The sequence below is a fragment of the Streptomyces buecherae genome (assembly GCF_014295035.1).
GTDB classification, from domain to species: Bacteria; Actinomycetota; Actinomycetes; order Streptomycetales; family Streptomycetaceae; genus Streptomyces; species Streptomyces youssoufiensis.
Map to the genome: position 1 here is coordinate 657,672 of NZ_CP060404.1, position 57,671 is coordinate 715,342.

General features: G+C 73.9%; 36 protein-coding genes (2 of these 36 cut by a window edge). 25 read left to right on the top strand and 11 right to left on the bottom strand.

Annotated features, from left to right (window positions below; translation table 11 throughout):
- Positions 1-1,308, bottom strand: the 5' portion of a protein-coding gene (locus tag H7H31_RS02300; RefSeq protein ID WP_187063187.1) for a protein kinase domain-containing protein. The gene continues 408 nt to the left of window position 1, outside the view; 1,308 of the gene's 1,716 nt are visible here — the first part of the coding sequence; its start codon is at positions 1,306-1,308; its stop codon lies beyond the left edge, outside the window.
- A gap of 197 nt (positions 1,309-1,505) precedes the next feature.
- The gene (locus tag H7H31_RS02305) at positions 1,506-2,105 is read right to left on the bottom strand and encodes a TetR/AcrR family transcriptional regulator (RefSeq protein ID WP_187063188.1); all 600 of its coding nucleotides are present in this window, start codon (positions 2,103-2,105) and stop codon (positions 1,506-1,508) included.
- 94 nt (positions 2,106-2,199) lie between these two features.
- Here H7H31_RS02305 and H7H31_RS02310 point away from each other — a divergent pair, with 94 nt between their 5' ends.
- Positions 2,200-3,240 (top strand): NAD(P)-dependent alcohol dehydrogenase, encoded by a 1,041-nt coding sequence (locus tag H7H31_RS02310; protein WP_187063189.1) that lies wholly within the window; start codon positions 2,200-2,202, stop codon positions 3,238-3,240.
- 137 nt (positions 3,241-3,377) lie between these two features.
- Here the strand turns inward: H7H31_RS02310 and H7H31_RS02315 are convergent, their stop codons facing one another.
- Together H7H31_RS02315 and H7H31_RS02320 are read right to left on the bottom strand one after the other, a co-directional pair.
- On the bottom strand, positions 3,378-3,920 hold the full coding sequence (locus H7H31_RS02315) for a VOC family protein (protein WP_187063190.1): 543 nt from the start codon (positions 3,918-3,920) through the stop codon (positions 3,378-3,380).
- Positions 3,921-4,238: 318 nt separating this feature from the next.
- The gene (locus H7H31_RS02320) at positions 4,239-4,634 is read right to left on the bottom strand and encodes a winged helix-turn-helix transcriptional regulator (protein WP_232109644.1); all 396 of its coding nucleotides are present in this window, start codon (positions 4,632-4,634) and stop codon (positions 4,239-4,241) included.
- Positions 4,635-5,142: 508 nt separating this feature from the next.
- On the opposite strand from H7H31_RS02320, the gene H7H31_RS02325 reads away from it, so the two are divergent.
- From H7H31_RS02325 to H7H31_RS02375, 11 genes are all read left to right on the top strand, one after another.
- Positions 5,143-5,823, top strand: a complete 681-nt coding sequence (locus H7H31_RS02325; RefSeq protein ID WP_187063192.1) for an SDR family NAD(P)-dependent oxidoreductase — start codon at positions 5,143-5,145, stop codon at positions 5,821-5,823.
- Between the two features lie 115 nt (positions 5,824-5,938).
- Positions 5,939-6,604 (top strand): hydrolase, encoded by a 666-nt coding sequence (locus H7H31_RS02330; protein ID WP_187063193.1) that lies wholly within the window; start codon positions 5,939-5,941, stop codon positions 6,602-6,604.
- 187 nt (positions 6,605-6,791) lie between these two features.
- Complete coding sequence (locus tag H7H31_RS02335) at positions 6,792-7,259, top strand: MarR family winged helix-turn-helix transcriptional regulator (RefSeq protein WP_187063194.1); 468 nt, start codon at positions 6,792-6,794, stop codon at positions 7,257-7,259.
- 1,647 nt (positions 7,260-8,906) lie between these two features.
- Positions 8,907-9,467 (top strand): adenylyl-sulfate kinase, encoded by a 561-nt coding sequence (gene cysC, locus H7H31_RS02340; protein WP_187063195.1) that lies wholly within the window; start codon positions 8,907-8,909, stop codon positions 9,465-9,467.
- Positions 9,464-10,417 carry a sulfate adenylyltransferase subunit CysD gene (cysD, locus tag H7H31_RS02345; protein WP_187063196.1) on the top strand — a complete coding sequence of 318 codons (954 nt, stop codon included), beginning with the start codon at positions 9,464-9,466 and terminating at the stop codon, positions 10,415-10,417. The genes cysC and cysD overlap by 4 nt, the downstream gene beginning before the upstream one ends.
- A 1-nt stretch (position 10,418) precedes the next feature.
- The gene (locus H7H31_RS02350) at positions 10,419-11,861 is read left to right on the top strand and encodes a sulfate adenylyltransferase subunit 1 (RefSeq protein WP_187063197.1); all 1,443 of its coding nucleotides are present in this window, start codon (positions 10,419-10,421) and stop codon (positions 11,859-11,861) included.
- Between the two features lie 94 nt (positions 11,862-11,955).
- Positions 11,956-12,645, top strand: a complete 690-nt coding sequence (locus tag H7H31_RS02355) for an HAD-IA family hydrolase (RefSeq protein ID WP_187063198.1) — start codon at positions 11,956-11,958, stop codon at positions 12,643-12,645.
- A complete protein-coding gene (locus H7H31_RS02360) occupies positions 12,642-13,928 on the top strand; it encodes a transaldolase family protein (protein ID WP_187063199.1) in 1,287 nt (428 codons plus the stop codon). Before H7H31_RS02355 ends, H7H31_RS02360 begins: the two co-directional genes overlap by 4 nt.
- Positions 13,929-14,038: 110 nt before the next feature.
- Complete coding sequence (locus H7H31_RS02365; protein WP_187063200.1) at positions 14,039-15,187, top strand: hypothetical protein; 1,149 nt, start codon at positions 14,039-14,041, stop codon at positions 15,185-15,187.
- A 156-nt stretch (positions 15,188-15,343) separates the two neighbouring features.
- A complete protein-coding gene (locus H7H31_RS02370; RefSeq protein WP_232109645.1) occupies positions 15,344-16,246 on the top strand; it encodes a family 3 encapsulin nanocompartment shell protein in 903 nt (300 codons plus the stop codon).
- A gap of 8 nt (positions 16,247-16,254) precedes the next feature.
- Positions 16,255-17,169 (top strand): sulfotransferase, encoded by a 915-nt coding sequence (locus H7H31_RS02375; RefSeq protein ID WP_187117721.1) that lies wholly within the window; start codon positions 16,255-16,257, stop codon positions 17,167-17,169.
- Between the two features lie 145 nt (positions 17,170-17,314).
- Here the strand turns inward: H7H31_RS02375 and H7H31_RS02380 are convergent, their stop codons facing one another.
- Entirely contained in the window at positions 17,315-18,670 is a 1,356-nt protein-coding gene (locus tag H7H31_RS02380) for an MFS transporter (RefSeq protein WP_187062970.1), read from the bottom strand.
- A gap of 70 nt (positions 18,671-18,740) precedes the next feature.
- On the opposite strand from H7H31_RS02380, the gene H7H31_RS02385 reads away from it, so the two are divergent.
- The 7 genes from H7H31_RS02385 to H7H31_RS02415 all read left to right on the top strand — a co-directional run bounded on the left by H7H31_RS02385 (position 18,741) and on the right by H7H31_RS02415 (position 25,119).
- Positions 18,741-19,865, top strand: a complete 1,125-nt coding sequence (locus H7H31_RS02385; RefSeq protein ID WP_187062971.1) for a GlxA family transcriptional regulator — start codon at positions 18,741-18,743, stop codon at positions 19,863-19,865.
- A gap of 231 nt (positions 19,866-20,096) precedes the next feature.
- On the top strand, positions 20,097-20,609 hold the full coding sequence (locus H7H31_RS02390) for a hypothetical protein (RefSeq protein ID WP_187062972.1): 513 nt from the start codon (positions 20,097-20,099) through the stop codon (positions 20,607-20,609).
- A gap of 529 nt (positions 20,610-21,138) precedes the next feature.
- Positions 21,139-22,017 carry an STAS domain-containing protein gene (locus H7H31_RS02395; RefSeq protein WP_187062973.1) on the top strand — a complete coding sequence of 293 codons (879 nt, stop codon included), beginning with the start codon at positions 21,139-21,141 and terminating at the stop codon, positions 22,015-22,017.
- A complete protein-coding gene (locus H7H31_RS02400) occupies positions 22,014-22,424 on the top strand; it encodes an STAS domain-containing protein (RefSeq protein ID WP_187062974.1) in 411 nt (136 codons plus the stop codon). The genes H7H31_RS02395 and H7H31_RS02400 overlap by 4 nt, the downstream gene beginning before the upstream one ends.
- Positions 22,408-22,872 carry an ATP-binding protein gene (locus H7H31_RS02405; protein WP_197995943.1) on the top strand — a complete coding sequence of 155 codons (465 nt, stop codon included), beginning with the start codon at positions 22,408-22,410 and terminating at the stop codon, positions 22,870-22,872. The genes H7H31_RS02400 and H7H31_RS02405 overlap by 17 nt, the downstream gene beginning before the upstream one ends.
- Complete coding sequence (locus H7H31_RS02410) at positions 22,857-23,885, top strand: ATP-binding protein (RefSeq protein WP_187062975.1); 1,029 nt, start codon at positions 22,857-22,859, stop codon at positions 23,883-23,885. Before H7H31_RS02405 ends, H7H31_RS02410 begins: the two co-directional genes overlap by 16 nt.
- Entirely contained in the window at positions 23,869-25,119 is a 1,251-nt protein-coding gene (locus H7H31_RS02415) for a PP2C family protein-serine/threonine phosphatase (protein ID WP_187062976.1), read from the top strand. The genes H7H31_RS02410 and H7H31_RS02415 overlap by 17 nt, the downstream gene beginning before the upstream one ends.
- Before the next feature lie 162 nt (positions 25,120-25,281).
- Here H7H31_RS02415 and H7H31_RS02420 read toward each other — a convergent pair whose 3' ends face one another.
- A complete protein-coding gene (locus tag H7H31_RS02420) occupies positions 25,282-25,779 on the bottom strand; it encodes a MarR family transcriptional regulator (RefSeq protein WP_232109646.1) in 498 nt (165 codons plus the stop codon).
- A gap of 98 nt (positions 25,780-25,877) precedes the next feature.
- Here H7H31_RS02420 and H7H31_RS02425 point away from each other — a divergent pair, with 98 nt between their 5' ends.
- From H7H31_RS02425 to H7H31_RS02445, 5 genes are all read left to right on the top strand, one after another.
- Positions 25,878-27,059 carry a PP2C family protein-serine/threonine phosphatase gene (locus tag H7H31_RS02425; RefSeq protein ID WP_187062977.1) on the top strand — a complete coding sequence of 394 codons (1,182 nt, stop codon included), beginning with the start codon at positions 25,878-25,880 and terminating at the stop codon, positions 27,057-27,059.
- Positions 27,060-27,455: 396 nt separating this feature from the next.
- A complete protein-coding gene (dhaK, locus tag H7H31_RS02430) occupies positions 27,456-28,448 on the top strand; it encodes a dihydroxyacetone kinase subunit DhaK (protein WP_187062978.1) in 993 nt (330 codons plus the stop codon).
- A gap of 216 nt (positions 28,449-28,664) precedes the next feature.
- Positions 28,665-29,276, top strand: a complete 612-nt coding sequence (dhaL, locus tag H7H31_RS02435; protein WP_187062985.1) for a dihydroxyacetone kinase subunit DhaL — start codon at positions 28,665-28,667, stop codon at positions 29,274-29,276.
- Entirely contained in the window at positions 29,273-29,698 is a 426-nt protein-coding gene (gene dhaM, locus H7H31_RS02440; protein WP_308118167.1) for a dihydroxyacetone kinase phosphoryl donor subunit DhaM, read from the top strand. The genes dhaL and dhaM overlap by 4 nt, the downstream gene beginning before the upstream one ends.
- 192 nt (positions 29,699-29,890) lie before the next feature.
- Positions 29,891-30,274, top strand: a complete 384-nt coding sequence (locus tag H7H31_RS02445) for a VOC family protein (protein ID WP_187062979.1) — start codon at positions 29,891-29,893, stop codon at positions 30,272-30,274.
- 99 nt (positions 30,275-30,373) lie between these two features.
- On the opposite strand, the gene H7H31_RS02450 is transcribed toward H7H31_RS02445, so the two are convergent.
- The 3 genes from H7H31_RS02450 to H7H31_RS02460 all read right to left on the bottom strand — a co-directional run bounded on the left by H7H31_RS02450 (position 30,374) and on the right by H7H31_RS02460 (position 34,894).
- Positions 30,374-32,212 (bottom strand): ABC transporter ATP-binding protein, encoded by a 1,839-nt coding sequence (locus H7H31_RS02450; protein WP_187062980.1) that lies wholly within the window; start codon positions 32,210-32,212, stop codon positions 30,374-30,376.
- Positions 32,205-33,947, bottom strand: coding sequence for an ABC transporter ATP-binding protein (locus H7H31_RS02455; RefSeq protein WP_187062981.1), 1,743 nt, complete (start codon positions 33,945-33,947; stop codon positions 32,205-32,207). Before H7H31_RS02455 ends, H7H31_RS02450 begins: the two co-directional genes overlap by 8 nt.
- Positions 33,948-34,090: 143 nt before the next feature.
- On the bottom strand, positions 34,091-34,894 hold the full coding sequence (locus H7H31_RS02460) for a siderophore-interacting protein (RefSeq protein WP_187060834.1): 804 nt from the start codon (positions 34,892-34,894) through the stop codon (positions 34,091-34,093).
- Positions 34,895-35,023: 129 nt separating this feature from the next.
- Here H7H31_RS02460 and H7H31_RS02465 point away from each other — a divergent pair, with 129 nt between their 5' ends.
- The gene (locus H7H31_RS02465; protein WP_187060835.1) at positions 35,024-36,019 is read left to right on the top strand and encodes an ABC transporter substrate-binding protein; all 996 of its coding nucleotides are present in this window, start codon (positions 35,024-35,026) and stop codon (positions 36,017-36,019) included.
- A gap of 255 nt (positions 36,020-36,274) precedes the next feature.
- Here the strand turns inward: H7H31_RS02465 and H7H31_RS02470 are convergent, their stop codons facing one another.
- The gene (locus tag H7H31_RS02470) at positions 36,275-53,617 is read right to left on the bottom strand and encodes a non-ribosomal peptide synthetase (RefSeq protein WP_187117722.1); all 17,343 of its coding nucleotides are present in this window, start codon (positions 53,615-53,617) and stop codon (positions 36,275-36,277) included.
- On the bottom strand, positions 53,614-57,671 hold the end of the coding sequence (locus H7H31_RS02475; RefSeq protein WP_187117723.1) for a non-ribosomal peptide synthetase. Its footprint extends 12,058 nt past the window's final position; only the last 4,058 of its 16,116 coding nucleotides appear in the window; its start codon lies off the right edge, out of view; the stop codon is at positions 53,614-53,616. Before H7H31_RS02475 ends, H7H31_RS02470 begins: the two co-directional genes overlap by 4 nt.

Genomic DNA, 57,671 nt, shown 5'->3' on the forward strand with positions numbered 1-57,671 from the left:
GTCCCGCTGGCCGGGGACGCGCAGCGTCGCGTCGATCCTCTTCGTGAAGCCGGGGGCTCGCTGGAAGGTGTTGCTCCACCCGCTCAGCGAGGTCGCGGAGGTGGTGTGCCTCTTGCGGAACGGAGCGCCGGAGGCCGCGACGTCGACCCGGGTGTACTGGTTGGCGGAGAACAGCCAGTAGGTGCCCGGGGCGGCGTGACCCAACTCGCCGGGGACGGGCATGACGGCGTCGACCGGTGTCAGTCGCCCGTTCGCGGCCGGGGGCGCGGCGGGCCGGGCCGCCCCGCCGGAGGGGGTCGTCGCGCCGGCGGCGGCCGACGAACCGTCCGGCGAGCGGCTCACCAGGACCGCGGCGACGACCGCGCCCGCCACGAGTGCGCCGATCACGGGAATGGCCCAGCGCGGCAGCCGGCGGCGGGCGGGTGCGGGCGTGGGTTGCAAGCTGGGGAACACGGCGTCGCGTACGGTGGCGGGCCGCTGCGGGGCGTCCCCCGCTACGGCGCGCAGGTGGGCCAGGATGGTGGGCGTGAGGGGGCGTGCGGCGGGGTCCTTGCGCAGCAGGGCCTCGATGAGGGGACGCAGCGGGCCGACGCTCGGCGGGATCTCCGGTTGGCCGTGGGCCACCGCGTGCAGTATGGCGGCGGCCTCCGAGCGCTCGAAGGGCGAGCGGCCGGAGACCAGCGCACACAGCGTGCAGCCCAGCGAGAACAGGTCGCTGGGCGGCCCCACCGGCTGGTCGACCAGGCGCTCCGGGGCGAGAAACGGGAGGGAGCCGACCACCTCGCCGGGCCCGGTGAGCGAGTCCGTGTCGCTGTCGGTGAGCACCGCGATGCCGAAGTCGCAGAGGACGACGTTGCCGTCGGGGCGCAGCAGCACGTTGGCCGGCTTGACGTCCCGGTGCAGCGCGCCGACGGCGTGCACCGCGTCCAGCGCCGCGACGAGTTGGAGGCCGACCGCGGCGGTCTGAGCGGGCGTCAACGGGCCGTTGGAGGCGAGGTACTCGGCCAGGGACGGGCCCTTGACCAGTTCCATGACGATCCACAGTCGCCCGTCGTGCTGCACCAGGTCGTAGACGTCCACCACATGGGGGTGCGAGATCCGGGCCACGGCACGGGCCTCGCGCATCGCGCGCCGCATCCGGTGGCTGAGTTCGGCTCCCGTGGTGTGCAGGGGGATCTCTTTGATCGCCACGGTGCGGCCCAGGAGTTGGTCCGTGGCACGCCACACTGTTCCCATGCCGCCGCTGCCGATGCGGGCGACGATTACGTATCGGTCAGCGATGGCGCGCTGTTCCCCATTACCAGTCACTCCGGCACCGTACTCACGCCAGGCGACGCGGTGTGCGCAATGGCCACTCTTCGTATGGGCCCACGAGCCCACGAGCCTCTTCGACCCCGGCCTCAGAGCGACGAGCAGCGCTTCGGCGCCGACGCCTCGGCCCGGCTGCCCGCCAGCGGCACCACACTCCGGGCGCCGTCGGCGCGGTCAGCCAGGACATCGCCTGGTCACGCGTCGCCCCGGCCGCCGGCGATGGCGCTGTGGACGCAGTCGCGGAGCAGGGCGCGGCGCCGGTCGTGTACGTCGTCGGGTTCCTGGCCACTGGCCGCGTACACGTTGCTGACCGGTGACCAGGCCATGGACATGGCGATGACCATGGCCATGATGTCGAACGGGTCGCCGGCGCGGACCCGCCCGGCGGCCTGGGCCTCGGCGATGGCCGTGAGCTTGCGGTCGTCGTGGTGCTGGTGGGTCTCGACGAGGTGTCCGGCGGGCCGACGCTCCAGTCGTGTCCAGGTCGCCAGCCGGATGAGGTCGGGGCGACGCAGGTACTCGTCGTAGAGGCGCACAGCCCAGTCCGCGAGATCGTCGGCGTCGATGGGCACCACGTTGGTGATGCGCTCCAGCGAGCTGAGGAAGATCGCGTCGAAGAGTCGCTCCTTGTCGCCGAAGTAGGCGTAGAGCTGGGCCTTGTTGGTGCGCGCCGCCGTCACGATGCGTTCGATACGCGCCCCGGCGATGCCGTGCTGGGCGAACTCTTCGGTGGCGGCGTCCAGGATGCGCTGGTAGGTCGCGGCGCCTCGCGAGGTCTGGGGCTGTTCCGGCATGCCGGCAGGCTACCAAACAGAACAGTTGGTTTACTTTGCGCCGCCGCCGCGCCTAGGCTCTGGCAAACCGAACAGTCTGTCTGAGGAGTTCCGCATGCGAACGACCACCGGATGGCGGGCGGCCGGCCCGACGACGCTGCGGCGTGCGCCACTGGAGCGCCGCGACCCGCGCCCGGACGACATCGCGGTACGCGTGGACTACTGCGGCGTGTGCCACACCGACCTGCACGCCCTGCGCTCCTACGACCCGCACGCGCGAACACCTCTGGTCCCCGGTCACGAGTTCACCGGCGTGGTGGCCGGGATCGGCCCCGAGGTGACCGCCTTCGCGGTCGGGGACCGTGTCGCGGTGGGCAACATCGTCGACTCCTGCGGCGCGTGCGCCATGTGCGAAGCCGGGCAGGAGAACTTCTGCCACGCCTTCCCGACCCTGACCTACGGCGGCATCGACCGGCACGACGGGTCAACGACCCTGGGCGGCTACTCCCGCGAGTACGTCGTGCGCGAGGCCTTCGCCTACCCGCTCCCCTCCGGTCTCGACCTGGCCGCGACCGCCCCGTTGATGTGCGCCGGCGTCACGGTCTGGGAGCCCCTGCGCTCCCTCGGCGTGCGCCCCGGCAGTCGCGTCGCCGTGGCCGGCCTCGGCGGCCTGGGTCACCTCGCGGTCAAGATGGCCGTGGCACTCGGCGCCACCACCACCGTCATCAGCCGCACCCAGGACAAGCGCGACGACGCCCGCGAACTGGGCGCCCACGACCTCGTCGCCTCCACCGACGCCCGGCAGATGGCCAGGGCACGCGACTCCTTCGACGTCGTCATCGACACCATCTCCGCCCCGCACGACCTCGCTCCGTATCTGAGGCTGGTGGCGATGGACGGCACCCTCAGCCTGCTCGGGTACCTGGGCCCCGTCACCGTGGAGACGACGGACCTGCTCATCGGCCGTAAGAAGCTCAGCTCCGCGGGCAGCGGAGGCCGCCGGGCGACGGCCGAGATGCTCCGGTTCTGCGCCGACCACGACATCACCGCCGACATCGAGGTCCTCCCGTCGTCCCAGGTGGACACGGCGCTCGACCGCCTCCGACGCCACGACGTCCGCTACCGCTTCGTCCTCGACATGTCCGACCTGGACTGAGCGGACGAGTCGACCGTCGGGGGTGGCTGCGGGGACCGGGGCGGGTCGCGTGGTGGTTGGCCTCCAGTGGGTCGGGGAGGCCCCGCGAGGGGCCCGGCGGGCCGGGCGAGTGATGGCCCGCCGGGGAGGGGCGGCGTTTACCGGTTCAGCGACGGACCGGGACGGGTCGGGGACGAGATACCGATCCCGCCGGGGAGGTCGGCGCCGAACTGTGCGACGGCCGCGTCCAGGTCGAGCGGCGCGAAAGCCTCGCGGGTCACCTCGTCGACCCTGTCGGCGGGCACCAGCCAGCACACTTCGAACTGCAGGCCGTCCGGGTCGTTGGCGTACAGCGACTTGGTGGTGCCGTGGTCTATCTCGTGGGCCAACTCGCCTGCCCGCGACAATCTGTCGCGGATCTGGCGGAGTTCGGCCAGGGTGTCCACCTCCCACGCCAGGTGCGCGAGCCCGGGCCGTCGCCCCGGGCCCCGCGGGGACGCCGGGTCCGCGATCCGCATGAGGGCCAGGTCGTGGTCGTTGGTCGATCCTTCGGCCTGCAGGAACGCGGCCTCGGGCACCCTGTCGCCGTCGGCGTGGAGGCGGTGGTTGACGCGGAAGTTCAGCAGGTCGGCGTAGAAGGTGACGCTCCGTTCGAGGTCGCGGACGTAGAGCACGGCGTGGTTGAGGCGCTGGACAGGCATGTCACTCCTCGCTTGGTTACGTTTGGTGCGTAACCCCACCGTAGGGAAGTAGCGGGAGCCTCACAAAAGGCACATTGATGTGCGCGAGGCACACCGCTGGCCGTATCCCCGGCCGCGACCGTGCCGCCGCTCCGCCGCCGCGCGACCGGCGGGCATCTCACGTCCGGGGTCGTCGAACTGCTCGACCGCCACGGCTTGTTCGGCGAGGTGAGGCGATGCGCGGAACCCCCTCGCGAGGGGACATGGCGAGGGCACGGACCGGTTGAGGTCCGCGCCCCGAGAGGCGCTCACTTTCCGCGATCGCGAAGCGTGAACCCTTCAGGGCCGGGCCCCGGAGGGGGCGGTGGCGTCGAGGCGGGAGCGGTTGGCACGGATCTCGTCGTGGTGGTCGGCCACCCAACCGACCAACTGCCGGACGATGTCGTGCAGTTCGCCGCCGAGCGGAGCGAGCGCGTACTCCACGCGCGGTGGCACCTCGGCGTAGGCGGTGCGGCTGACCAGTCCGTCGTCCGCGAGTTGGCGAAGGGTGCGGGTCAGCATGCGCTGGGAGATGCCCGGGATCTGGCGCCGCAAGTCCGTGTAGCGCATCGGGCCGCTCTCCAGGACGGCGATGACCAACATGCTCCACTTGTCGCCCACCCGGTCGAGCACCTGGCGGACGAAGTCCATGTGCTCGACGGGGATGCTCGCGCACGGCCCGACCGAAGCCGCCATCCCCGTATCCACGCTGTCCCGCATAGCGCCCCGCCTCTCCCCCACGCACACCGATGTGCCTTTTGTACGGCCTTCCATGCTGTCCCATCATGACGTGACGAACAATCAGCAGGGATCAGGGGTCAGGCCATGGAGGGTGAGACCTGATCCGAGAACTACGGCCCCCGATAGGGCAGTTGGGCGGTCATCGGCCGGATCAGGCCGTGGAGTGATGTGAGCGCAGCGGTCACGTGGAGGCGGCCCACCGCTCGCCCCCCTGACCAACGACCTCCCGGAGGGCCGGAGGCTTCGGGGGCACCACTCCTTTGCTCGACGTCTCGCGCCCGCCCGGAACGCGACCCACCCGACCGTCCCCGACGCCGACAACCACGCGGCGGCCCGCGGCCCGGACGGCCGCGCGACACCCGCCGCCCACGACGCCCACGCTCGACCCATCCATCCGATCCACACGCGCCGGGGCGCCCGAACTCCCCACGCCCCGGCGGCCATTACACGAAGGAGAGCCACTGTGCCCACTCTCGCCATCGTCGGCGCCGGTCCCGGCATGGGACTGGCCATCGCCCGCACCTTCGGCAGCCGCGGCTTCGACGTCGCCCTGGTCGCGCGCACCAGGGAGAAGCTGGACACGCTGGTCGCCCAGCTCGGACAGGAAGGCATCACGGCCGCCGCGTTCCCCGCCGACATCCTCGACCGCGCCTCACTCGTCGATGCCCTGGAAGCCGCCGAGGCCCGCTTCGGCGGCATCGACGTACTGGAGTACTCGCCGGCCCCGCACTCCCCGGTGCCCGGCCTCACCCTGGCCGCTCCGTCGGAGGTCACGGTGGAGAACCTGCAACCGATGATCGAGTACGGCTTCTACGGCGCCGTAGCGGCGGCCCGGGTCGTGTTGCCCGCGATGCGCGCGGCGGGCGCCGGGACCCTGCTGTTCACCACTGGCGGCGGTTCCGTGGACCCGGTGCCGATGTTCGGCAACGCCAACGCGGCCCAGGCGGCTCTGCGTAACTGGGTGATCAACCTGAACAAGGAGCTGGCCGGCAGCGGCGTGCACGCCGCCCACGTGGCGATCAACGTCTGGATCGGCGGGGGCGGCCCGGAAGGCGGCCCGACGGCCACCCCCGAGCAGATCGCCCCCCTGTACTGGGACCTGCACGAACACCGCGACCGCTCCGAGGCCGTCTTCAACGCCTGACGGGCCCCCTCGGGCCTGAACGGAGACCAGTGGACAAGTAGTTGACGTGTCATATAGAAAGATGACGCGTCAACCAAATGGTTCGTGCGCGCCCGCACTCCTTAAGGAGATCTCGATGAGCACGTCGCCGAAGGCCGGCCTCGAAGCCCTGCTGACCCCCGAGGAGAGCGTCCTGGTGCTGATCGATCACCAGCCGTACCAGTTCGCGAACCTGCACAGCCACGAGCCGATGATGGTCACCAACAACGTCGTGGGCCTGGCCAAGGCCGCCAAGGGCTACGGCGTCCCGACGATCCTGACCACGGTCGTGGAGGAGCGCGGGGGTCTGCTGATCCAGCCGTTGCAGGACGTCTTTCCGGACCAGAAGCCGATCAACAGGACCCTCATCAACACCTGGGAGGACCAGGTCGTGGTGGACGCCGTGAAGGCCACCGGCCGCAGGAAGCTGATCATCGCCGGCCTGTGGACGGAGATCTGCGTGGCCATGCCCGCCATCCAGGCGGCGGGGGAAGGCTTCCACGTGTACGCCGTCACCGACGCGTCCGGGGGCGTGTCGGCCGAGGCTCACGACATGGCGGTACGGCGCATGACCCAGGCCGGGGTCGTGCCGATCACCTGGTTGGCCGTGATGTCCGAGTGGCAGCGCGACTGGGCCCGGACGGACCGCGTCACGCCCGAGGACCAGATGGCCGTCCTGGAGCACACGGGCGCCACCGGGATCGCGACGGTCTGGGAGCAGCAGCTTCTGAACACCCCGGTCGCCGAGACGGCCACGGCCTGACGGCGCGGGAGCCGGGGGCGGTCTCGGCACGGAGTGCCGCCCCCGGCTCCCACCCATCACGCGACCGTCCAAGAGCCGCCCAGCCGTCGACCCGTCGGGGGCGGGGACGCCCCGGTCGCGCCGTCACGGCGGCTCGTATACCCAGCCGGTCCGGTGACACGTCAACCAGTTCACTACACTCACCCTCGTGACTGACGGGGTGAACTGGCTGACGGCGGAGGAGCAGCACGCGTGGCGGAGCTTCGTCCGGTTGCATGAGCGACTCATCGGCCGCCTGGCACATCTGCTCCAGACCGAGTCGCGTCTCTCGGCGACGGATTACGCGGTCCTGGTCAACCTGACGGACGTGCCAGACGGCCGCCGGCAGTACCAGGACCTCGCGCGGGCGCTGGAGTGGGAGAAGAGCCGGATGTCCCACCACATCACGCGCATGATCGGGCGCGGCCTGGTAGCGCGCGAGGAGTCCCCGCAGGACGGCCGGGCCGCCTACGCGGTGATCACGGAGGCGGGACGCGAGGCCATCGCCGCGGCGGCCCCACTGCACGTACAGGCCGTCCGGTCCCTCTTCCTGGACCACCTCGCGCCGGCGGAACTCCGCGCCCTGGCCGAGATCTCCGTCCGCGTGGTGGAGAAGCTGGACGAGAACGACGCCTGAGCGGAGCACGCCAGTCCCCCGACGGCCGCGTGTGGCTGTGGCGCCGGGGGCGCGACTTCGTGATCGCGCCCGGTGGCCTGGCCACGCCGTCGGCGGGGGGTGGAGCATGACCATCGCCCGGGTGGCCGCGCCGCCCGCCTTTCCCTCCCGTGATGCCGGTGCGGGCGCCCCACCGGCGCCTAGGTTTCCTAGCACAACGGCACTCGCCGCTTACGACCGTGGCATTCGTGCAGCACGTAATAGCGGTTCAGGCTCAGGTGTCATCGAAATATTCTTCATCTGTGCTCGAACGTGGACGATAATGCCATTCGCCTCCGCATTTCGGGGCCCGGTGTGCGAGATTCCGGAAACCGTCCCCTCGCGGCAGCCCATGGTCAAGATTGCCGTGCAGGAGTAGGTCCGTGCTGGGGGCACGAAATCCTCCCCTGGAGTCGTGCACCAGGCGGCCAACGGATATCGCTCCTCGGCTCGCCTCGACTTCCGATGCGCCCACGCGCAAGCCTGGTCCCGCGAAGCCGGACCGGCCAGGGTCCGGAACCGACCAGCAGTCGACCGTCCGGCAGACCATCGTCCTGGCCGAGGCCGGAATTCGAGGGCCCGGTCGCCTTCGAGGAGGAGGGTGGCACCTCCGGCCGCCTCCAGCCCCCGGCGCCCCGGGCTCTGGTCACGGCACCGTGCCGCGCCCGGATGAAGGGCACTTTCTGGCCGCCTGGTCGTGGCGGCACCGGGACAGCCCGAGCGTGGGCGTGAGAGGTGGCTCCTGGTCGGCTCCACGCGACGCGGGCCGGCCTCACGCACCCGCTCGGGCACTGCGGGCGCGCGGCCTCGATCTCCCGCCGCCCTGGAGTGATCCGACTGCCGGCCGAGGGCTGTTCTCCGCCACGAGGGGCTCTTCTTCGGCCGTCCTGCCGGAGCGCATCTGGCCGGTTCTCGAAGGCGCGTACGCGGGCGCCGCCGGCGCACTTTGCCTAGTCGTCACCGGTTCAAGCAAAGCGCGCCGTCGACGGCGCGAGCTTCGGGGCGACGGTTGTCGATCTCCGGCCGAGGCGCGATTCTTGCGGCCGCGGGCGGTTGGCCGATACGTGCGGTAGGGATTTGGGCAGCGTGGGGGACAGTGATACGACGGAAAAGGAAATGCCGGTGTCACTAAAAGGCGAACGCGCGCCGGTGCGGAATTCCGCAAGGCGCCCGCACTGACACCGAGTTACGGCGAAGAGCGTGTCGCGGGCCGCCGTGAAATGGCGCGCCAGCGATTCCTGGTGTAAGCGTGAATACGGAGCGCGATCTTCCGGAGAGTCCGGTGAACGAACGGCTGGCAGCGCCTCATCACCGCCTCTCCGAGTGAAAGGTGAAGACGGCACGGGAGATCGCCCTTCCTCCTCTCCCTTGATGACGGTACTTCCGCTCGTCCCGCGTGTGACGTGAGGTCCGAGCGTTCGGCGGAAGCGGCGCGTTCAGCGGGTTCAGCAGCTCTCCCGCCGCGCCCGGAGCCGGCCCGAGCACTGCGGTGCGGCGGCGTTCCGGCGCGGCACGACATCGACGCGGCGGCGCGCTCACACATCGACAGATCGACACGTCAACACGCCCGCGACGGCGACACATCGCGTCGTCGACGCATCGACAGGCCATGACGATGAGGTGATCAGTATGGAGTCGGGACCGGTCTGCACCTGTTGGCCCGGCGCGACAGTGTGGATCACGGGGCTGCCCAGCGCGGGCAAGACGACCATCGCCACCCTGCTCGCGACGCACCTGAGAGGGCGCGGACGCCGGGTGGAGGTGCTGGACGGCGACCAGGTCCGTGCCTGCCTGTACTCCGGGTTGGGCTTCTCCCGCGAGGACCGGCACACCCATGTGCGGCGCGTCGGGATGATGGCCGAGGTCCTCGCCCGCAACGACGTCCTGGTCCTGGTACCGGTCATCGCTCCGTACGCCGACAGCCGTGCCGCTGTGCGGGCACGGCACCACCGCAGCGGGACGCGGTTCCTGGAGGTGCACGTGGCCACCCCCGTCGAGGTGTGCGCGCAGCGCGATGTGAAGGGCCTGTACGCGCGGCGGTCGGCCGGCGAGATCTCCGCGTTGACCGGCGTGGACGCCCCGTACGAAGCGCCCGAGGAACCGGACCTGGTGATCGAGGCACACCGGCAGGACGTCGGCGCGTCCGTCGCGGCGCTGCGCGCGCTGCTCACGACGAAGGGGGTGGCATGACCAGCGCGGTGACCGGCACGCACACCGACGGCGACGGGCGTCTGGGCGGGAGTCCGTACGCGCTCTCCCACCTGGACGTGCTGGAGTCGGAGACGGCACACATCTTCCGGGAGGTGGCGGGCGAGTTCGAGCGACCGGTGCTGCTGTTCTCCGGTGGCAAGGACTCGGTGGTGATGCTCCAGGTGGCGCTGCGGGCCTTCGCGCCGCAACCGCCCCCGTTCGCCCTGCTGCACGTGGACACCGGGCACAACTTCCCCGAGGTGATCGAGTACCGGGACCGGGTCGCGGAGCGGCACGGGCTGCGGCTGCACGTGGCGTCCGTACAGGAGTTCATCGACCGCGGCGAGCTGCGCGAGCGGCCGGACGGGACCCGTAACCCGCTCCAGACGGTGCCGCTGCTGCGCGCCATCGAGCAGGACCGCTTCGACGCGGTCTTCGGTGGCGGGCGGCGCGACGAGGAGAAGGCGCGGGCCAAGGAGCGGGTGTTCTCGCTGCGGGACGAGTTCGGCGGCTGGGACCCGCGCCGGCAGCGCCCCGAGCTGTGGCAGATGTACAACGGGCGGCACACGCCGGGCCAGCACGTCCGCGTCTTCCCGTTGTCGAACTGGACCGAGCTGGACGTGTGGCAGTACATCGCACGGCGGCGCATCGAACTGCCGGCCATCTACTACGCGCACGAGCGCGAAGTCTTCTCGCGCGACGGCATGTGGCTCGCGGCGGGCGAGTGGGGCGGGCCGCGCGACGGCGAGCGGGTGGAGCGGCGCCTGATGCGCTACCGCACCGTGGGCGACATGTCGTGCACCGGAGCCGTGGAGTCGGACGCCGACACGGTCGAGAAGGTCATCGCGGAGGTCGCGGCCTCGCGGCTGACGGAACGCGGTGCCACCCGGGCCGACGACCGGCTGTCCGAGGCCGCCATGGAAGACCGCAAGCGCGAGGGGTACTTCTGACATGAGCACGCGCGATATCGCACTCGGGACCCAGCACGGGGTCGACCGCGAGGGCCGCCCGGAGTCGGGCGCGGGGCCCGGCACCGCGACCGTCACGGAAACCGGCCCGCTCGCGTCGGTCACCACGCTGCTGCGCTTCGCCACCGCCGGTTCCGTCGACGACGGCAAGTCCACCCTGGTGGGGCGGTTGTTGTACGACTCAAAGTCGGTGTTGACCGACCAGTTGCGGGCCGTCGAGGCGGCGTCCGGCCAGCGCGGACACGACGGCCCCGACCTGGCGCTGCTGACCGACGGGCTGCGCGCCGAGCGCGAGCAGGGCATCACCATCGACGTCGCGTACCGCTACTTCGCCACGCCCCGGCGCCGCTTCATCCTCGCCGACACCCCGGGCCACGTGCAGTACACCCGCAACATGGTCACCGGCGCCTCCACCGCCGAACTGGCCGTCGTCCTGGTCGACGCCCGCAACGGCGTCGTCGAGCAGACCCGCCGACACGCCGCCGTCGCCGCCCTGCTGCGCGTGCCGCACATCGTGCTCGCCGTCAACAAGATGGACCTGGTGGACTACGCGGAGCCGGTGTTCACCGCCATCGCGAAGGAGTTCACCGACTACGCCGCCTCACTCGGTCTGAGCGAGGTCACCGCCATCCCGATCTCGGCGCTGACCGGCGACAACGTGGTGACCGGCTCGTCCCGCACGGACTGGTACACCGGTCCGACGGTGCTGGAGCACCTGGAGGCGGTGCCCGTCACCCACGACCCGGGCCAGGAGGTGGCCCGGCTGCCGGTCCAGTACGTCCTGCGCACCCACGGCCCCGAGCGCGTCGAGCGCCGGTACGCGGGGCAGTTGGTGTCGGGGATGCTACGGGTGGGGCAGCCGGTGACCGTGCTGCCGGCGGGGCACACCAGCACCATCGAGGCCATCGACAACCTGGGCGATGCGGTGGACGTGGCCTGGGCCCCGCAGTCGGTGTCCCTGCGCCTCGCCGACGACCTCGATGTCGCGCGCGGCGACCTCGTCGTGCCACGGGACGCGGCGGTGGAGCCGACCCGGCGGCTGACGGCAACCGTCTGCCACCTGAGCGACGCCCCGCTGCGGCCGGGCGCGAGGGTCTTGCTGCGGCACGCCACGCGCACGGTCGCGGCGGTGGTCGAGGAGATCCCGTCCCGGCTCGTGCTCGCGGACCTGACACAACACCCGGAGCCGGGGGAACTCGTGGCCAACGACATCGGCCGGGTGGTGGTGCGCACCCTGGAGCCGCTCGCCGTCGACCCGTACGCCCTCTGCCGGCGCACCGGTTCCTTCCTGCTCATCGACCCGTCGGACGGGACGACGCTGACGGCGGGCATGGCCGGGCGCGCCTTCGGTGAGGCGGCGGAGGCGGACGCGCAGGGGGCCGGCGGCCGGGGAAGCGAGGCACCGGACCGCTCCCACATGACCTGAGCACCAGTCCGTGCGGGGCCGTGCCGCGCGCGGCGGCGCGGTGCGCCGCGCCCGCCCACGGCACGCCCCGACCACGACGCGAACAGGATGAGGAATGTCCGATCACTTAGTTGTCTTCGACTGCGACGGAGTGCTGGTGGACAGCGAGACGCTGTCCGCCCGGGTCATGCGCGACATGGCCAGCGAACTCGGTGTGACCTTCGCCGGCGATACGGCGCTCGCGATGATCCAGGGGCGCAAGGTCGCCGAATGGGTGGCGGAACTGGGTGAGTTGGCCGGCCGGCCCGTGTCCGACGCCTTCGTACCCGAGTTCCGCAGCCGCTGCGCCGCGGCGTTCGACCGCGAACTCCTCGCCGTCGACGGGGTCGACGAGCTGCTGTCCGGCCTGGACCTGGCGTTCTGTTGCGCCTCCAGCGCCCCGCTGGAGAAGATCCGGCACGTCCTGGGCCGCACCGGCCTGCTGCGCCACGTGCGCCCCGAACACCTTTACAGCGCCTACGAGATAGGGGTCTGGAAGCCGGACCCGGGGCTGTTCCTGCACGCCGCCCGGGCCCACGGTGTCCCGCCGGAGCGGTGCGCGGTGGTGGAGGACAGCACGCCGGGTGTCCGGGCCGGCCTGCGCGCCGGCATGACGGTGTTCGGCTACGCGCCGAACGGCGTCGCGGCGTTCGCCGAGGAGGACGTCACGGTGTTCCACTCCATGCGGGAGCTTCCGGAACTGCTGCGGCGTTGGCACGCGGCGCTCCCCGACGCCGCCACGCCCGCGAGGGAGGTGTGCCGGTGACCACGCTCCAGGGCTACTACGGCACCACACCCGCCGCCTGTGCGCACCACGAGGTCGACGACACGGACCGCAGCGTCCTGGAGAAGCTCCAGCGGGCGAACGCGTCCGCCGAGATCTGGTGGGACTCCCCGCCGCTGGACTTCCCCGCCTGGCGGGACACCGTCCTCGATCGCGCCCCCGACCCGCTGCTCCGGGCCCGGTGGGCCCGGCACTTCGAGCGGTTCATGGCCCTGGACGACCCGGAGCGCTCGCTGGTGCGCGGGGTGACGACCAACCCCTCGCTGGTGGCCAAGAGCGTGCTGAACGCGCCGCGGAAGTGGTCGCGCGAGGTGCGGCGGCAGGCGACGCAGCAACGGAAGTTCGACGCCGAGTCGGTGTTCCGGCTCATCTACCGGGGGGTCGTCGCCCAGTCCTCGCACGCGATGCTGCCGCTGTGGCAGCACACCGACGGCCGGTACGGCTGGGTCTCCGCCCAGCTCGACCCGCGCCTGATGTTCGACTGGCGCGGCATGCTCGCCGAGGCCCTGACGCTGACCGAGGTGAACCCCAACGTGATGGTCAAGGTGCCGGGCACGCCCGCCGGTTACGTGGTCATCAAGGAGCTGGTCAGCCGGGGCGTCTCGATCAACAACACGCTCACCTACACCGTGCCGCAGTTCCTCGAATGCGTGCGGGCGGTGGAGGAGGGGCGCGCGGTGGCGGAGCACGCCGGGATCGGCACCGACCGCTGGCGCGCCGTGATCACCCACATGATCGGCCGCTTCGGCTCCCAGGGCGACCTGCTCAGGGAGGCCGAGGAGTACGGGGTGGAGCTGGGCCCGCTGGACGTGCGCTGGGCCGAGGTGGCGGTGTTGAAGCAGATCACCCGGTTGCTCGGCGACGAGCACCACCCGGTGAAGATGCTGCTGTCGAGCCTGGAGGTGGAGGACCCCGCGGCGGCCCCCGGCGTGCTGAGCATGCACCTGGAACAGACCGCCGGCGCGGACATCGTCTACACCTGCAAGCCCGCCTTCGTGGAGGCGGTCACGCGGCGCGAGGGCGAGCTGGCCCGGTTCGACCCGGAGGCCATCCGGCGCCCGGTCCCCGCCGACGTGCTGGCCCGGCTCAACCGACTGCCCTACTTCCGGTGCGCCGTCGAGCCGGGCGGCATGCGGCCGGAGCAGTTCGCCGACCACGGCGCCTTCGCCGCCACCCGTACCGAGGTGCACCGGAACACCTGCCGCCTCATCGACTTCGTCAGGCACCAGATCGACGAGCTGCCGGCCGGAGTGCGCGGCGGCTGACCGGCCGCCCGCCCGCTCGGCCGCGCCCCGAGGCACGAGCCGCGGCCACGGCGGCGGCAGCAGCGGAAGGAACCCGGCGAAGGAACCCGGCGGAAGGAAGAGGAGGAAGGATGTCACCGAAGGCCGCACAGCGCGAGAAGCCGCTGATCATGGTGGTGGGGTGCGGTGATCTGGGGTCGCGGCTGCTCACCATGCTGCTCCAGACGCCCGAGACCCAGCACGTGGTGATCACCGGCCGCGACGAGGAGAGGCTGACCCGGACGGCGAACCTCGCCCGGTTCACCGCCGCGAACCTGGGGCTCGTCGGGGAGGTGGGCGTCGAGCGGGTCGACCTCGAAGACGTCGACGCGACCGCCGAGACCCTGGCCCGGGTGCGCCCGGACATCGTCGTGATGACGGCGTCGCTCCAGTCCTGGCGGGTCATCACCCAGCTCCCCAGGGAGCACTTCGAGGCCCTGGACGAGGCGCAGTTCGGCCCCTGGCTGCCGATGCACCTCACGCTGAACCACCAGCTCGCGAAGGCCGTCCGGGAGTCCGGCACCGCGCCGGTGGTGCTCAACGCGGCGTTCCCCGACGCGGTGGGCCCGGTGCTGGACACGGTGGGCCTGGCCCCCACCGCGGGCATCGGCAACGTCGCCAACATCATCCCGGCACTGACCTTCGGCTTCGCCATCGAGGCCGGGGTCGCGCCGGCCGACGTGCGCGTACGCCTGATCGCCCAGCACTACTTCAGCCACTACGTGCCCCGGTTCGGCGACGAGGGCAACGGGCGCTACCACCTGTCGGCGACCGTGAACGGCGAACCCCTAGACGACATCCCGCACCGCGCGGTCTTCGCCCACCTCAGCGGGCGGCTGCGCAGGCTCGGTGGGGAGGCCGGCCAGTTGCTCACCGCCTCCTCGGCGATGCGGGTGGTGCACGCGCTGGCGGGCGGCGGCGAGCGGGCGGCGCACGCTCCCGCGCCGGGCGGGCTGCCTGGCGGCTACCCGGTGCGCGTCAACGCCGGCGGCATCGCGCTGGACCTGCCCGCCGACGTGCCGCTCGACCTCGCCGTGGCCATCAACGAGGACTGCCAGCGCGCGGACGGCATCGACCGCGTCGACGCCGACGGCACGGTCACCTTCTCCGCGCGCGAGATGTCCGTGATGAAGGAACTGCTGGGCTACGAGTGTCGGACGATGCGCCTGGAGGACAGCGGCGAGTGGGCGGAGGAACTGGGCGCCAAGTACCGCAAGTTCGCTGAGCGCGTCACCGCCTGAGGCGCGGAACGCCCCCGCGCTCCCCACCCGCCCGCACGCCGCCCCCGCGCCGCGCGGCCCGCCGCCCTGCCCGACACGCGCCCGGCACCGCCCGCGCGCCCCCGGCGCGCGCGTCCGGCCGTACCCGTGACCACCCGGTCGTCCACGATCCACCCGATGACGAAGGAGAACGCGATGACCACCCAGCCCCTGGGCAGCGAGATCGAGATCGCCTACGAGGACGCGAACAACGAGAACCTCACCCCCGGTGAGGACTTCGCGCGGGCCGTCGCCGCACGGACCGACGAGGACGAGGTCGTCGTCCCGTTCCAGGCGTACCTGCCCGCCTCGTTCCCGCTGCTGAAGACCCGCCCGCGCTACATGGTGCGGCACCTGCTGAAGGTGGGCCGGGTCCGCGACGGGAACGGCGCCTACCTGGAGGAGTTCACCCACACCGACCGGGGTCCCAGCGGCACGGCGTACCAGGCCACGCCGGAGTCCACCTTCAGCTCCGAGCTGCGGACAGCGCGGTTCACGGACGTGGAGATGACGCTGAACGTGCCGGTGGACTTCGTCCGCAGGCCCGGGTTGCTGGCCAGCTTCATCGACTACCGGATGTTCGTGCGCATGTGGACGCAGGAGAACGAGATACTCCTCTACGGCAGCAAGGACGGCCACGTCGAGGGCCTGATGAACATGAAGGGGCTGCGCAGGCAGACCGGCAGCGGGGACATCCACCGCGAACTGTCCCTCGCGGCCTGCGAGGTGGAGGAGACCGGCGGCTCCTGCGACGGCATCGTCGTCCACCCCGAGCTGTACTGGCTGGCCGCCGAGAGCGGCTTCCTAAACCGGTTCCGCAACGCGGGCGTGACGGTGTCGCGCACCAGGATGATGCCGCGCGGCAAGGCGCTGCTCGCGGACTTCCGGGCCGGGGCGACCCTGCTGAACCCGGGTGTGTCCACGCTGACGCTCAGCAAGGACCCGAAGGCGCCGGACCGCCGCGTCATCACCGCGCGCACCAGGCTGGGGCTCGCGGTGCACGTGCCGCAGCACTTCCTGCTGTACAGCCACGAGGGGTGAGCGGCGCGGTGCCGGAGGAGAAACTGCGTGTCCTGTACATCACGGGCATGATGCGGTGCGGCAGCACCTTCGTCGGCAACGTCCTGAACGAGATGCCCGGGGCGGTACACATCGGCGAGCGGTACTTCCTGTGGAAGAACGCGCTGCTCAGGGACGGCACGAACACCCTGTGTGGCTGCGGGCGCGACCTGCTGGAGTGCGAGGTGTGGTCCGGCCGGCTGCGGGACCCCGGCGGGTGGAAGGCCCGACGGCTGTGGGACCTGCAACAGCGCTTCCTGCGCACCCGGCACACCGCGCCACGGCTGGCGGAGCTACGCGGCCACCGCGACCCACCGCCCGAGGTCGCGGAGCTGGGCGACGCGATAGCCAACACCCTGCGCGGGGTCGCCGAGGCCAGCGGCGCCCCGCTGGTCATCGACAGTTCCAAGAACGCGGCCGACGCCGCCGTGCTCGCCCGGCGCCCGGACCTCGACGTCCGGCTGCTGCACCTGGTGCGCGACCCACGGGCCACGGTGACGTCCTACCTGGCGCCCAAGGACTACCTGGAGCGGATGAGCGCGGCGCGGACCCTGTCCTACTGGGCCGCGTTCAACGTGGCGTCCGAGGCCGTCGGCGGCACGCTCGGCGACAGGCGCTACCTGCGGCTGCGGTACGAGGACTTCACGCGCGCCCCGCGCCCGGCCATCGACGAGATCGCCCGGTTCGCCGGCACCGAGGACACCTCGGCGATCGACTTCGCGTCCGAGCGGTCCGTCGTGCTCGGCACCAACCACACGGTCACCGGCAATCCCGACCGCCTCCGGCAGGGCACGATCGAGATCAGGACGACCGAGCCGTGGCGGGAGACCATGTCGACGCCGGGCCGGACGGCCGCCTACGCCGGCGTGGCGCCGCTCATGCTCAGGTACGGGTACCACCGGTAGCGACCGCCGCCGTCTGGGACCCGTGACCAGCGGCGGGCCGGGCCACGCGCCCGGCCCGCCGTCGCATGGCCCCGTTCGGCAGGCCGGCCGGTCGCGCGGGGGTCGGCCGCGCCGTGGGCGGGAGCCGACCGGGTGGTCGCGGCGGTCAGCCGCGCCCCCGGTCGGCCGGGCCGCGCGCCCCGTGCGCGGACCGGGAGCCATCGGCACCGGCCCGGACGGCCTCGGGGGCGGGCGGCGCGCTGCCCTGGCTCTCCGGGGCGCGGGCGGGTTCGCGCGCCACCCGGTAGGTGGTCCAGGCGAGGGTTAGGACCGCGAGAACGGCGGTCAGCACCAGCAACGCGCTCACGGACAGCGCGTGTTCGGCGACCGCCAGCAGGTACGGCGCGCCGAAGCCGAGGTAGGCGATGGCCTGGAAGACGGCGGTCAGCCTGCCCAGGTTCTCCGGGCCCGCCATGCGCTGCACCTCCATCAGGCCGTACACCAGGCAGCAGCCGTACCCCGCGCCCAGTACGAGCGCCGCCGCCGCGACCAGCCACCAGCGCGCGTCCGCGGCGGCGATCGCGCCGAGCACCAGTCCGACGACCACGATGCCCAGCGCGGTGGCGATCAGGTACGGCTTGTCGGGGCGGCTGACCCGGCGCGCGAGCGGCTGCACGAGGATGCCGGCGACCATGGTCAGGGCGGTGACCACCGCGCTGAACAGCAGCGCGTCATCGCCCAGCTCCTCTCGTACCAGGCCGGGCAGATAGGCGAGCGCGATCGACGACGCGCCGAAGACCCACGGGGCCAGCGGCACCACCACGAGGCGGAAGCGGCGACCGCTCTCCCGGGACAGGCGCGGCCGGGCCCACAGCACGGTGTCCGCCTCCGCCTGCCGGGTCTCCGGGGCGCGCAGCACCAGCGGCAGGGCGACGAGGGCGAGCAGCACGTGCGGGACGTAGGAGGTGACGATCGGATGGGGCGCCCACTGCGCCAGCAGCCCGGCGACGAGCGGGCCCACCGCGAAGCCGGTGGTCATGCCGATCGTCGCGCGCCGGGCCCCGACGTGGGCGTCCTGGCCGGAGCCGTGGACCGTCAGCTCCTTGATCCACGCGGTGCCGGCGCTGAACGCCGCCCCGCTGGCGACACCGGCGACCAGCCGCCCGACGAACAACCAGGCCAGCCCCGAGTCCGCCAGCATCAGCAGGCCACTGGCCAGCGCCGAGACACCCAGCGCGGGTGCCAGCATGCGGCGGCGCCCGTACCGGTCGGACAGCGGGCCGCCCAGCAACAGCCCGGGAATCAGCCCGATCGCGTAGAGGGCGTACGTGGCCTGCACCGTCGCCGTGGAAACGCCCAGCTCGGAGCGGTACATCAGCAGCAGCGGCGCGAACTGGTTGGCTCCCCAGCCGACAGCGGCGACCCCCAGGGCGATCGCCAGCCAGGCGCGTCCGCCGGCCCCGGGAGGCCGGGCCTGACTGGCCGGTGGTTCACGGTCGACACGCGTTGTCTGATCGGTCATATACCGACAGTGACGGCGCCCACCACTCCTCGCAATGGGCCGGAATGCCAACACGCGTACAATTTGGGCCATGACCTCCGTGGCTCTGGCCGTAGTCGACGGGATGCCCCTGTTCGAGCTGTCCATTCCCTGCACGATCTTCGGCCCCGGCAATCCGGAAGCGGTCGGCGCGGGCTACGAGCTGACCGTCTGCGCCCCGCCGGGGGCCATGATCGGCGGCTGGCTGCGCGCCGAGACCTCACATCGGCTGGACGACCTGGTGAAGGCCGACACGGTGATCGTGCCGGCCTGCGACGACGCCATGGACCAGCCGCCCGCCGACCTGGTGGAGGCCGTCCGCGCGGCTCACGAACGGGGCGCGCGCATCGCCTCCATCTGCACGGGCGCGTTCGTACTGGCCGCCGCCGGACTCCTCACCGGTCGCCGCGCCACCACCCACTGGATGTACGCGCCGAGGCTCGCCGAGTCCTACCCGGACGTCGAGGTGGATCCCGATGTGCTCTACATCGACGACGGTGACGTGCTGACGGCGGCGGGGCAGGCCGCGGGGATCGACCTGTGCCTGCACATGGTGCGTACCGACCACGGGGCCGCCACGGCCAACCGGCTCGCGCGACGACTGGTGGTGGCCCCGCACCGGGCCGGCGGCCAGGCACAGTTCGTCGCGACCCCGCTCCCCGGCCCGGACGACGGCGCGCCCAGTACGAACCGGCACGACCTGGCCGGGCTGCTGGAGCGGACGCTGGAGCACCTGGACGAGCCGGTCACGGTCGCGGTGCTGGCCCGCAGGGCCGGTATGAGCCCGCGCCACTTCACCCGCCGGTTCGCCGCCGTCACCGGCACCAGCCCGCTGCAGTGGCTGCTCACCCAGCGCGTCCGCCGCGCCCAGGAACTGCTGGAGGTCACGGACGACAGCGTCGACCGGATCGCGGAGCGCGTGGGCATCGGCACCCCGACGACCCTGCGCCGGCACTTCCACCGCATCGTCGGCGTCTCCCCCATCGCCTACCGACGCGCGTTCACCGAGGCCCGCGGCCTGCGCCCGCCCACCACCCCACCCGCGCCGCCACCGGGCAGGGCCGCCACGACCGGTGCCACGGCGTCCGGGGCCACCGCATCCGGGGCGGACGCCGCCACCCGTGCCGCCCCGCGCACCGGCGCTCCGGCCGACCCCGCGCCGGCCCGTACGACCTGACCGCGATCAGCCCCCTGGCCCTCCGGGTCCGGCCCGCGGCCTCACGGCCAGGACCTCGCCCAGAGCTTCGTGCCACCGCCCAGCATGTGTCCATGGGCCGTTGGCTCGGTTGCGTAGCAGGCATTGGGTCCCGGTCGCGGTCGCGTACCGCGAGCGGGACGGGTCCCGGGCGGGGCACGCGATCCTGGGTTCACCGAGGACAGCCGGGACTCTCATCATGGAGCGGAGCCCATGCGTCAGAAGCTCTTCACAGGCCGCCCGGGTATCTTCGGCGTACTCCTCGCGCCGGGTGTGGCACTGCTGCTGACGGGGTGCGGGAGCGACGGGACGGACAAGTCCGCCCCGGAGCAACCGAGCGCGGCCCGAACGTCGGCGAGCACAGCAGCGCGTTCACCGGGCCCGAGCACGACGCCGACCCAGAGTCCGACCAGTTCGCCCCCGCCCCGCCCTACCGGTGAAAGTCTCCCGTCGGAGCCGGCTACGAGCGCGAGCGACTTCGTCGAGGAGGCGTTTGGCGCGGCGCGCGTCGGCGCCCTTCAAAGCGGCCTGCGCTTCATCGATCCGGCGCTCGGCGCGCCCGAGGACCTGGCCAAGGCCGATGCGCAGTGTGTCGACCTCCAGCGGAACGTCGACAAGCCGGACGAGGTCGCCGCACGGCGGTTCAGCACCGGGAACCACAAGGTGACCGAGGCCGACGGTAAGCGGATCAACACGCTGTTGCGCCACATCTACTGCGGTCGATGACCGTTGCCCGTGGCCGAGCGGGGCAGACCCGCTTGGGGCCCAATGCCCTTGCAGGGCCAGCCATCCCCTCGTGCCTCTTCGATCTCGGCTTCGACGGCTTCCTCGTGGTCGGCGTACAGGTCGACATGCAGAGACCCCGCGCCGGCGTGACAGCGCGGGTTCCCGGCATGGGCTGGTCCCGCAAGGCGGTCGCACATGGCACTCCCCTCGACACGGGACCGATCCCCAGGCTCCCCGGCTCCGGCCCCGCTCCTGGTCCTGGCCCCGGTCCTGGTCCTGATCCTGATTTCGAGTGAGCCAGTCGCTCGGCCTCCCAGCCGTCCATCCATGGCACGTGGCCGCGAGCTCTTGACCGATAAGTCCCGTAGCGCCACGGGCGCATCGCGTGAGGGGCGCTTGCGCGTACTGCGTAGGTCGCTAATATTTAGCCGCCGGCAACTATTGTTCGGCGCAGGAGGCACCCGCTCTTCCGCACCACTCGACTCCGACTCGTGACGGTGTGCTGGGCGTCGCAAGCGAGGAGCATCTGGTGAGTAGTAGTGAGACCGCCACGCGAGAGCGCGTGATCAACGCACTCGACGAGCGTGCCGACAAGATCGCCGATCGGTGGGTGCAGCTGCAACTACAGCGTAGCGAGGCCGGATCCGGGATCAGCGAAGCGGAGTTGCACGAGGAGGCGGACTCCGTGGTCGCCGCCCTCTCGGCGAGTCTGGCCGGCGGTCTGCCGGTGGAGCGCGTGGTGACGGCGCATCCCGAGTTGCACCGCGTGATCACCGAGCTCTCGCTGCGCCGCGCGCGGGGTGGGGCCTCACCCACCGACACGTTCCTCGCGGTCCTCACCCTCAAGGAGGCCCTGCTGGAGTCCGTACAGGAGTCCGTGCGGGCCGCTGACGACGCGCTTGCCGTCGCGCTGCTGATCAACAGGCTGCTGGACGCCGCTGGCGCACTCTCGTTCAACACCTACGTCGAGGGCCGGGAGGAGATCATCGGGCGGCAGAGCCGGCAGTTGCTGGAGCTGTCGACTCCCGTGGTCCGGCTGTGGCGTCACGTGCTCGCCGTACCGCTGATCGGGACCCTCGACACCGCACGCACCCAGGTGGTCATGGAGAACCTGCTGCAGGGAATCCAGGATCACGAGGCGCTCGTCGCGATCATCGACATCACCGCTGTTCCCACGGTGGACACGGCCGTAGCGCAGCACCTGATGCAGACGGTCAACGCGGTACGGCTGATGGGCGCCGACTGCGTCATCAGCGGGATCCGGCCCCCCATCGCGGTGACCATCGCCCAGCTCGGCATCGACCTCTCCTCCATCCTCACCCGGTCGACCCTCGCCGACGCCCTGTCCGTCGCCATCAAGATCACCGAAGGTGATCAGCTGAGGGCCGAAGCATCGGCAGTGCGATGAACGCCCGGCCCGTGGCGGGGGTGCCCATACTGCGGCTGGGCAACGTACTGGTCACCGGGCTCCTCGACGAACTCGACGACAAGGCCGCCCTGGCCTTCACCGACGAGCTCACCCAGCGCATCACGGCGGAGGACGCGAGCGGTGTCCTCATCGACATCTCCCGACTGGAGATCATCGACTCCTTCGTCGCCCGCACTCTCATGGAGCTCACCACCATGGCCAGGCTCCTCGGGGCCCGGGTGATCGTGGCGGGCATGCTTCCTCCGGTGGCGATCACCTTGGTGGAACTGGGTCTGCACCTGGAGGGGGTCGAGACCGCGCTCAACGCCGAACGGGGCATGGCTTTGCTCGGATGGCAACAAAACCGCCAGCTCCCCGAGGGGGCACCCAGTGCTGCGCTCCACTGACCCATCCGCTTCCTTCGACACCGCCCCCCGCCCCGACCCACGGCCGGGTGAGCCGCACTCGTACCCGGTGCGTACGGAGGAGGACCTGCTCGCGGCCCGTCACGCCGTTCGCGCGGCCACCCTGGCCCTCGGATTCGGCATCGTCGACCAGACCCGCATCGTCACCGCCGCCAGCGAACTCGTACGCAACGCCTACATCCACGGCGGGGGCGGCACCCTCACCCTCACCTTGCTCGAACGTCCGGGCGCGCGGGGCCTACGGCTCGTCATCAGCGATGACGGGCCAGGCATCCACGACGTCCAGCAGGCCCTCACCGACGGGTACACCACGGGGGCCGGACTGGGCCATGGGCTGGGCGGGGCACGACGGCTGATGGACGATTTCGGTATCGACTCGGCGCCGGGCCGGGGCACCACCGTCACGGCCACCCGATGGACGACACCGTGACACCGGCACCCGCCAGGCCGACCGTCCAGGTCCGTGTCGACCACCACAGCGCCGTCCAGCTCGCCGCGGAAGCCGCCCGCGCGGTCGCCGAGTCGAGCGGTCTGAGCGGTTCCCTCCCCGACCAGGCCGCCGTGCTGGCGTCGGAACTCGCCGGGAACCTCGCCAAGCACGCCACCGGCGGCTCGGTCTATGTGCAGCCGCTCCTCCTCGGAGGCGGAATGGAGATTCTCGCCGCCGATCGCGGGCCCGGCATCGACGACCTTCCCCGCGCCCTCACCGACGGATACAGCACCACCGCGACCCTCGGCGCCGGCCTGGGCGCCGTCCGTCGCATCGCCACGGACTTCACCATCCGCACCGAGCCAGGCACCGCGACCCTTGCCTGTGCCCGGCTCACCGAGGCCGACCACCGGCCGAGGGCTCATCAGGAGATCGGTTCCATCTGCCTTCCCATCGACGGCGAACAGCCCTGCGGCGACGCGTGCGCCTCGGCTGACACCGAGGATTGTCGTACGGCCTTCGTCGTGGACGGCCTCGGACACGGCCCTGAGGCATCGGAGGCGGCACAGGCCGCCCTGCGCGTGTTTCACCGCGCACCCGACCGCGCGCTCCACGACATGCTCTTCGCCGTCCACCGGGCGCTACGCCACACCCGCGGTGCCGCAGTCGGCGTCATGCGGCTGCACCACGACCGGACCGAGTACTGCGGCGTCGGCAACATCCGCGCCCTGGTCGTGACTCCCGAGGCCGCCCGCCACGGGATGACCGGCCTGCCCGGTGTCGTCGGGTGGAACATGCCGACCCCGCGTACACACACCCTGCCCACGGGCCCGGGAGTCATCGCTGTGCTGCACTCCGACGGGATCCACCCGCGATGGGCCCACACACCCTCGCGCTTCCTGCTCCGGCTGCCGCCCGCGCTGCTCGCGGCAGCAGTGGCTCACACTCACCGTTCGACGCGGGACGACGCGACCTTCCTCGCCGCCAGGGCACCCGGTGGCCGTTTTGTCTGACACCTTCCGGACGTTGCGCCCCTTGCGCCGCGCCCTGCGCCAGGTGGCCGACGCGTACGGCCTCCCCCTCGAAGTGCGCGCCCGGCTCGTTCTCTCGATCAGCGGCGTCGCCGGCCACGAACTGCGAGCCGGACGCACGGTCAGGCTCGGCTCGGCCTGTCAGCCAGGTTCCAAGGGGCAGCCGACGCTTCTCTCCGTCAGCCTGGTGTCGCCGGCGTCGCGGAGCCCGCTGCCGTTGGCCGGGCTCCCCCTTGCCGCGCAGGCGGTCTGCGACACCACGGCCACCTGGCACGTGCCTGTCCCGGAAGGAGCCGAGCCGCCCACCGGCGCACGCACACCGCGCGTGGTGCGGGAATCGGAGAACGAAGAGCTGGAACAGGAACTACGGGCCTCACTCGCGCGCGTGGACGCCTTCGCCGCCGAACACCGCGTCCTCAAGCACGAACTGGCCGAGACCAACAGTGGCGTACTCGCCCTGTACATCCAGCTCGAAGAACGTGACGAGCAACTGCGCCAGGCGCACGGGCGGATGCTGCAGGAGATGGAGAACGCCCTTCGGCCCCCTCCCCTGGCAGTGGACGGCCTGGAACTCGCCGTCCACTACGAACCCGCCAACACGCACGACCCCACCGGTGGCGACCTCTACGACTGGTTCCACCTGCCCGACGGAACCGTCCACATCACGGTCGTCGACGCCCTCGGACACGGAATCACCAGCACGCGGAGCGCCCTGAACGTGACCCACGCCGTGCGGACCCTGGCGCTGGACGGGCACCCGCTGACCAAGATCGTCAAGCGGGCCGACGAGATACTCATGCCTCTGGACAGCGATCTCCTGGCCACCGTGCTCCTGGCCCGGCTCAACCCGGCGACGGGCGAACTCCGCCTGGCCAACGGCAGCCACCCTCCAGCGCTCCTCGTCCGCTCGGACGGCCGGGCCGACTTCCTCAACGTACGAGGACGCGGCATCGGTTACCCGTTGGCCGGCAGCGACAAGGTGCTCCAGACCCGGATGGAACCGGGCGATCTGCTGTTGCTGTACACCGACGGCCTCACCGAGAGTCGCCGCGATCCCATCGAGGGCGAAGCGCGCCTCATCGACTCGGCCCGGAAGCGGTCACGGGACCCGACAGCGTCCCTTCCCGGAGCCATCGCGGGAGACATGCGCACGGTCGTACTGCACTCGGACGACACGCTCGCCCTCGTCGTGCGCATGGGCCGACCCGGGAACTGACCAGGTGCCCCGAACCGCCGCCTTCAGACGGTCGTCCCCATGTCCCCCGACGACTCACCATCCGGGTGCGTGGCGATCACCGCGCCGAACCGGCCGCGAGGGCCGCCCGGCCTCCGGACTCGGGTGGTGGGCACGGCCCGGATCGGCCTCCCGGGGCTGCGCTCAGCCGCTCTCTTCGACCAGCTGTTCCCGCGCGTACGGGAGGGGCTCGGCGACGGCTTCGCAGAGGGCGGCGAGGCCGGTGGCCAAGGCGTCGCGTGTGGCGGGGGTCATCCGGTTCATCGCCTGGCGGAGGGCTTGCTCACGGCGTCGCCGGATCTCGCGCAGGTGCGCGATGCCGGCGTCGGTGAGCGTCAGCTGCATCTCGCGGCGGTCCCCGGGGCGGGGAGTCCGGCGGAGGAACCCGGCGGCCTGGAGGCGGTCGCACAGGCGCGTGGCCGTGGGAGCGGCCACCGCCAGATGACGACGGAGGGCACTGAGATTGATGCCGGGCTCGCGTTCGATGATGTACATCACACGAATCTGTGCCGTGGAGACAGGGGCGGTGCTCAGGGCGTCCCGGCCCCGTTCCCAGGCGATCTCCAGGAGCTCAAGGACACGGCTGACCTCAGGCACGGCGGCAGTGGCCCGTTGCTGGAGAGCCATGGGGTCCTCGCGCATGTGACACTCCCGTGTGAGCGTTTTGTGCTCGATCCGGCTGGTCGGTGTAAGAAGCCGCATGAATGAAGATATGTCAAGGAAGGCAAGGTCCGGTACCCGTGGACAGACCCAGCGCGGTTGAGCGCCTGTTGCGCGAGGCTGCGCCCCATGAGGTTTTCGACGTGGTCCGCTCGGTGATCGAGCAGCGACACGGCGCCGTGGCGGTCGACCTCTTGATGGCCGACTATGCCATGACACAACTGCAGCCCGTAGGCGTTCTCCCGCACACCCACCATTCGCTGCCGGTCCATGACACCGCCCCAGGTCACGCCTTCATCGCCCAGGAAGCGCACTGCGTGCCCGGCGTCGCGTCGTCCACCGTAACGGTCTACCTGCCGGTCAGCGTCCGTGGTGACCGGCTCGGCGTGCTCAGCGTGCGGTTGCCCGGCGGTGAGAGCGATGTCGACCCCGGGACCCTGACGGACCTCGCGCAGTGCGCGGCCGCGCTGGCGCACGAGATCGCCGTCGCGGAGCGGGACACCGATCTCTTCCTGCAGGCCCGCCGCGCGGAACGGCTCACCCTCGCTGCCGAGATGCAGTGGCAGCTCCTGCCCGGGCGCTCTTGCTCGCGGCCCGAGTACAGCCTCGGCGCGCAGCTGGAACCCGCTTACGCGATCTTCGGTGACAGCTTCGACTGGTCGTCGTCCGCCGACGACCTCCTGGTGACCGTGAGCAACGGCATGGGCGAGGGCATCGACGCGGCCCTGCTCACGAACCTCGCGACCAACGCCCTGCGCAACGCCCGCCGCGCCGGGCTGAACCTCGCCGACCAGGCGTACCTGGCCGACCAGGCCGTCTACGGCCAGCACCACGGCCAGCAGTTCCTGTCCACGCTCATGCTCCGCTTCTGCCTTCCGACCGGAGACGTGGAGATCATCGACGCTGGCTCGCCCCGGATCTGGCGGCTTCGCCGGGACGTGGTCGAGGCCATCGGATTCGACGCCCAGATACCCCTGGGGATGTTCGAGGACACGACGTACACCACGCAGCGCTTCAAGGTCGAGTCCGGGGACCGGCTGTTGTTCATCAGTGACGGCGTCTACGACGCCCTCTCACCGGCAGGTGAGAAGTACGGCCAGCGGGCGTTGGCCAGAGCGATCACCAGTACCCGTCTCCTGCCCGCTTCCCAGGTACCCAGGACGATGCTGCAGGAGCTGCTGGGACACCGCGGCTCCGGGCCGGCGGCGGACGACGCCCTGGTCGTATGCCTGGACTGGCACGGCCGCCCGGGCACCGGCTGACACAGCCCTGCCGGGATCTCGACATGGGAGCGGCATCCGATGGCGAGCGAGGTGTGGGGGGGGCGGTCTCTGAACGTGCTCATGACGAACCTGCTCATCCAGGCAGGTCCGCGCCGCACGGCAACGGCGGGCCGAAGCGCGGCATGGGAGGCCGCCTGGAGTGGTGACGCCATCCTGGCCAAGGGACGCCCGCGCCTGATATTGGTTCGAGTGTTCGCTCTTGGAAACCCGGGCCCGAGCACCAACGCCTGACGCCTTGTCGGAGAGGTCGGCATCAGGATCGCCGGGAGTCGCTTCCACCGCCATGGAACACCAAGATTAAGAGTGGCTGGCACCCGCTCTGCCCTGCACAGACACAGCTCACGACTCCGTCTTTGACCTGCCGAGGAGAGACAGTTGAGGATGCTCATCAATGTGCCCGACACCGTGGTCGCCGACGCGTTGCGCGGGATGGCCGCCACGCATCCGGAGCTGACCGTGGACGTGGAGGGGCGGGTGATCGTACGCCGCGACGCGCCGGTGGCCGGAAAGGTGGCCCTGGTGTCGGGCGGTGGGTCCGGGCACGAGCCGCTGCACGGGGGGTTCGTGGGCACCGGGATGCTCGACGCGGCGTGTCCCGGAGAGGTGTTCACCTCGCCCGTGCCGCACCAGATGGTCAAGGCGGCGGCGGCCGTGGACAGCGGCCAGGGAGTGCTGTTCGTGGTCAAGAACTACACCGGCGACGTGCTCAACTTCGACATGGCCATGGAACTCGCCGAGGACGAGGGCGTACGGGTGGCCAAGGTGCTGGTGGACGACGATGTCGCCGTGACGGACAGCACGCACACGGCGGGCCGTCGTGGCACCGGGGCCACGCTGTTCGTGGAGAAGATCGCGGGCGCCGCCGCCGAGGAGGGCGCGCCGTTGGAGCGGGTGGAGGCCATCGCCCGGCAGGTCAACGCGTCGTCCCGGAGCTTCGGGGTCGCGCTCAGCGCCTGCTCGACGCCGGCCAAGGGCGGGCCGACGTTCGCGCTGCCCGACGGCGAGCTGGAGCTCGGGGTGGGCATCCACGGCGAGCCCGGCCGGGAGCGGCGGCCCATGATGACCTCGCGCGAGATCGCGGACTTCTCCGTGGACGCCGTCCTTGAGGACCTGCGGCCCACCAACCCGGTGCTCCTGCTGGTGGGCGGCGCGGGGGCGACGCCGCTGCTTGAGCTGTACGGGTTCGCCGCCGAGGTGCACCGAGTGCTGGCCGAGCGTGGCGTGCCGGTCCTGCGCAGCCTCGTCGGCAACTACGTCACCTCGCTGGACATGGCGGGCTGCGCGGTGACGCTGTGCCAGGCCGACGAGGAGTTGCTGCGCCTGTGGGACGCGCCGGTGCGCACGCCCGCGCTGCGGTGGGGGCTGTAACCCCGCGCGCGCCCCGCGCGCGGGGCGCGCGGCGGCGGGCGGTTGACGCGCGGGCGCTGCGTACGCTGGCGTAGAGCGACGGAGAACGACCGGCCCGGCCGGTCGTACGAGCGAAGGGACCCACCCGTGTCCGGCACTGCATCCGCCTCCAACAGCGACCCCTCTCCCGCGCGCGCCCACCCCGACGCGGGGTCGGGCGGCGGCCCCGACGAGGGGTTGGACGCCGCGTTCTTCCTGCGGTGGCTGGCGGCGGTCGCCGCCGCGGTGGACCGCGAGGCGGACCACCTCACCGAACTCGACGCGGCGATCGGCGACGCCGATCACGGCAGCAACCTGCGGCGCGGCTTCACCGCCGTGGCCACCGCCCTGGACGCGGACCCACCGGGCACCCCGGGAGCGGTGCTGGCGCTGGCCGGGCGGCAGTTGATCTCGACGGTGGGCGGCGCCTCTGGGCCGCTGTACGGGACCCTGTTGCGGCGTACGGGCAAGGAGCTCGGCGACGCGCGGCGGGTCAGCGTCGCCGAGCTGGGTGCGGCGCTGCGCGCCGGCGTCGCCGCGGTGGCGCAGCTCGGCGGCTCGGCGCCGGGCGACAAGACGATGCTGGACGCGCTGGTGCCCGGCGCGGACGCGCTCGGCGCGCCCGACGCGGCGGGCGACCCGTTCGGCGCGGCGCGGGCCGCGGCGGAGGAGGGCGCGCGGGCCACGGAGGCGCTGCGGGCCCGCAAGGGCCGGGCCAGCTACCTCGGCGAGCGCAGCGTCGGGCACCTGGACCCGGGGGCCAGCTCGTCGGCCCTGTTGTTCGCGACGCTGGCGGAGGTGGCGCGGTGAGCGCGGTGCAGCGGGTGGCACAGGAGGGGCGGGTCGGGGTGGTCGTGGTCTCGCACAGCGGGCCGGTCGCGGAGGCGGTCGCCGAGCTGGCGCGCGGGCTGGCCGGGCTGACGACGGCGCCGGTCGCACCGGCCGGCGGCACCCGGGACGGCGGTCTCGGTACGAGCGCGGACCTCGTCGTCGAGGCTGCGCGGGCGGTGGACGGTGGCGCGGGAGTGGCCCTCCTGGTGGACCTGGGCAGCGCCGTCCTGACGGTGAAGGCGCTGCTGGCCGAGGACGACGAACTGCCGGCCGGCACCCGACTGGTGGACGCGCCGCTGGTGGAGGGGGCGGTGGCGGCGGTGGTCACCGCGGCCACCGGCGCCGACCTCGACGCCGTGGCGGCAGCGGCCGAGGAGGCGTACAGCTACCGCAAGGTGTGACCCGGCGTCGGCCCCGGGGGCTCGGGGACCGGCGCACCACGGGCCCCTCCCCCGCACGTCCCACGGCGTCCCCGCCTCGACGCCCCGGGTCTCGCTGCCGATGCCTCGCCGCCGACTGCCTGGTGGGAGGCGTGCCGCCGCGCCGTGAAACATGATCGCGCGGCGCGGCGAGGGCTCCGTACACTGCCCGGCATGGCATGCCGCATCAGTGAGCTGATCCTCGAATGCACCGACCCCGAGCGACTCGCCGCCTTCTGGTGCGAGGTGCTCGGCTACGTGGAAATCGGCCGGGAGGACGACGGGGGCATCGAGATCGGTCCGCCCGACGTCGGTTTCGGCGGCCCGCAGCCCACCCTCATCCTCAGCCCCGGCGACGCCCCGCCGGCCGCGAAGCCACGGCTGCACATCGACGTCAACCCCACCGACCGCGACCAGGACGCCGAGTTGCAGCGGCTGCTCGCGCTCGGCGCCAGGCCCGCCGACGTCGGCCAGACGGGCGACGAGAGCTGGCACGTGCTGGCGGACCCGGAGGGCAACGTGTTCTGCCTGCTGCGCGCCCGCGTGCGGCCCGTCTAGCCACGGGAGTCCCGGGCGCCGGCCCGGGGCCGCGGTCACCGAGGGGGACGCCCCGTCGGTGACCGCCTTCCCCTGCCCCCGCGTTGTCCTCCGTCACGCCTACGAACGCGCGATCCGGGGCGCCGGCAGCGGGTCGAGGCCGCCGTGTTCGAGGCGGATGACCCGGGGCAGCCGCTCGATGGTGGTCTCGCGGTGGGCGATGACGATCAGGGTGCGGTCGGTGCGGAGCACGTCGATGGCCGTCTCCAGCTTGTGGGCCGTGCGTGGGTCGATGTCGGCCGTGGCCTCGTCCAGGACCAGCACGGCGGGGTCGACCAGGGCGGCGCGTACCAGGCCGATCAACTGGACCTCGCCGGCCGACAGTCGGCCCTCGCCGCCGCCGAGCCGGGTCGCCAGGCCGTCCGGCAGGCCGGCCACCCAGTCCTCCAGGTCGAGGCGGGCCACGGCCTGTCGGACCTCGTCGTCGGTGGGCCGGCGCGGGACCAGGGCCAGGTTGTCCCGGAGGGTTCCGCTGACCAGGTGCACCCGCTGCGGCACGAGGACGATCCGCCGGCGCAGTTCGCCGGGCGGCAGCGCGCGCAGGTCGACGCCGGCGTAGCTGACGCTGCCCGCGTCGGGGGTGTACAGGCCGGTGACCAGCTTGGCCAGGGTCGTCTTGCCCGCCCCGGTCGGGCCGACCAGGGCCACCCGGTCGCCGGCCGGGACGGACAGGCTCAGGCCGTGCAGGACCTCGGCGTCGGCGACGTAGGAGTAGCGCACGTCGCGCACCTCGAGGTCGCCCCGCTCGGGCGTCGTGGAGGGAGTCGGGGCCGTGCCGCGTACGGTCCGTCGCGGCCGGTCCGGCGGAGCCGACTCATGCGCGGGGGCCTGCTTCGGGGGCGCGTCCGAAGGATCGCGGGGGTGTGCGGCGTCGGACGGCGCGGCGTCGGGGGCGGGCTCGGTGGCGTGCGGGGCGGTCATCGTCAGCAGGTCGAGCAGCCGGGCCAGGCCGACCTTGGTGAGTTGCAACTGGCCGACGAGGTTGGACGCCTGGGTGGCGGAGTCGAAGAGCTGCCGGGTGGCCAGGATGAACACGACGACGGTGCCGACGCTGATCTGGCCGTCGGCGGCCAGCCAGCCGCCGAGCAGCAGCAGGACCACCGTGGTCAGGCCCTGCACGACGCGCGAGAGGCTGATGATGAACAGCGACTTCTGGGTGCGCCGCGCGGCCTGGTAGCGGTGCTCGCTGTCGGTGAGGAACCGCTGCCGCCAGCCGCCCACGCCGTTGTTGGTCTGCAGCATCTCGCGGGCCGTCACCAGCTCCCGGTAGGTGGCGGCGACGGTGCCGGCGGCGGCGGCCTCGGCCGCGAACGCCGGGCCGGCCGCGCGCTTGAAGCGGCGCAGCACCCACACGATGCCGGGCACGAACACCACGAGCAGCGCGAGGGTGAGCAGCGGCGAGTAGCTGAGCAGCAGGACGGTGGTGAACAGCAGGTAGCCGAGGACGGTGAGGACCTCGGGCAACTGGCTGCGGACGAAGTTGGCGAGGTCGGCGATCTCCGTGGTGGTGCGCCGCAGCAGATCGCCGGAGCGGTGTGCCTCGAGGAAGCGCAGCGGGGCCTGGGCCAGGCGTCGTACGGCCAGTTCGCGCAGGCCGCGCACGACGCGTTCGCCGACCGAGGTGAGCCAGATCTCGGACTGCCGGAACAGTACGAGGCGTACCACGACGAGGCCCACCAGCACGCCGGCGGCGGTGAGCAGGCCGTCGCGGTCGTCCTCGATGAGCTGGTCGACGCCGGCGCCGATGACGGCCGGCACGGCGACCGTGCAGGCGGTGGCCGCGGCGCTGCTGACCAGGGCCAGCACGATGCCGCGGCGCTCGGAGCGCAGGTACGGCCAGGCGCGGCGCAGGACGGCGGTCTGGTCGGGGGTCTCGGAGAGCCCTGGCTGCTCAGCCACCCGCGCTCACCCGCTCCTCCTCGGCCGCGGCCGGGGCGGCGGCGTGCTCCAGGGTGATGACGCGGTCGGCGGCGGCGAGCACCGCCGGGCGGTGGGTGGCGAACACGACGGTGAGCCCGTCGCCACGGCTGGTGAGTCGTTCCACGATGGCCTTCTCGGTTTCGGTGTCGACCGCTGAGGTCACGTCGTCGAGCAGCAGCACGGACGGCTTGCGCAGCAGCGCCCTGGCCAGCGCGAGCCGCTGGGACTGGCCGCCGGAGAGGGTGTTGCCGCCCTCCCCCAGCGGGGTCTCCAGGCCGTCGGGACGCTCGGCGAGGTAGTCGTCGAGCGCGGCGAGGCGGCACGCCTCGCGCAGCTCATCGTCGCTGAACTCGCCGCCGAGGCGCAGGTTGTCGGCGAGGGTGCCGCTGACGGTGACCGGCCGCTGCGGCACGTACGCGACGCGGGCCCGCAGTTCGTCGGGGGCGGCCTGGTCCAGGGGGACGGCCCCGTACCGTACGGTGCCCTCGCTCGGGGCGCTCAGGTGGGCGAGGACGCGCAGCAGCGTGGTCTTGCCGGAGGCCATCGGCCCGGTGAGGGCGACGAGTTCGCCGGGGCGTGCGGTCAGGCTGGTGGGGGCCAGGATCGTACGGCCCTCGCGGCGGACGGTGACGCCGTCGGCGACCAGGTCTCCGGTGGCGGGCAGCGGGGTGGGGTCGGCCGGCCCGGCCAGGGCGGGTTCGGTCGCGAAGACCTCCACCAGGCGGCGGGCGGCGGTGCGGGCCTGGCTGAGCTGGCTCAGGCGCAGGGTGAGCACGCCGACCCAGAGCACCAGCATGCTCATCCAGCTCGTGAAGGCCACGATGCCGCCGATGGACATGTCGTCGCGCAGCACCGCCAGGCCGCCGACGGCGAGGCCGACGCCGATGGCCAGGCCGGGCACGAAGGGCGAGGCGGCGGCCCAACTCGCGGAGATACGGGCCGTGACGAGGGTGTGCCGGGTGACGTGGGAGCTGCGCTCGTCGTGCCGTTCGACCAGCGCCCGCTCGCCGCCGAGGCCGCGTACGGCGGCGCTTGCGGACAGCAGTTCCTCGACGGCGTCGGCCCGGGCGCCGTGCGCGGCGGACAGGTCGGCGTTGGCCGCTCCGAACCACTTGGGGAACAGCACCGTGTTGATGACCACCAGCGGCGGTACGCAGGCGAGCCCGACGACGGCGAGCAGCGGGTCGAGCCCGAGGATGGCGATGATCATGACGGTGAAGCCGACGACGCCGGTGACGAAGGAGGCGAACCCCATCAGCCAGGTGCGCATCAGGTCCACGTCGCGGGTGCCGCGCATGCTCAGGTCGCCCTCGCCGTACCGGTCCAGGGCGGCCTCGTCGAGTACGCCGATCCGGTCGGCGAGGCGCAGGTAGAGCCGGTTTCCGGTGAGCGTCGCGCTGACGGTGGACTGCCAGCCGAGGACGATCTCGCCGAGCGCGGCGGCCACGCTGACCGCGGCGATGACACCGGCCCAGCGGAGCGTCGCGGGCGGGTCGTCCACCGTGATGCCCTGGTCCACCGCCCGTTCGACGCACCAGGGCAGGCCGATCAGGGCGAGTTGGTAGAGCAGCCCGCCGATGACCGCGACGGCGATGCGCCCCGCGTTGTCGCGCAGGCACCACAGCAGCAGGCCGCCGGGGCCCGACCGTTCGACGGAGGCCGCGGGGGCGGCGGAAGCCGGGGACTCCGGCACGGCGGCGGTCGGGGGCGTCATGTGCCGCTCCCGGTGGGGAGTGTGGGCATGGTCGGGTTGACCTCCGTTGGCCGTGCTGGGTGGGGGCGTCGCGGCTGCTGGGCGCGGGCGGGCCCGGGGGCCGGGGTGCCGGCTCGGGGGTGGTGGCTGCGCATGGGGCGGGCTCAGACCTCGCTGTCCTGGGTCTCGCCCCGCGTCCAGTACGCGGTGAGGTGGGTGTGCGCCCGGTCCATGCCGTGGGTGCGGACGTAGTGGTCACGCAGGGACCGGACGACGCCGCGTTCGGCCGCGCCCCACACCCGGCCGGCCCCACGCGGCAGGGGCGTCGCGAGTGCGGCGTCGTGCAACAGCTCCCCCGCGGGGCGGCCGTCGCGGTGCAGCCAGGTGATCTCGGCGTCCGCCGCGGTGGGCAGCGGTTGCTCCTCCTGCGCGTCGGCGACCTCGATGAGCACCCGGGCCCTGGCGCCGGCGGGCAGCGCGGCCAGCGTGACGGCGATGGCGGGGATGGCCGTCTCGTCACCGAGGAAGAGGTGCCAGGGGGCTTCGGCGTCGAGCGGGTAGGCGGGGCTGGGCCCGAACCAGATGCTCTCGTCGCCGGGCCGCACGGTCTCGGCCCAGCCCGACGCGAGCTGGTCGGCGCCGTGCAGGACGAAGTCCATGTCCACCTCGGCCTGTTCGGGGCGGTGGTGGCGGATGGTGTAGCGGCGCAGCCGGGGGCGGGCGACGGGCAGCAGGGCGCGGGCCGCCTCGGCGGTGAAGGGGCGGGGCAGTTCGACGTGTGGCTCGTAGAAGTAGAGCGCGACGTGCTGGTCGGTCCCGTTGCTCAGGAAGCCTGACAGGTCGTCACCTCCGAAGGTGATCCTGGTCATACGCGGGGTGATCCGGCGCACCCGGCGCACCCTCGTGACGTTCAGCCTGCCTGGCCGACGGCTCGCGTACTGGTGCTCTTGGGTCGACGCCCCGCTCATCCTGATGGGCTCCTCACTCCGCAACGGTGGCCAACTCCTTAGATCTTGCGGTCAAGGAGTAAGTTAGGCAAGCCTAACCTTTCGTGCGCGGCATCGTCGCGCCGCATTCGACGTGCGAGGAGAACCGAGATGACCCGATCCGCCATCCCGTTCACGCCTGTGAAGCGCCGGGCGTTCCTCGGCGGACTGGCCGCAGCAGCCGCCGCCGTTGGACTGACCGCCTGCGGGGTGAGCGGATCCGACGACGATGACAAGAAGGACGACAAGGGGGGCGAGGGCGGCGGGAAGCAGGGCACGCGCAGCGTCAGGACCGACAACGGCACCATCGAGGCCCCGGCCCACCCCCAGCGCGTCATCGCCTGCGAGAACTGGGACACCCTGATGCTCCTCGACCTCGGCATCGTGCCGGTGGGCATCCCCGACGGCATCGCGAACCCCGCCGCGCTGCCCGCGGACGTCTACCAGAAGCTGCGCCGGGTCAAGACGATCGGCGTGGCCGGCACGCCCAACGCGCAGGCGATCGGCGCGCTCAGGCCCGACCTGATCGTCGACCAGTTCTACAAGGACAAGACCGCGCCGCTGAAGACCATCGCCCCGGTCGCGTACTTCAACTGGTCCGACAGCGGGGCCCTCTGGTACGAGCAGCTCGACAAGGTCGCCGACGCGGTCAACCGGCGCGACGCGCTCACCGACGCCAAGTCGGAATACCGTCGGCGGCTGAAGGAGGTCAAGGACGCCTACGCCGCGCAGATCTCCAAGACCACCTGGGCGCCGCTCAGCGGCGGCCAGAACGGGGCGTTCTTCCTCGGCTCGCCGCTGCTGACCGTCATGCGCGACCTGGGCCTGCGGATCGGCGCGAAGATCGCCAAGGACGAGGCCGGATTCGTCCAGAAGTCGTACGAGGAGTTGGAGATCCTGGACGACTGCGACGTGCTGCTCTACCCGCAGCTCTTCGACGGCAAGGCCCCCGCCCTCACCCAGCAGTTGCTGGACAACAAGGTCTGGAAGGGCGTGCGCGCGGTCAAGGCCGGGCACGCCTTCCCGATCAAGCACTACACCGTGGGTTCCTACCGCTGGGCCAACGGCGCGGTGGACGAGATCGAGAAGATCCTGCGGAAGCTGTGACGCGCGGGCCGGGCGCGGAGGCGGCGACGACCGCCCCCGCGCCCGGCCGTCACGCCCCGCGCGGCCTCCCCGGCCGGGCGGGGCCCACGCATGCCCGGGGCGCTGTCTCGCCGCCGCCCCGGGAGGCCCGCCGGACCACAGGCGTCCCGGGGCGCGTCGTGTGTCCCCGGCGCGGTGACGCTGCCACGTCCCGCCGCGTACGGGTGGTGCGCCGGGGCGCGGGCCCCGGCGCACCACCCGTACGGCGCCCGCCCGTTACGCCAGCCCCTCCCCCGCGTCCGGTGCCATGTCGCCGAGGCCGGACAGGGCGCGCAGGGCCGTCGTCCACGCCTGGGCCAGCTCGCGGACGCTCGCCTCGGTGAGGAGTTCGCCCGGCCAGACCCACCCCGCGCTCAGCCTCGGCCCGTCCGGGCCGTCGACCGTGGAGGCGGTGATGTCCAGCAGGTAGCCCACCGGCATGTCCAGGTCCCGGCCGCCGCCCATGACCCCCGCCTCGGGGGCCGGGGCCCAGTCGCCGCGCCCGTCGGGCCCTGCGTCCGGCTGTTCGTCGGTGGCGCCGGTGCCGTCGGTGCCATCGATTCCGGCCGAGTCCTGCGCGCCGGGCGCGGTCGGCGCGCTGCCGGCGAACCTGCCCAGGTAGTTGAACTGCACCTCGGGCGTGCCGAGCGCGGCGAGTTCGGGACCGGTGCGCGGGTTGAGGTAGCGCAGCAGGCCGTAGCCGATGCCGTTGTCGGCCACCGCCGCCAGTTGGTCGCCGACCCGGCCCACCACCTCGCGCAGCGCCTTGGCCCCGCCGCCCCGCCCGGTCAGCGCCTCCGCGAGGTCCACGCCAGCCGCGTCGAGCCGTACGGGGTAGACGGAGGTGAACCAGCCGACCGTGCGCGAGAGGTCGGTGCCGGGGGCGATGTCCTGCTCGCGGCCGTGGCCCTCCATCGCCACCACCGTGCTCCTCGCCCGCGCGTCGCCGCGCTGCTCGCGCCAGTGCGCGAGGGCCACCGCGAGGGCGCCGAGCAGCAGTTCGTTGACGCTGGCGCCGGTCTCCCGCACGGCCGTCGTCAGCAGCGGCCCGGTGTGCTCGGGCGGCAGCTCGACGCTGAGGTGGGTCAGGGTGCGTACGGTGTCGCGGGCCGGGTCGAGTGGGCGGGCGGCCAGCGGGGTCGACGCGGCGGCGAGCGTCTCGCGCCAGTGCGGCAGTTCGCGCTCGCGCTCCGGGCGGGTCGCGGCCTCGGCCAGCGCGCGGGACCAGGTACGGAACGAGGTGGGCACCGGGTCCAGCGTCGCCCGCCCGCTCGCGCGCGCCGCCTCCCAGGCGGCGCGCAGGTCCGGGTGGAGCACCCGCCAGGAGACGCCGTCCACCACCAGGTGGTGCAGCAGCATCAGCAGCCGCCCCGGGCGGCCCGGGCCCGCGTCGAACCACACCAGGCGTGCCATCCGGCCCGCCTCCGGGTCGAGTTCGCCGACCGTGCCGAGCAGCTTCTCGCCCATGACGTGGGCCAGTTCGCGGCCGGGCGCGACGTCGGACACGTCGATCCGCTCGACCAGGTCCGCCGCCCGCACGGTCCCGGGCCCGGGGATGTCGAACTCCCACCGCTCCCCCGCCCCGGACGCCGGCTCGGCCGCGTGCCGCACGAGGCGGGCGCGCAGCAGGTGGTGCCGGTCGAGCAGCGCCTGGACGGCGTCGGTCAGCTCGGTCAGGCCGAGCGCGGCCGGCACCTGGAGGACGGTCGACTGGGAGTACTCGCCGATGGGGCCGCCGAGTTCGCGCAGCCACTCGACGATCGGGGTGCTCGGCGCGGTGCCCACGCCGGCGGACTCCTCCTCGGCCGCGCCGCGCGCCGCGCCGGTGAGCACCTCGGCGAGGGCGGCGGGCGTGCGCAGCAGGAAAACCTGGCGCGGCGAGAGCCGCCAGTCGTCGGCCCGCAGCCGGCTGACGAGTTGGATGGCGACGATGCTGTCGCCGCCCAGCGCGAAGAAGTCGTCGTCCGCGCCGATCCGGGGCAGGCCGAGCACGCCCGCCATGGCCGCGCACAGCGCCCGCTCCCGGTCGCCCTCCGGCTCCCGGCCAACGGCCGCGGCGCCGAAGTCGGGCGCGGGCAGCCGCTCCCGGTCGAGCTTGCCGTGCGCGGTCATCGGCAGCGCGTCCACGACGACGAAGGCGGCGGGCACCAGATGGGCCGGCAGTCGCTCGGCGACGTGCGCGCGCAGCCGCGCGGGGTCGGCGGTGGCGCCCGCGCGCGGCACGACGTAACCCACCAGGCGGCGCACGCCGGCGTCCTCGCGGGCGACGACCACGGCCTGGGCGACGTCCGGGTGGCCTGCGGTGGCCGTCTCGATCTCGCCCAGCTCGACCCGGAAGCCGCGGATCTTGACCTGGTCGTCGACGCGGCCCAGGAACTCCACCGCCCCGTCCTCGGTCCAGCGCGCCAGGTCGCCGGTGCGGTACAGGCGCCCGCCGGTGCGCGAGAACGGGTCGGCGACGAAGCGCTGGGCGGTCAGCGCGGGCCGCCCCAGGTAGCCACGGGCCAGCCCCGCGCCGGCGATGTACAGCTCGCCGCTGACGCCGGGCGGCACGGGCCGTAGCCCCGCGTCGAGCAGGTAGACCCGGGCGTTGTCCACCGGGTGCCCGATGACCTGCCGGTCGCTGTCCTCCACGCGGGCGAGGAGCGAGTCCACGGTGCACTCGGTGGGCCCGTACAGGTTGACGCCGCGGGTGTCGGGCAGCCGCCTCAGGCGGGTCCACTGCGCGTCCGGCACGGCCTCGCCGCCCACGCCCAGCAGCGCCAGCGGGCAGCGCCCGCCCTCGGTGAGGCCGGCACGCTCCACCTGGGCCAGCACCGAGGGGGCCAGCTCGATGAAGTCGATCCGGTGCGTGCGCAGGTAGTCGGCCATGGCCTCCGGGTCGCCCTGGAGCTCTTCGGAGAGGATGTGCACGGCGTGCCCGTGGAAGAGCCAGAGCTGCGGCTGCCAGGAGGCGTCGAAGGAGAACGACCAGGCGTGGCCCACGCGCAGCGCGGCCCGCCCGGTGGCGGCGACGGTCGGTTCGTACAGCGCCCTGCGGTGGCTGTGGAAGAGGTTGAGCACGTTGCGGTGCGAGATCAGCACGCCCTTGGGCGCGCCGGTGGAGCCGGAGGTGTAGATGACGTACGCCGGGTGCAGCGGGTGCAGGGGCCGTACCCGGTCGGCGTCGGTCGGGTCCGTACCGGGTCGGGCGCGCAACCGGGCGCGTACGGCGTGGGTGTCCAGGGTCAGCACCGGGACCGCCGGCTCCGGTCGGCCGGCCGCGACGCGGGTGGTGGTGAGCAGGAGGCGGGGCGCGGCGTCGGCGAGCAGGTAGTCGATGCGCTCGGCGGGGTAGTCGGGGTCGATGGGCAGGTAGGCGGCTCCCGCCTTGTGCGCGGCGAGCAGCGCGATCATCGGGTCGACGGTGCGCGGCAGCAGCAGGGCCACCACGTCCTCGGGGCCGACGCCACGGTCGATGAGTTCCCAGGCGAGTTGGTTGGCCCGGTGGTTCAGCTCGGCGAAGGTGAGGCTGACGTCGCCGCGGACCAGGGCGGTGTGGTCGGGAGCGGCCCGGACCCGGTCGGCCAGCAGCGCGGGCAGGGTCTGGTCGGCGTACGGGTGGTCGGTGGCGTTCCAGTCGGCGGTGATGCGGGTCCGCTCGGCCGGGTCGAGGATCTCCAGGCGCGCGCAGCGCTCGTCGGGCCGGGCGGCGAGCGTCTCGAGGACCCGGGTGAGGCGGCGCAGCAGGGTGTGCGCGTCGGCGTCGGTGAACAGGTCGGGCCGGTACTCCAGGGTGAGCCTGGCGTTGCCCGGGTCCACGGCCAGGGTGAGCGGGTAGTGCGTGGCGTCCGCGCTGTCCCCGCCGGTGACGGCGAGCGAGCCGGACTCCTCGGCCCGGCGCAGCCCGTCGGCGTCCACGGGGTAGCTCTCGAACACGACCAGGGTGTCGAAGAGTTCGCCGACCCCCGCGACGCGCTGGATGGCGGAGAGGCCGAGGTACTGGTGGGCCGAGAGCGCCGACTGCTCGTCCTGGAGCCGGGCCAGCGCCTCGCGCACGGTACCGCCGGGACGCAGGTCGAGCCGGACCGGCAGGGTGTTGATGAACAGCCCGGCCATGGTCTCCACGTCCTCGATCTCCGGGGGCCGGCCGGAGACGGTGGCGCCGAAGACCACGTCGTCGCGCCCGGTGAGGCGGGCGACGAGCACGCCCCACGCGAACTGGACGACGGTGTTGAGGGTGACCCCGCTGCTCCGGGCGAGGCCGGTCAGGGCCTGGTCGAGCGCGTCCGGGAGCTGGTACGGGAGGTGCCGGGAAAGCACCGGGCGGCGGGCCGGGTCGGCCGGGGCGAGCAGCGTCGGCTCGCTGACCCCCGCCAGCGCGGCCCGCCACGCCTGTTCGGCCTCGCCCGCCTCGCGCGCGACCAGCCAGGCGAGGAAGTCGCGGAAGGGGCGGCGGCGGGCCGGGCGCGGGGCGCCGGAGGTGCGGGTCGCGTAGAGCTGGAACAGCTCCTGCACGATCAGCGGCAGCGACCAGCCGTCGAGCACCAGGTGGTGGTTGGTGACCACGAGCACGCCGCGGTCGGCGGACAGGCGCACCAGGTGCAGGCGCAGCAGCGGCGGGGCGCCCGGGTCGAACCTGCGGGCGCGGTCGGCGCCGGTGATCTTCGCGAGGAGGGCGTCGCGCTCCTCGTCTGGCAGGTCGGACAGGTCGGTGACGGACCAGTCGGGTTCGACCTCGTCAAGCACCAGTTGTACGGGCGTGCCCGTGGCGGTGGACACGAACGCGGTGCGCAGGTTGTCGTGCCGGGCCAGGAGTTCGGCGGCGGCCTCGCGGAGCGCCGGGGCGTCGACGGTGCCGGAGAGGCGCAGCGCGAGTTGCATGGTGTAGACGTCCACCGGCGCGTCGTCCGGGTCCGCCGCGCCGTCGGTGCCGGTGTCGTCGTCGGCCATGCCGGCCAGGAAGACCAGGCCCTCCTGGAGCGGCGTCAGCGGCCAGATGTCGGTCAGCCCGGGGTGGCGTTCGTCGAAGGCGGCCACCTCGCGCTCGGTGAGGCGTACCAGCGGGAAGTCGGACGGGGTGTGGGTGGCCGGTCCCGCGTGGCCGGCGAGGCCGGTCAGGGCCGCCACCCACAGGTCAGCCAGCTCGGTCAGTTCGGCCCGGTCGAGGATGCCGGCCGGGCAGGACCAGCGGGCGCCGAGCACCGGCCCTTCGGGGCCGTCCACGGTGGAGGCGTTGATCTCCAGCGGGAAGAGGACGGGGAGCTTGCCGCGCCCCGGGCTCGGGGTGGGCAGGGTCTCGGGGGCCGGGGTCCAGGCGGCGGTGTGCTCGGGGTCGGTGGGGCCGTCCCCGGTGATGCGGCCGAAGTAGTTGAAGACCACGGGCGGGGTGGTGTCGGCGGTCGACCGGCCGGGCGCGGCGTCCACGGGCGCCGGGCCGGCGTCGGCCGCGGCGCCGGGCGGTTGGTCGCCGGTGGTGCCGGGCGGCTGGTCGCCGGTGGCCTCGGCGGCGCGCGGCGGGTAGCGCAGCAGCCCATAGCCGATGCCGTTCTCGGCCGGGGCCCTGAGCTGTTCCTTCATGTGGGCGAGCACGGTGCGGGCGGCGGGTCCGCCGCGCAACGCCTCGTCCAGGTCGGCGCCGGCGGGGTCGAGGACCACCGGGTACCAGGTGGTGAACCAGCCGACGGTGGCGGAGAGTTCGGCGCCGGGCACCGCGCTCTCCTCGCGGCCGTGCCCCTCCACGGCGACCACGTCCCGGCCGCCGCCCGCCTCGCCGCGCAGCGCGCGCCAGCGGGCCATGGCGAGGGTGAGCGCGGCCAGCAGCACGTCGGGCACGGCGCCGTGCACGGTCGCCGGCACCGTGGTCAGCAGGGCCTGGGTGAGGGCGGTGGGGAGCTGGCGTTCGACGTGGACGCGGGTGTCGGCGGTGTCGGTCGCCGGGTCGAACGGGCGACGGCCGAGCGCCGGCGCCGGCACCGCCTCCCGGGAGCGCCACAGTTCGGCCTCGGCCTGAACGGCGGGGCGGCGCGCGGCGGCGGCCAGGCCGAGGGCCCACTGCCGGAAGGAGGTGCCGCCCTCGGCGGTGTCCGGCAGTTCGCGCCCGGCGCGCGCCGCCGCGTGCGCGGCGGCCAGGTCGGGGGTGAGGACGCGCCAGGACACGCCGTCCACCACCAGGTGGTGGGCCACCAGGAGGAGCCGCCCCGGCACGCCGGGCCCGGCGTCGTACCAGACGGCGCGCAGCATGACGCCGACGCGCGGGTCGAGTTCCTCGACCGCGCGGGCCGCGTGCTCGGCCACCAGGGCGGCCAGCTCGCCGGGCCCGACGATGCTCGCGTCGACGCGGGTGAGCACCCGCGCCCCGGTGACGGCGCCCGGGGGCGGCACCTCCAGGGCGGGCTCGGTGTTCTCGGCGTCCGCCGGGACGAGCCGGGCGCGCAGCATGGGGTGCCGCTCCAGGAGCCAGTCCAGGGCGGTGGTCAGGGACGCCGCGTCGGCGTCCGGCGGGGCGACCAGGTGCGTGAACTGGTGCAGGTGGTCGATGTCGGCCCGTTCCAGGGCCCAGCGCATGATGGGCGTGAGCGGCATCCGGCCGGTCGGCGCCACGCGCGGCAGCGCCCGGGTGCTGGTGACGGGGGTGGCGGCGTGGGCCAGGGCGGCGGCGGTCTTGTGCTCGAAGACGTCGCGCGGGGTGATCACCAGGCCGGCCTTGCGGGCCCGGGCGACGAGTTGGATGGACAGGATGCTGTCGCCGCCCAGGGCGAAGAAGCTGTCCTCGACGCCCACCTCGGCCATCCCCAGCAGCGTGGCGTACAGCTCGGCCAGCAGCGCCTCGCGGGCGTCGCGCGGCGCGGTCCGGGTGGCGGCGCCGGCCAGGTCGGGCGCGGGCAGCGCGCGCCGGTCGAGCTTGCCGCTGGGGCCCAGCGGCAGCGCGTCGAGGACCACGAGGGCGGTGGGCACCATGTGGTCCGGGAGCCGGCGTGCCAGGTGGGCCAGCAGTTCGTCGGTGTCCACGGCGGAGCCGGCCGGGGCGACGACGTATCCGGCCAGGTAGCGCTGGCCCGGCTGGTCCTCGCGTACCGCCGCCGCGCACGCGGCGACCCGCGGGTGCTCGCCCAACACGGCCTCGATCTCGCCGAGTTCCACGCGAAGGCCGCGCAGCTTGACCTGTCCGTCGGCGCGGCCGACGAACACCAGGGCCCCGTCCGCGCGCCGTCGCACCAGGTCGCCGGTGCGGTAGAGGCGGCCCCCGGGCGGGCCGTACGGGTCGGCCACGAAGCGCTCGGCGCTCAGCGCGGGCCGGCCCAGGTAGCCGAGGGCGAGTTGGTCGCCGCCGAGGTAGAGCTCGCCGACGACGCCCGTGGGCAGCGGGCGCAGCCAGGGGTCGAGCACCAGGGCGCGGGTGTTCCACACCGGCAGCCCGATGGGTACGGCGCCCTCGTCGGCGGGCCCGGTGGGCCAGGCGGTGACGTCCACGGCCGCCTCGGTGGGCCCGTACAGGTTGTGCAGCGCGGCGCCGGGCAGGGCGTGGCGGGTGGCGGCGGCGACGGCCGGCGGCAGCGCCTCGCCGCTGGCGAAGACCAGCCGCAGCGTGCTCGGCGCGGCCCCGGCCGCCCCGGCGTCGGTGAGGTGGGTGGCGAACGCGGCGAGCATGGCCGGCACGAAGTGCGCGACCGTCGCCCGGTGGCGCTCGATCGCGGCGGCGACCAGGGCGGGGTCGCGGTGCGCCCCGTCCGGCAGGAGGACGAGCGCCCCGCCGGCGAGCAGCGGCAGGAACAGTTCCCACACGGACACGTCGAAGCTGGCCGGCGTCTTGTGCAACACCCGGTCGCCGGCGCCGATCGCGTACTCCTCGCGCATCCACAGCAGCCGGTTGACGGCCGCCGCGTGCGACACGACGACGCCCTTGGGCCGGCCGGTGGAGCCGGAGGTGTAGATGACGTACGCGGGGTGGCCGCCGGTCAGTTCGGCGGGTGGGCCCGCGAGGGGGACGGCGGTGGCGAGTTCGGCCGCGGTCTCGGGCGCGTCGAGGGGCAGCGGGTGGCAGGCGGCCGGTAGCCCCGGCGCGTGCGCGGCGTCCGTGAGGGTCACGCGCGGGGCGCTGTCGGCGAGCATGTGGGCGACGCGGTCGGCCGGGTAGCCGGGGTCGACCGGTACGTAGGCGCCGCCGGCGCGCTGCGTCGCGTGCACCGCGACGACCAGGTCGAGGGAGCGGGGCAGCACGATGGCGACCCGGGTGTGCGGGCCGACCCCGCGCTGGCGCAGCACGGCGGCGAGCCGGCCGACGCGGGCGTCGAACTCCGCGTAGCTCAGGGCGTGTGCGCCGCCGTCCTCGTCGTCGGTGACGAGGGCGGTGGCCCGTGGGTCGTTGGCGCATGCGGCGGCCACCAGTTCCGGCAGGGTCCGCGCCGGCAGCTCGCGGGCCGCGCCCGCCGCGCTGGCCAGGGCCTGGGCGTGCTCGTCCGCGCTGAGCTGCGGTACGCGGTGCAGCGGGGTGTCCGGCCGCTCGGCGAGCCGCTCGACGAGGGCGACGAACCGGTCGGCCAGCGTGCGCGCGGTGGCCTCGTCGAACAGGGCGCTCTGGAAGTGGAGCAGGCCGGCGATGCCCTGCCCGCCGGGCCGCTCGGCCAGCGTGAAGCCGAGGTCGAAGCGGGAGACGCCGGGGTCGGCGCCGAGCGGGGTGACCTCGACGCCGGGCAGCGTGACGGACTCGCCGCTGACGTTCTGGAAGACCAGCATCACCTGGAACAGCGGGTGGCGGGCGAGCGAGCGCTCGGGCGCGAGCAGGTCGACCAGCCGCTCGAAGGGCAGGTCGGCGTGTTCGAAGGCGGACAGGTCGGTGTCGCGTACCCGGTGCAGCAGTTCGCGGAAGGTGGGCCGGCCCGCGACGCTGGTGCGCAGCACGAGAGTGTTGACGAAGAAGCCCACCAGGTCGTCGAGGGCGGCGTCGCCACGGCCGGCGACGGGCGTGCCGATGGGGATGTCGGTGCCGGCGCCGTGCCCGCTCAGCAGCGCGGCCAGCGCCGCCTGCGCGGCCATGAACACGCTGGCCCCGGCCTCGGCGGTGAGCGCGCGCAGCGCCCGGTGGGTCCTCGGGGTGAGTTCGAAGGTGACGGCGCCGCCACGGTGGTCGACCACGGCCGGGCGCGGCCGGTCGTAGGGCAGGGCCAGCTCCTCGGGCGCGCCGCGCAGGGCCTCGCGCCAGTAGTCGGCCTGCCGGGACAGCAGGCTGTCCGGGTCGCTCTCGGAGCCGAGCACCTCGCGCTGCCAGCGGGCGTAGTCGGCGTACGCAACGGGCAGCGGCTGCCAGGCGGGGGCGGCGCCCTCGCGGCGGGCCGCGTACGCCGTGCGCAGGTCCTCGATCAGCGGGCGCATGGACCACTCGTCGCCGGCGATGTGGTGCAGCGTCACCGACAGGACGTGGTCGTCGTCCAGTCGCAACAGGCGCGCCCGCAGCGGGATCTCGTGCGTGATGTCGATGGCGGCCGTGGCGTCCGCGCGCAGCTCCGCGTCCAGGCGCTCGGCGCTGACCGGCACCGGGGTCAGGTCGCCGAGGGCCACGGCGCCGGCGGCGGGGTCGAGCACGTGCTGGTAGGGCACGCCGTCCGGGCCGCCGCCTGGTGTGGCGCCCTGGGTGGGGGCCGTGGTCTCGGGGAAGACGGTGCGCAGCGGCTCGTGGCGGGCGACGAGGTCGGCGAAGGCGGCGCGCAGCGCGTCCGCGTCCAGGTCGCCGGTCAGCCTGAGCGCGAAGTACAGGTTGTAGGTGGCGCTCGGCCCCTCCAGCCGGTGCAGGAACCACAGCCGCTGTTGCGCGAAGGACAGCGGCTCGCGCTCGCCGCGCTCCCCCGCTGTCAGGGGCGCGCGGCGCGTCCCGCGCGGCAGGACGACCTCGGCGAGCGCGGCCGGGGTCGGGTGGTCGAAGACGTCGCGGATGGCGACGTCGACGCCGAGCGCGGAGCGGACGCGGCCCGCGAGCCGCATGGCCAGCAGCGAGTGCCCGCCGAGGGCGAAGAAGTCGTCGTCGGGCCCGGCGTCGGGCTGGCCGAGCAGGTCGGCGAAGAGGCCGACGAGCACGGCCTCGCGCGGGTCGCGGGGCGCCCTGGTCCGTTCGGCCGCGGCCAGTTCGGGGGCGGGCAGCGCGGCCCGGTCCACCTTGCCGTTGGGGGTGAGCGGCAGCTTCTCCAGCGGCACCGTCAGCGAGGGCACCAGGTGCGCGGGCAGCCGGTCGGCCAGGAACTCGGCGAGCCCGCTGGGCGCCCCGGTGACGTAGGCGACCAGGCGCTGGGTGCCCGACGCGTCGGGGGCGGCGACCACGACCGCGTCCTCGACCCGGGGGTGCGCGCGCAGCACGGTCTCGATCTCGCCGGGCTCCACCCGGTGGCCACGGATCTTGACCTGGTGGTCGACGCGGCCGGCCACCCGCAGCGTGCCGTCCGCCTCCCAGGTGGCGAGGTCGCCGGTGCGGTAGAGCCGGGCGCCGGGCGGCCCGAACGGCGAGGCCACGAAGCGTTCGGCGGTCAGCGCCGGGCGGCCCAGGTAGCCACGGGCCAGTCCGGCGCCGCCGATGTACAGCTCGCCCAGGGTGCCGGCGGGCACCGGGCGCAGCCACGGGTCGAGCACGTGCAGGTCGGTGTTGCGCAGCGGGTGGCCGATGTGCGGGGCCTCGTCGCCGGTCAGGTCGCCCGCCGTGGACCACACGGTGGTCTCGGTCGGCCCGTACAGGTTGACCAGCCGCGCGCCGCGCGCGGCCAGCGTGGCCGCGAGGTCGGGGGCGAGCGGTTCGCCGCCGGACAGGACGCGCAGTCCCGTCAGCGCCTCGGGCACCGCTTCGGCGACCGCGCGCCACAACGACGGGGTGGCCTGCATGAGGGTGGCCCCGGTCCGCTCGGCCAGGCGGGCCAGCCGGCGCGGGTCGGTGACCTCGTCGCGGTCGGCCAGCACGACGGTGGCGCCGGTGCACAGCGGGACGAAGAGTTCGAGGGCCGCGATGTCGAAGCCGACGGTGGTCACGGCGAGCAGCCGGTCGCCCACCCCGGTGTCGAGCAGGTCGCCCATCGCCTCCAGGAGGTTGCCGAGGTTGTGGTGGGTGACGACGACACCCTTGGGCCGGCCGGTGGACCCGGAGGTGTGGATGACGTACGCGACGCCGTCCGGCCGGTGCGGCGCCCGCCGGTCGGGCGCCTGGGCCTCGTCCGGCTCCGGTGGGGCGAGCACCGGGGACGCCGCGTCGACCACGAGTACGGGGCGGACGTCGCCGAGCAGGTAGGCGATCCGCTCGGCGGGGAACTCCGGGTCGATGGGCACGTAGCCGGCGCCGGTGCGGGCGACGGCGACGAGGGTGGCGACCAGGTCGGCCGAGCGCGGCAGCGAGACGGCCACCAACCGCTCGGGGCGCGCGCCGCGCGCGAGCAGGCGGGCGGCGATGAGGTCGGCGCGCCGGTCGAGCTGCCGGTAGGTCAGTTCCTGGTCGCCGACGATCAGCGCGGTGGCGTCGGGGGTCGCCGCGACCTGGCGGGCGAACCGGTCGGCGAGCCCCGCAGGGGTGATCGGCTCGGTCGGGCCGCGCAGCCCCCGCTGGTCGGCGGCCGGTCGCAGCGCGGCCACGGGCGTGTCGGGCCGGGCGACGACGTGGTCGAGCACGTCGACCAGGTGCGCGCCGATCGCCTGGGCCCGCTCGCGCGGCAGCAGTTCGGGCCGGTGGTCGATGGCCAGGCCGAGCCGGTCGGTGCCGGGCAGGGCGACGAGCACCAGCGGGTAGTGGGTGGCGTCGTGCCCCTGGGCGCCGGTGACGGCGAGCCCGGCGCGCCGCTCGGTGGCGCGCAGTTGCGCGGAGTCGACCGGGTAGTTCTCGAACAGCAGCAGCGTGTCGAAGAGTTCCCGGTGCCCGCTGGCCCGCTGGAGTTCGGCCAGCGACTCGTACTGGTGGTCCATCATGCGGGCCTGCTGGTCGCGTACGGCGTGCACGACCTCGGCCAGCCGCTGGCCCGGGGCGAGCGCGACGCGGGTGGGGATGGTGTTGATGAACAGGCCGATCATGCGGTCGGCGCCGTCCAGGTCGGCGGGGCGGCCGGAGACGGTGACGCCGAAGACGACGTCGGTGCGGCCGGTGAGCCAGCCGAGCAGTACGGCCCAGGCCGCCTGGAGTACGGCGTTGACGGTGACGCCCTCGGCGCGGGCGAACGCCGTGATCCGCGCGGCCAGGTCGGCCGGCAGGTCCACCTCGACGCGGCTGGGCACGCTGGCGGGCGCGGCCGACGCGGCGGGCACCAGGAGGGTGGGCCCGTCGATGTCGGCCAGGGTGGCCCGCCAGGCGTCGGCGGTGGCGGCCCGGTCCCGGTCGGCGAGCCAGAGCAGGTAGTCCCGATAGGGGCGCGGGGCCGGCTCGGGCGTGCCGTGGTACAGGCCCAGCAGGTCACGGATGAGCAGCGGGCCCGACCAGCCGTCGAGCAGCAGGTGGTGCGAGGTGAGGGAGAGCAGGTGGGTGCGCTCGCCCAGCCGCACGAGGGTCAGCCGTGTCAGCGGCGGCACGTCCAGCGCGAAGCGCCGTTGCCGCTCCTCGGCGAGCACCTGGCGGGCCCGCGCGCGCACGGCCTCCGGTACGGCGTCGGACCGCGCCGCCGCCGGGGCTCCTGGGGCCGCGCCGTCGTCGGGGACCGTGCCGTCGTCCAGGCGCACCTCGCGCCAGGGCATGCGGAGCCGCTCCGGGATGACCTGCAGTGGCTCGGCGTCGGGCCTGGCGCGGAAGGCGGCGCGCAGGTTGGGGTGGCGGGCCAGCAGCGCGTCGGCCGCCGCCCGCATGCGCGCGGCGTCCACCTCCCCCTCGACCTCCAGGGTGAGCTGGGTGGTGTAGACGTCGGGGCCCGCGCCGTCGGCGCCGTAGGAGGAGAGGAAGAACAGGCCCTGCTGGAGCGGCGAGAGCGGCAGCAGCTCGGCGAGCGTGCCGGTCTCGGCCTCGATCGTCTCGATCTCCGGCTGGCCCACGGTCACCAGCGGGAAGTCGCCGGGGCTGTGCCCGCCGGCGCCAGGGCGGGTGCCGGCCGCGGCGATGGCCTCCAGGGCCGCGAGCCAGTGCTGGGCCAGTCGCTCCACCTCGTCGGCGGGCAGCAGCCGGGCCGGGAAGGTGAACGCGGCCTGGAGCCGTGGGCCTTCGGGCCCGTCCAGGGTCGAGGCGTTGAGCTGGAGGGTGTGCGAGGCGGGCAGCCTGTCGTCGGCGCCGCCGCCGAGCGAGCCGGTGAGCGCGGCGGGCGCCCAGTCGCGCTCGGCGGCGCCGCCGGCCCCGAAGCGGCCCAGGTAGTTGTAGCCGATGGTGGCCGTGGGCAGCGCGGCGAGCCGGCCCTGCGGGTCGGGGCGCAGGTGGCGCAGCAGGCCGTGGCCGATGCCACTGTCGGGGGCGGCCCGCACCTGTTCCTTGATCCGCTTGAGGGCGGCGCCCGGGTGGTCGGGGGCCGCCGGGTCGAGTCCGGTCAGGTCCAGGCGTACGGGGTGGACGCTGGTGAACCAGCCGACGGTGCGGGAGAGTTCGGCGCCCGGCACGGCCTCCTCGACGCGCCCGTGGCCCTCGATGTCCACCAGTACCGGCCTCGGCTGGCCGCGCCAGGCGGCCAGGGCGAGGGCGAGCGCGGTCAGCAGCACCGCGTCGGGGCCGGTGTGGAACGCGTCGGCGACCTCGGTCAGCAGCGACTGGGTGGTCGCCCGCGGCAGCTCGACGGCGACGGTACGCAGTGTGTCGAGGGTGTCCGTGGCCGGGTCCAGCGGCAGCGGGCTGATCCGGAGCGGGTCGCCGTCGGCCAGGGCGCGCCAGTGCGCGAGTTCGGCGCCGCGCCGCTCGGAGGCGGCCTCCGCGGCGAGGCCGGTGGCCCAGGCGCGCAGCGAGGTGCCCACCGGCGGCAGGGTGGCCGTGCGGCCGTCGGCGGCGGCGCGGAAGGCCGCGGCCAGGTCCTCGGTGAGCACCCGCCAGGAGACGCCGTCCACGACGGCGTGGTGGACGAGGACGGCGAGCAGGCCGGGGCGCCCGGTCCCGGCGTCCAGCCACACCAGGCGCAGCATGGTGCCGCCGAAGGGGTCGAGGGCACGGGCGGCCTCGGCGGCGTGCGCGCGCAGCGCCTCGATGTGCGCCTCGGGCGGCAGTTCGGCGGCGTCCACGCGCGCGACGAGGCCGGCCGGGTCGAGCGTGCCGGGCGCGGGGATCTCCAGTGCGGTAGGGGTGAGCGTGGCGCGCAGCGCGTCGTGGTGGTCGACGACCTGGCCCAGGCCCGCGACGAGGTGGTCGAGCCGGGTGCCGGCCGGGGTGCGCAGGACGGTGGACTGGTGGTAGTCGGCGATCGGGCCGCCGCGCTCCACGAGCCAGCGCAGGATGGGCGTCAACGGGGCGCTGCCGGTGGCGGGCACGGTGGCCGGCGCGGGTTCGGCCGGCCGCTGTTCCACGGCGGCCAGGGCCGCGACGGTGCGGCGCTCGAACACGTCGCGGGGGCGCAGCCTGATGCCCTGTCGGCCGGCCGCGCCGACGAGTTGGATGGAGGAGATGCTGTCGCCGCCGAGCGCGAAGAAGCTGTCGTGGACGCCGACCTCGGCGAGGCCGAGGATCTCGGCGACCAGTTCGGCCAGCACCCGTTCGCGCTCGGTGCGCGGGGCGGTGCCCTCGCTGGCCGGGGTGAGGTCGGGCGCGGGCAGCGCCGTGCGGTCGATCTTGTTGGCGGCGGTCACCGGCAGCGTGTCCAGGGCGACGAACGCCGCCGGCACCAGGTGCTCGGGCAGCGCGTCGGCCACCCACGCGGTCAGCTCGCTGGCCGGCGCCGAGGCCCCGGCCTCGAAGACGACGTAGGCCACCAGGCGCTTGGTGCCGGCCGCGTCGGCGCGGGCGACGACCACGGCGCGGGCGACGGCCGGGTGGTCGGTCAGCAGCGCCTCGATCTCGGCGGGCTCGACGCGGAAACCGCGGATCTTGATCTGGTGGTCGGTGCGCCCGGCGTACTCCAACTCCCCCGCCGCGTTCCAGCGGGCCAGGTCGCCGGTGCGGTACATGCGGGTACCGGCCGGACCGAAGGGGCAGGCGACGAAGCGCTCCGCGGTGGTGCCGGGCCGGCCCACGTAGCCACGGGCGAGGCCGGGCCCGGCGACGTACAGCTCGCCGAGCACGCCGGGCGCCACCGGGCGCAGCGCCCCGTCCAGGACGTAGGCCCGCTTGTTGACGTCCGGCGGGCCGATCGGGATCGGGCCGCCGTCCCAGGAGGCGGGCACGAGCCAGGTGGCGGAGTTGACGACGGCCTCGGTGGGCCCGTACGCGTTGAACAGCCGGTGCCGGCGGGCCCAGGTGCGGACCACCTCGGCGGGCAGCGCCTCGGTACCGACGATCAGCGTCATGTCGGCGGGCAGCGTGGCCTCGGTGGGCAACGAGGCCACCACGGTGGGCGGGATGACGGCGAGCGTGATCCGGGCCCGCACCAGGAAGTCGGCCAGCGGCGCGCCGGCCCGCTCCTCCTCGTCCACGACGACCAGGGTGGCGCCGGCGAACAGGGAGTTGGCCAGCTCGCAGAAGGTGACGTCGAAGCTGGGCGAGGCGAACTGGGTGACCCGGTCGCCCGGCGCGGTGCCGAAGCGGGCGTGGGCCCAGGCGACGAGGTCGACCAGCGGCCGGTGCGCGACCAGCACGCCCTTGGGGGTGCCGGTGGAGCCGGAGGTGTAGATGACGTACGCGGCGTTCTCCAGCCGCAGCGGCGCCAGCCGGTCGGCGTCGGTCGGGTCGTGCGCGGGCCCGTCCTGCGGGAGGTCGGCCAGGCGGACGACGGGGGTGCCCCGCGCCCACGGGTCGGCGGACACGCCCGGGGCGGCCAGGATCAGGTGCGGGCGGGCGTCGCCGACCAGCGCCCGCAGCCGCTCGGCCGGGTAGTCGGGGTTGAGCGGCAGGAACACGCCGCCCGCCTTGCCGACGGCCAGTTGGGCGACGTAGACGTCGGCGCCGCGCGGCAGGGCCACGCCGACGGGCCGCTCGGGTCCCACGCCGAGCCGGACGAGCTGGTGGGCGAGCCGGTTGGCGCGCTCGTTGAGTTCGCGGTACGTCAACTCGACGGCGCCGTCGGCGACGGCTGGCCGCTCGGGCACCTCGTGCGCCCAGCGCTGGAACAGCTCGGGCAGGGTCCGCGGCACGACCGGGGTGACGTCGCTGTTCCAGTCGTGCGTGACCCGCTGGCGCTCGGCGGGGGTGAGCAGGTCGAGCTGGGCCAGGCGGCGGTCGGGGTCGGCGGTGAACTCCCGCACGGCGCGGCGCAGCCGCTCGGCGACGCCCCGCACCTCCTGCCGCGACAGCGCGTCGGAGCGGTAGCGCAGGGTCAGGCCGAGCCCGCCGGCCGAGCCGGGCGCGGCGACCAGGGTCAGCGGGTAGTGGGTGGCGTCCTGCCCGGTGACGGCGCTGACCCGCACACCGGCGAAGACGGCTCCCTCTCCGGCGCCGGCCTCCGGATCACCGGTCTTCGCGGTGGTCTCAGCGCCCGCGGTGCCTCCGGTGCCCGCGGCGTCTTGAGTGCCTTCAGTACCTTCGACGAGGTAGTTCTCGAAGACCGCGAGGGTGTCGAAGAGCGGGCCGACGCCGCCGATGCGTTGGATGTCGCCGAGGCCCAGGTGATGGTGGGGCAGCAGGGCGGCCTGTTCGGACTGGAGGCGGCCGGTGAGGGCGGCGAGCGTCTCCTCGTACCGCAGTCGGACGCGGATCGGGACGGTGTTGATGAACAGGCCGACCATCGACTCCACACCCGGCAGTTCGGCGGGGCGGCCGGAGACGGTGGAGCCGAAGACCACGTCCTGGCGGCCGGTGAGGCCGGCGAGTACCAGGGCCCACAGCGCCTGCACGACGGTGGGCACGGTGACGTCCAGCCGGCGCGCGGTGGCGGTCAGCGCGGCGGCCAGGTCCGGGTCAAGCTCCACGGCGACGCTGCCCGGCTCCGCCGGGGGCTGCTCCGCGGCGCCCGGGGCGATCAGCGTCGGGCCCTCGAGCCCGGCCAGGCCGGCGCGCCAGGCCCGCTCGTCCGCCTCCGCGTCCCGGGCCGCGGCCCAGGCGAGGTAGTCGCGGTAGGGGCGGACCGGCGGCAGGGCGGACGGGTCGCCGTCCGCGGCGTAGAGCGCGAACAGCTCCTGGATGACCTTGGCCGTCGACCAGCCGTCGAGCAGCAGGTGGTGGTGGGTCAGCAGCAGCCGGTGCCGCGTGGGGCCGAGGCGGACGGCGGTGCAGCGGATCAGCGGCGGGCTGGCCAGGTCGAACCTGGCCCGCCGGTCGGCGTCGGTGATCCGCGCCAGTCGCTCGCGCCGCGCGGCCTCGGGCAGCGCCGACAGGTCGGCCTCCTGCCAGGGCAGCTCGGCCTGGGCGGGGATCAGCGCGACCGGTTCGCCGTTCTTGCGCTGCCGGAAGGCCGCCTTGAGGTTGGGGTGCCGGGTCAGCAGGGCGCCGGCGGCGGCGCGCAGCCGCCCCGTGTCCAGTTCCCCGTCGAGGTCGAAGCCGAGTTGGACGGTGTAGACGTCGAGCGCGCTCTCGTCGTACGACGAGAGGAAGTACAGGCCCTTTTGCAGGGGGGACAACGGCAGGATGTCCAAAAGCCCCGAACTCGCCCTGCTCACAGATTCCTCCACTCGTCTTCGAACTCGTCGATCTCGTCCTGGCTCAGGGACACCAGTCCCAGGTCGGACGGTGTGTGCCCGGCCGTGGTGCCGCCCCGCGCGCTGTCGAGCAGGGCCTGGAGCGCCTCGCGCCACCACTGGTTCAGCTCGGCGATCTGGGCCGCGTCGAGCAGCAGGCTCGCGTGGTGCCAGGTCACCGACAGTTCGGTGCCGGTCGGTCGGCGCAGCGCGGCGATGCTCAGGTCGAGCGCGGTGTCCACGCCGACCGTCGCCTCCTCCCGCCACAGCGCGCCCGACTCGGCGGCCGGGGTCCACGGCTGCCCGTGCCCGCCAGCCGCGCCGGTTTCCGTCCCGCCCGTGGGGGTTGGCACCGGCTCGGCGGGGCCCACGTCGAAGCGGCCCAGGTAGTTGAAGCTGATCTGCGGGCGCGGTCCCTTGGCCAGTTCGGCGCCGGCCGCCGGGTCCAGGTAGCGCAGTTGGCCGAAGCCGACCCCGCCGGCCGGCACCGCGCGCAGTTGTTCCTTGAGGTGCTTGAGCAGTCGCCCGGCCGCCTCCGGGTCCTCGTACGGGGCCCTCGGGCCGACGCCGTCGGCGGTCAGCCGCACCGGGTAGAGGCTGGTGAACCAGCCGACGGTGCGGGCGGGTTCGTGGCCCCCTGGCAGTACCGCGTCGCTGCGGCCGTGGCCCTCCAGGAGCACCAGGACCGCGTCGCGCCCGGTCCGCCACCGCCGTACGGCCATCGCCAGCGCCGCCAGCAGCACCTCCTGCTCCCCGCAGTGGAAGGCGGCCGGTACCTCGGTCAGCAGCGGCTCGGCCAGCTCGGATGGCACGGTGACCGCGAGCCGGCGCACCGTCTGGGGCACGTCGCGCGCCGGGTCCAGTTCCCGGTCGCCGATGGCCGGGTCGGGGGCGGCCAACACCTCGCGCCAGTACGGGAGTTCGGCTGCGCGCTCCGGGGCCTGGGCGGCCAGGGCGCGGGCCCAGGTACGGAAGGAGACCTCGACCGGTGGCAGTTCCGGCGTCCGCCCGGCGCTGGCGGCCTCCCACGCCTGGGCCAGGTCGGGCAGCAGCACCCGCCAGGAGACGGCGTCGACCACCAGGTGGTGGGCGAGCAGCAGCAGCCGGCCGGGGGTGGCCTGGCCGAGGTCGAACCAGACGGCCGCGAAGACCCGGCCGCGCTCGGGGTCGAGCGCCTCGGTGGCGACGCGGGACTCGGCGCGCACGGCCGCGCGCAGCGCGTCGGGATCGTCGGGCGCGACGCGTACCCGGCGCAGGCACCGCGCGGCGTCCACCGTGCCGGGCGCGGGAACCTCAAGCGCCCAGGGGGCGTGTGGCGGCGCGTCGGGGCCGGTGGCCCGGAGGGTGGCGCGCAGCATGCCGTGGTGGTCGAGCACCGTCCGCACGGCGGTGCGCAGGCTCGCGTGGTCCACCGTGGCGGGCAGGGTGACCAGGAGCGACTGGCTGTAGGCGCGCGGGTCGCCGCCGCGCTCGAACATGGCGTGCATGACGGGGGTGAGCGGCACGGTTCCGGTGCCGTCGTCGTGCTCGGCCGCCGCGTCGCGCGGCGCGGGCTCGGCCACCAGCGCCAGGGCGGCGACGGTGCGGTGCTCGAACACCTGGCGCGGGGTGATCACCAGTCCGGCGCGGCGGGCCGCGCTGACGAGTTGGATGGAGGAGATGCTGTCGCCGCCGAGCGCGAAGAAGCTGTCGTGCGCGCCGACCGCGTCGAGCCCGAGGAGCGTGGCCACCAGGTCGGCCAGTACCCGTTCGGCGTCGGTGCTCGGCCGCGCCGGCGCGCCGGGCTCGGCCCGCCGGGGGGCGGGCAGCGCGGCGCGGTCCAGCTTGCCGCTGCTGGTGAGCGGGAACGCGTCGACGCCCACCAGGTCGGCGGGGACGAGCGCCGGCGGCAGCAGCGTCGCGGCGTGCCGCAACAGCTCGGCGGTGTCGATGGCGGGGGCGTCTAGGGCGGGGATGTCGCCCGGGTTCACGGGCCCGCCGGCCGGGGTGACGTAACCGACCAGGCGCGCGGCGCCCGGCGCGTCCTCGCGGACGATGACGGCCGCGTCGGCGACGGCCGGGTGGGTGAGCAGCGCGGCGCGCACCTCGGCCGGCTCGATCCGAACGCCGCGCAGCTTGACCTGGTCGTCGGCGCGGCCGGCGAACTCCAGCTCGCCCGCCGCGTTCCAGCGGGCCAGGTCGCCGGTGCGGTAGAGCCGGGTGCCGGGCGGGCCGAACGGGTCGGCGACGAACCGCTCGCCGGTGCGCACGGGTTCGCCGAGGTAGCCACGGGCGAGTTGGGCGCCGGCGAGGTACAGCTCCCCCACCACGCCGACCGGCACCGGGCGCAGCGCGGCGTCCAGGACGTAGGCGCGGGTGTTGTCGCCCGGCGCGCCGAGCGGCACGGTCCCTGGCTGGCCGGGTTCGGCGCGGCGCGCGGTCACGTCCACGGCCGCCTCGGTCGGCCCGTACTGGTTGATCAGCGCCGCGTCGCGGTCCCGGTACCAGGCGTCGGCCAACTGGCCCGGCAGCGCCTCGCCGCCGCTGAAGAGCCAGCGCAGCCCGCCGAGGTCGGCGGCGGCCGGCTCGGCGGCGAAGAGCGCGAGCATCGAGGGCACGAAGTGCGCGGCGGTGATCCGCCGGGTGCGGATCGTCTCGGCCAGGTACGCCGGGTCGAGGTGGCCGTCGGGGCGGGCGACGACGAGGGCCGCGCCGCCCAGCGGCGGCCCGAACTGTTCCCACACCGACACGTCGAACCCGGGCGCCGCCTTGTGCAGCATCCGGTCGCCGGGGCCGAGCGGGAAGCGCCGCTGGTTCCACACCAGCCGGTTGACCAGCGCCCGGTGCGGGACGGCCACCGCCTTGGGACGGCCCGTCGATCCCGAGGTGTGCAGCACGTACGCGGTGTTCAGCGGGTGCGGCGGGCGGGTCGCGGCCGGTGGCGTGGTCGGGTGCGCGGCGACCTCGGCGACCAGCGCCGGGTCGTCCAGGAGCACGGTGCGGGCGCCGGGCGCGGGCAGCGCCCCGGCCAGCGTCGCGGCGGTGGCGGCGTCGGTGAGGACCACCGCCGGGGCGGTGTCGGCGAGCAGGGCGGCCAGCCGTTCGACGGGGTGCGCGGGGTCCAGCGGCAGGTAGGCGGCGCCCGCGTGCTGCACGGCGTGCGCGGCGAGCACCGAGCGGGCCGAGCGCGGGAGCAGCACCGCGACGAGGCGGTCCGGGCCGGCGCCCCGGCGCGCGAGCGCGTGGGCGAGCCGGGCGGCCCGCTCGTACAGCTCGCGGTGGCTGAGCGTGCCGTCGTCGGCGATGACGGCGGGCGCCTCGGGCGTGCGGGCCGCCGCCTCGGCGAGCGCCTGCGGCACGGTGGCCGGTGCCACCCGGGTCGCGGTGTCGTTCCACTGGTGCAGCACGCGGTGCCGTTCGTCGCCCGTCAGCAGGTCGATCGCGGTGACGGGGCGGTCCGGGTGGGTGGCGAACGCGGCGAGCACGCGGGTGAAGTGGGTGGCGATCCGGCGCACCGTGGCCGCGTCGAACAGGTCGGTGCGGTAGGTGATGCCGCCGGTCAACGGCCCGTCCGCGCCCGGGTGTTGGACGAGCGTGAACGTCAGGTCGAACTTGGCGGTACGGGTGTGCACGGCGACCGGCGCGCTGTCCAGATCCGCCAGGCGCGGCCCGGCCGGAGTGCGCGTCTGGTGGTTCAGCATCACCTGGAACAGCGGGTGCCGGGCCAGCGAGCGTTCCGCGCCGAGCGCGTCCACCAGCTTCTCGAAGGGCACCTGGGCGTGGTCGAAGGCTTCCAGGTCGGCGGCCTTGACGCGCTCCACCAGCTCGCCCGGCGTCGGGTCGCCGCTCACGTCGGTGCGCAGCACCAGGGTGTTGACGAAGAAGCCGACGAGGTCGTGCAGCGCGTGCTCGTCGCGCCCCGCGATGAGCGTGCCGATCGGCAGGTCGCACCCGGCGCCCAGGCGCTCCAGAAGTGCGGCGAGCGCGGCGTGCGCCACCATGAACGGCGTGGCACCGGTGCGCCGGGCCAGCTCCCGCAGCCCACGGCGCACGTCGT

Coding starts and splice junctions, on each gene's coding strand:
- H7H31_RS02460 (WP_187060834.1), bottom strand. CDS start 34,894: ATGAGCGGGGCGTCGACCCAAGAGCACCAGTACGCGAGCCGTCGGCCA.
- H7H31_RS02385 (WP_187062971.1), top strand. CDS start 18,741: ATGACCTCCGTGGCTCTGGCCGTAGTCGACGGGATGCCCCTGTTCGAG.
- H7H31_RS02390 (WP_187062972.1), top strand. CDS start 20,097: ATGCGTCAGAAGCTCTTCACAGGCCGCCCGGGTATCTTCGGCGTACTC.
- H7H31_RS02355 (WP_187063198.1), top strand. CDS start 11,956: ATGTCCGATCACTTAGTTGTCTTCGACTGCGACGGAGTGCTGGTGGAC.
- H7H31_RS02310 (WP_187063189.1), top strand. CDS start 2,200: ATGCGAACGACCACCGGATGGCGGGCGGCCGGCCCGACGACGCTGCGG.
- H7H31_RS02420 (WP_232109646.1), bottom strand. CDS start 25,779: ATGCGCGAGGACCCCATGGCTCTCCAGCAACGGGCCACTGCCGCCGTG.
- H7H31_RS02330 (WP_187063193.1), top strand. CDS start 5,939: ATGAGCACGTCGCCGAAGGCCGGCCTCGAAGCCCTGCTGACCCCCGAG.
- H7H31_RS02320 (WP_232109644.1), bottom strand. CDS start 4,634: ATGGCGGCTTCGGTCGGGCCGTGCGCGAGCATCCCCGTCGAGCACATG.
- H7H31_RS02380 (WP_187062970.1), bottom strand. CDS start 18,670: ATGACCGATCAGACAACGCGTGTCGACCGTGAACCACCGGCCAGTCAG.
- H7H31_RS02445 (WP_187062979.1), top strand. CDS start 29,891: ATGGCATGCCGCATCAGTGAGCTGATCCTCGAATGCACCGACCCCGAG.
- H7H31_RS02465 (WP_187060835.1), top strand. CDS start 35,024: ATGACCCGATCCGCCATCCCGTTCACGCCTGTGAAGCGCCGGGCGTTC.
- H7H31_RS02410 (WP_187062975.1), top strand. CDS start 22,857: ATGGACGACACCGTGACACCGGCACCCGCCAGGCCGACCGTCCAGGTC.
- cysC (WP_187063195.1), top strand. CDS start 8,907: ATGGAGTCGGGACCGGTCTGCACCTGTTGGCCCGGCGCGACAGTGTGG.
- H7H31_RS02315 (WP_187063190.1), bottom strand. CDS start 3,920: ATGCCTGTCCAGCGCCTCAACCACGCCGTGCTCTACGTCCGCGACCTC.
- H7H31_RS02350 (WP_187063197.1), top strand. CDS start 10,419: ATGAGCACGCGCGATATCGCACTCGGGACCCAGCACGGGGTCGACCGC.
- H7H31_RS02370 (WP_232109645.1), top strand. CDS start 15,344: ATGACGAAGGAGAACGCGATGACCACCCAGCCCCTGGGCAGCGAGATC.
- H7H31_RS02400 (WP_187062974.1), top strand. CDS start 22,014: ATGAACGCCCGGCCCGTGGCGGGGGTGCCCATACTGCGGCTGGGCAAC.
- H7H31_RS02305 (WP_187063188.1), bottom strand. CDS start 2,105: ATGCCGGAACAGCCCCAGACCTCGCGAGGCGCCGCGACCTACCAGCGC.
- H7H31_RS02455 (WP_187062981.1), bottom strand. CDS start 33,947: ATGACGCCCCCGACCGCCGCCGTGCCGGAGTCCCCGGCTTCCGCCGCC.
- H7H31_RS02365 (WP_187063200.1), top strand. CDS start 14,039: ATGTCACCGAAGGCCGCACAGCGCGAGAAGCCGCTGATCATGGTGGTG.
- cysD (WP_187063196.1), top strand. CDS start 9,464: ATGACCAGCGCGGTGACCGGCACGCACACCGACGGCGACGGGCGTCTG.